Genomic DNA, 45,197 nt, shown 5'->3' on the forward strand with positions numbered 1-45,197 from the left:
AGTCTCGGCGACTATCGCCTCTAAATTAATCCATATCAATGCTTTAGCGCAGTCAATCGACACTTGACGATTGACTGCTGCGACATGCTGGCGCATATCGCCGCGCAGCAAAGCGCGCGCGCTTCCCCTACGCTTACGTCCATTCGCACGACGCTTCGCGCGACGGTTTCCACGTACGCTTAAGGCACATAAGGCACCCACATGCCCCCGTCCCTCCCCGCTTTGCCTGCTATATCGGCATTCGATCTGGCCCGGCTCCAGTTCGCCTTCACGGTCTCCTTTCATATCGTCTTTCCGGCGCTGTCCATCGGACTCGCGAGTTTTATCGCGGTGCTCGAAGCGTGCTGGCTCAAGACGCGCAAACCCTTCTATAAAGAGCTCTGCCACTTCTGGTCGAAGATCTTCGCCGTGGCCTTCGGCATGGGTGTCGTCTCCGGCGTGGTGATGAGCTACGAGTTCGGCACCAACTGGGCCGGCTTTTCCTCGTTCGCCGGTCCCATCACCGGGCCGCTGCTGATGTACGAGGTCATGACCGCGTTCTTCCTGGAAGCGGGCTTCCTCGGCATCATGCTGTTCGGCTGGAACCGCGTGAGCGAGCGCGCCCACTTTGGCGCCACGCTGATGGTCGCCATCGGCACGTTGATCTCGACGTTCTGGATTCTCGCCTCCAACAGCTGGATGCAGACGCCCCAGGGCTTCAAGATCGTCGATGGCCATGTGGTGCCCACCGACTGGCTCAAGATCATCTTCAATCCATCGTTCCCGTACCGCCTCGCGCACATGGCGATTGCCGCCTTCATCGTGGCCGCGCTCGTGGTGGCCGCGACGGGCGCGTGGCACCTGCTCAAAGGCCGTCGCGATCCGGCGGTCAAGAAGATGTTCTCCATGGCGCTGGGCCTGCTGCTCGTGCTCGCGCCGGTGCAGGCCTTCGTGGGCGACGCCCACGGCCTGAATACGCGTGAATACCAACCCGCCAAGATTGCCGCGATTGAAGGCATCTGGGACACCGAGCATGGCGGCACCGCGCTCAACCTGTTCGGCATCCCCGACATGAAAGCCGAGACCACACGCTACGCCGTGCAGGTTCCGCACCTTGGCAGCCTGATTCTCACGCATAGCTGGGACGGCGAGATTCGCGGTCTCAAGACCTTCCCGCCCGAAGATCGCCCGAATTCGACGCTGATTTTCTGGACCTTCCGCGTGATGGTTTGCTTAGGCATCCTGATGATTGTGCTGGGCGTCGCCGGCTGGTGGCTGCGCAAACGCGGCACGCTCTATGAATCGCGGCTGTTCCAGCGCTTCGCGCTGCTGATGGGCCCGACCGGGTTCATCACGCTACTGGCCGGCTGGATCACGACCGAAGCCGGCCGCCAGCCGTGGGTGGTGTATGGCGTGATGCGCACTTCGCAGGCGGTGTCGCCGCTCACCGCGCAGCAAGTGGGCATTTCGCTGACGGCCTTCGTGTTCGTCTATTTCCTCGTGTTCGGCACCGGCATCTATTACCTGCTCAAGCTGATGCGCAAAGGCCCGGCGCTGCCGGGCGCGCCAGGGCATGGCGGCCATGAGGGCGGTGACGGCGGTGATGGCGAGCACGTTGTCGAAGCCCATCGCGCAATCGCCGCGAACCCGACCGCGCGCCGACCGATGGCCGCTGTCGACGAGCTGATCGACGCCTGACGCGCACGTCCATCGACTCGCAGCGACCCTTCATACGCACACAGAAACCGCACACAGAAACGAGGCAACGCAACATGGATGTCACCGTCATCTGGGCCGCGATCATCGCGCTCGGTCTTTTACTCTACGTCGTGCTGGACGGCTTCGATCTGGGCATCGGCATCGTCTTCCCCTTCTTCCCGGACGAGGAAGAACGCAACCTGATGATGAACACCGTCGCGCCCGTCTGGGACGGCAACGAAACGTGGCTCGTGCTGGGCGGCGCGGGGCTGTTCGCCGTGTTTCCCATCGTCTACTCGACGGTGCTCTCGGCGCTCTATCTGCCGCTGATCTTCATGCTCGCGTGCCTGATCTTCCGCGGCGTGTCGTTCGAGATTCGCGCCAAGGCCAATCGCACCCGGCATCTGTGGGACCTGGCGTTCATCGGCGGCTCGACCGGCGCGGCGTTCTTCCAGGGCATCGCGCTGGGCGCCTTCCTGCAAGGCATTCCAATGCAGGACGGCCACTTCGCGGGCGACGCCTTCGGCTGGCTCACGCCGTTCAGCCTGCTTACGGGTTTCGGTCTGGTGGCAACGTACGCGCTGCTCGGCAGCTGCTGGCTGGTCGCCAAGACCGAGGGCGATCTGCAACGCCGTCTGCACAAGCTCGTATGGCCGCTCACGGTCATGCTGCTTGGCTTTATCGCGCTGGTGAGCCTGTGGACGCCGCTGCAAGATCCGTCGATCGCCAACCGCTGGTTCTACTCGGGCCTGTTCTGGCGTCTTGCGCCGGTGCCGCTGCTGGTGGTGGCCTGCGCGGTGTGGATGCGCTGGGCCGTGCAGTCGCGCCATCACAAGACGCCGTTCGTGGCCGCGCTCGCGCTCGTGCTGCTCGGCTATGTCGGCCTGCTCGTGAGCCTGTGGCCCTACGCGATCCCGCAACACCTCACGCTCTGGGAAGCCGCCGCGCCGCGCGAAAGCCAGACCTTCACGCTAATCGGCGCATCGTTCATCCTGCCCGTCATCCTGGCGTATACGGCGCTCGGTTACTGGGTCTTCAGAGGCAAGCTCAATCATGGCGACGCTCACCACTACCACTAAGTCCGGATCGACGAAGCGCGCGCTGCCCGGCTGGCTCTGGTTCGTTCTGCTGTGGTGCGGCGGCGTGGCCGGCGCGGTCTCGCTCGGTTACGCGTTCAGGATCTTCATGAACCTCACTCTGTTCGCCGTGAAATAGCGCACGCCCGTACGCCCAGCCGCACCCGACCCGCGCGCCGCGTTAGACTGTAGGCCGTCTGTAACTTCGATCATAAGAACCATGCAACAGATGACCTTCATGGAATGCGTGAAACGCGCGTGGGTGAGCGCCGGGGAAGCCGTCACGCGCATGCCCGCCGTGGTGCTGGGCGCGTTTGTCCTCTACGCCGCGCTCGGCTGGCTTGCGCTGGCTGGCAGGCCGATCCCGGGCGAAGGCGATGTGCCGTCCGCCGGGCTGATTCTGCTGGGCAACGTGGCGTCGATCTTCAACGCCCTCGTCTACCTCTGGTTCACGCTCAAGGTCTACCGCTTCGTGCTGCTCGGCGAGCTTACGGCTCCCGTCATGCCGAATGGCGCGCGTCCGATGCTGCGCATGCTGGGCCTGGGCGTGCTGATGTGTCTGTTCTTTATCGCCACCGGCGCGGGGCTCTGGCTCGCGCTGACGCCCCAGAACACGGCGAGCGAGCTCTTTCTCGCGCTGATCGTGGCGGTGATCTGGATGTTTGTCGGCGTGCGTGTGAGTCTGCTCTATCCGGCGCTGGCGATTGGCGGGCGCTTTTCGCTGGGCGCGGCGTGGCGCGATACGCAAGGGCACTTCTGGAATCTGTTTGGCGTCTCATGCGTGGCGGCGCTGCCGCTGCTGGTGTGCGGCGTGATTGCGCTGATCGGCATGGGTCTCGCGGGCATCTCGCCCGCTGTCGTGCAAACGCCTGGCTGGTTCATGGCGCTTGCGATCATGCAGAGCGTTGCCAACCTCGCTTTCGCGCTGCTCACCAGCACCGCGCTGGCGTGGCTTTATCGACGCTATGCGAATGCGCTGGGAACTGCGGGCGCTTCCACGCACGAGGTTTAGGCCAGCCTCACCATACGCCGGGCACGAACCGGTACTTCACCCGCTCCAGATACGCGCGATAGCCCGGCAGTTCCGCGGCTAGCGCGCGCTCCTCGCGCACCGCCCGCCAGCCGACGCCCGCCACCATCGCGGGAACCCACGCCAGCCCCCACCAGGATCCCAGCATCAGCGGCGTGCCCGCCAGCAGCAGGATTGCGAACGCGTACATTGGGTGGCGCACATAGGCATACGGTCCGCTGTCGCTCACCACATGGCCGCGCTCGCGCTGGATTTTCACGACCGGCGCCGCATAGCGATTGGCCGCGAACACGCCCCGCGTCGCATAGATATCGATAAAGATCGCCACCGCGCCGCACACGCTGAGCCACGTCGGCACATGCGACCAGTGAAAGCGCACGGCGTCGAGGCCAATAAAGCACAGCCACGCGCACCACAGCAGCGCGACCGCCATCATGAACACGCGATCCCATCCGGCCTGCTCGCGCTGCGTGAACGGCGCGAGGCGCTCGGCGAGCAAACCCGGATCGGTGCGAGCGAGCCACAGGCCGATCCACGCGCAACATACGGCCCATTCGAGCAGCCAGAGCCACGCGGCGGCCCACGCCAGCGTGCCCGCTCCGACGAACAGCAGCACACCCTGAAACATCAGCCAGATGAAGGTTTGCGCGAAGAGCCGCGCCACCAGCGGCTTGTTCATCGTCTCCTCCTTCGCGCCGATTTTCAGCGCCGGTCTTCAGCGCCGATAACGCGCGATACCTCAGCGATCGCTGCTCTGTTCGCGCCCTTCCACCCGAGCGAACAAAGCAGGCAGATCGAAACCTGCCGTGTCGAGATTGAAGCTCTCCTGCAAGCATTGCGCGAGATCGGCCACGCTTTCCATGAAACGCTCGGTCAGACGCTGGCCGTTGGCGTCGCGCTCCGTGTAGCGATCGTTGAACAGCACGGCGCGCCACCCTTGATGCGCGATGCAAGCGATCAGGTTATCCCTGAAGAACGATTGCGGCGATGCGGATGTGTACCAGTTCGCCACTTCGTAATCGACCCATTGCGCCGGTTTGTCGTCGAAGCGATAGACGTCGAGCCACGTATCGCCGTCAAAACTTTCCAGCTTCCACTCGGTTGCATCGATCGGCGTGAGTCGCGCCGGTTCGAGCATCGTCTGCTGCACGCCGCGTTCAGCGAACGCTAGCGGCGCACTCAGCGACGCCCCACCGAATCCGACGTCCGCCAGCCATGCCTGCCCTGCTACGTGCACGCGCAGCAGCATATGCGTGCGCGGCGTGCTTGCGCCGGCCGGGTGGCCATACAACACGCGGGCCGCCATCGGCTCCACCTCGAATCCCAGTTGCATGAGCACATGCGCGAACAAGGTGTTGTGCTCGAAGCAGTAACCGCCGCGCCGCGACTCGACCAGCTTCGCCACGACAGCGGGCAACGACACCGACACGTGGCGCGCGGCAAACGGACCGAGATTCTCGAAAGCGATCGCGCGTGGATGCAGATCATGCAAGGCGCGTAAAACATCGAGCGTCGCCTCGCGCGGGCCGTCGTAGCCGATACGGGAGAAATAATCGTTCAGATTGACCTGGCTAACCGGATGTGTGGACATCGATCACCTGCGTGCAGATAAATGAAATAACGACGTCAGAAAATGTCGTCTGAAACGGCGATTCTCGCGTTAATTCTTCATACCGTACAGCGCCATAACTGTCCGATTGTAATGATCAGGACCGCCGATGAAAGCAACGTGTAAATAAGGCGCTTACGACGCGTAATTATCGTGAGAATCATTCTCATTTGTGTTGACGCTTGTATTCCCGATGAGTACGATTGCGCCGTCTCGGAGACAAACGATTCACGCCTGCCGATAAAGCGGGCATGGAGATTCGATCCCGCTATAAAGAATTAAATAAGTAAGGAATACGATGAAACTCAACCGGTCATCCCGTTCGTTCGGACGGCGTGCGCCTGCCCTGCGCGGTCTCGCGATGTGGGCCGCCTGTGCGACTTTCGCATGCGGTGCTGCGCAAGCCCAGACGAGCAACCCCGATGCCGCGCCGGAAGCCCCCGAGGCCGATCTCTCGATCAAGGCGCAACCGACGAATTTCTGGACCGGTATCTGGTCGCGCCAGAATCTGCTTGGAGACATGGGCGGCCTGCGTCCGTGGCTCGGCAAATATGGCGTGACCTTCGAGTTGACCGAGACGAGCGAATATCTCGCGAACCTGCGCGGCGGTCTGAACCGCGGCGGCACCTATGACGGTCTCACCACCGCGACGGTGCAGGTCGATACGAGCAAGGCGCTGGGCATTCCGGGCGGCCTGTTCAATATCAGCGCATTGCAGATTCATGGCTCCAACCTGAGCGCGAAGAATCTCGGCACGCTGAATACGGCGAGCGGCATCGAAGCGCAGGACACTACGCGTCTGTGGGAGATGTGGTACCAGCAGTCCTTCCTCGACAAGAAGCTCGACATCAAGGTCGGTCAGCAAAGTATCGACCAGGAATTCATCGCGAGCCAGTACTCGGCGCTGTTCGTCAACACGATGTTCGGCTGGCCCGCGCTGCCTTCGTACGATATGCCCTCGGGCGGCCCGGCGTATCCGCTCGCGGATCTCGGCGTGCGCGTGCGCGGCCAGATCACGCCTTCGCTTACCGGTTTGATCGGCGTATTCGATGGCGATCCGCTCGGCAACAATCCGAATAACCTTAGCGGTACGAACTTCAATCTGCACAACGGCGCACTCGTGATCGGCGAACTGCAGTACGCCATCAACCAGCCGTCGGATGGCGAACTCGTGAGCGCGGACAACCACGGGCTTCCGGGCACCTACAAACTGGGCTTCTGGTACAACAGCAATTCGTTCGCCGACCAGCACTACGACAACACGGGGCTGTCGCTGAACAATCCGGCCACCACCGGCATCGCCGCGCAGCATCATGGCGACTACAGCATCTACGCGGTCGCCGACCAGATGATCTGGCGTCCCGATCCGGACGAGCCGCGCAGCATCGGCGTGTTCGCACGCGTGATGGGTGCGCCGGGCGATCGCAATCTGGTGAGCTTCTCGGCCAATGCGGGCATCGTCATGAAGGCGCCGTTCAAGGGTCGCGACAACGACAGCGTCGGTCTTGCGCTCACCTATATCAAGGTCAGCAACGCAGTGCAGGACCTCGACCTGGACTACCGCAATTTCAACGCATCGCCGTATGGCGTGCGCACGCAGGAAACCACGCTCGAAGCGACGTACCAGTACCAGGTCACGCCGTGGTGGCAATTGCAGGCCGATGCGCAATACACCTTCAATGCCGGCGCAGGCCAGAATCCGAACGATGCGACCGCGCCGCTGCGCAACACCTTCGTGCTGGGCGTGCGCACCAACATCACGTTCTGATATCGCGTTCCGATCGCTGCATCCGTTTATGTCCAATACCAAGCCCTCACGCCCTCACGCCGCACGCATCGATGCCATCAATGCCATTAATGCGATCGCGTGCCCGCGTGAGGCACGGAGAAATACCATGAATCACGCCATGCGCAAGCTGCTGCTGTGCTCGGCTCACGCCACCCGCGCGGCGCTCGCGCTTTCCGCTGCCGCCATGCTCGGCACGCCGCTCGCCGCCCATGCCGATCCGCAAGGTCTGCTCGAAACCGTTCACCATCACACCACGCTCATCAACACGGTGCCCGATAACGGCGACCAGAATCCGTACGCGATCTTCGTCGCGCCGGTGAGCGCGGGCAGCGTGAAGCAGGGCGACGTGCTGGTCGACAACTTCAACAACGCGGCCAACCTGCAAGGCACGGGCAGCACCATCGTCGACTATCATCCCGATACGAAGCAGATGACGCTGTTCGCGACGATTCCGCGCGACCTCAAGGAATGCCCCGGCGGCGTGGGTCTGTCCACCGCGATGACGATGCTGAAATCGGGCTGGGTGATCGTCGGCAGCACGCCCAGCAACGACGGCACGACCGGCACCAAGGGCGCGGGCTGCATGATCGTGCTCGACAGCGGCGGCAAGATTGCGAAGGTCATCAGCAGTCCGAACATCAACGATCCGTGGGGCAATATGGCGGTGGTCGACAACGGCGACCACGCCACGCTGTTCGTGAGCAACGCCGGCTTCGGCGTGGGCAGCGCGGACGGCAACCCGCCCGTGTTCAAGCAGGCCACGGTGCTGCGCATGGACCTCGACATCCCCAGCGGCCAGGCACCGGTCGTGAAGAGCGAAACGGTGGTGGCGAGCGGCTTCGGCGCGCAGGCCGACAAGGGCGTGTTCCTCGTCGGCCCGACTGGCCTGGCGCTATCCGCCGACAACAAACTGCTGTACGTGTCCGACGCGATCGGCAACCGCATCAATGTGATCGAAGATCCGCTCACGCGCGACACGAGCGCGGGCGTGGGCCGTCAACTCACCGCCGACGGCCTGCTGCATCGGCCGCTGGCGATGATCGCGACGCCGCAGGGTCATCTGCTGGTGACGAATGCGCTCAACGGCCAGGTCGTGGAAATCGACCCGGTCGCGGCAAAGCAACTGTACGCACGCTGGATCGATACCGACAAGGCGCAGTCGCCCCCGGGCAACGGCGACCTGTTCGGCATCGCGCTGACTCCGGCGGGCGACGGTTTTTACTACGTGCAAGACGACGTCAATACTCTTGTGTTGGCGAAATAAAGCTGGCGAAAAAAATCATGTCCTCCGATGATTCCAACGACCGTCCGCGCCAACCCGCGCGGCGCGGTTTCCTGAAGGCGGGCGGCGCGGCCGTCGCGGCGAGCGCGACGCTCGGCGCGACGCTCGCGCAATCGCAGGCGGCGCAAGCCGCCGAAGCGAAGCACCGCATGGCGGCAGCGGACCCGCTCGCCGCCGTCGAACCGTTTTACGCGCCGCATCAAGCCGGCATCGTCACGCCGCAACAGGCCCATACCTATGTGGCCGCGTTCGATCTGACGACCACCTCGCGCGACGACGTCATCAAGCTGCTGCGTCAGTGGACCGACTCGGCCGCGCGCATGACGCAAGGCCAGAGCGCCGTTGCGCTCGAAGGCGTGAGCGATGAGCAACCCGCACCGGATTCGGGCGACGTGCTGGGCCTCGGACCCGCGGGCCTGACGGTCACGTTCGGCTTCGGCCCCGGCCTCTTCGTCTCCGAAGGCAAGGACCGTTACGGCATCGCGCACAAGCGCCCCGCCGCGCTGGTCGATTTGCCGCGCTTTAACGGCGACCAGTTGATCCCCGAGAAAACCGGCGGCGATCTCTACGTGCAGGCCTGCGCGAACGATGCGCAAGTCGCCTTCCATGCGGTGCGCCAGCTCGCGCGCCAGGGCTACGGCATGCTGCGCATGCGCTGGGGCCAGGCGGGCTTTCTTTCCGGCCCGCGTGGTCAGACGCCGCGCAACCTGATGGGCTTCAAGGACGGCACCAACAATCCGCCGACCGGCGACGCCGCCGCGATGAAGGAATTCGTCTGGGCCACCTCAGCCGATACGCCGTGGATGCAGGGCGGCACCTATACGGTGGTGCGTCGTATCCGCATCACGCTCGAACACTGGGACCAGATGGAACTGGGCTTCCAGGAGCAGGTGTTCGGCCGCCGCAAATACAGCGGCGCGCCTATCGGCAAGGAAAAGGAATTCGACCCGGTCGACCTTGACGCCGTGGACAAGGACGGCAATCCGCAGATTCCCGACAACTCGCACGTGCGCCTGTCGAATCGCGCTTCGAACAACGGCGCGCAGATCCTGCGCCGCTCTTACTCGTACAACGACAGCACGAACTTCTACATCGAGCGCTGGCCGCCATGGCGTCAGGAAACCGAATATGACGCGGGCCTCATTTTTATCGCTCACCAGGCGGACCCGCGCACGGGCTTCATTCCGATCAACGAGAAGCTCGCGAAGTTCGACATGATGAACCAGTTCACCACCCACGTGGGCAGCGCGGTTTTCGCGTGCCCGCCGGGTGCCAGGCCGGGTTCGTACATTGGCGCAGAGCTGTTCGAGGCCTGAAAAGCAGGCCCGTTACGAAGCTATTGATACACGCACCGATACACGCATCGACATACGCATTCGACAAGAACGGATAAGACCGATCATGAAAACAACATTCGCTGGCGCGCGTCTGCGCGCCGCCGCCCTCGCGCTGGCTGTCGCCGGCCTCGCGCCGCTGGGCGCGCACGCCGCATCGATCACGCTCTACAACGCCCAGCACGAGCAGGTCGTGAACCAGCTTGCGAAGGACTTCGAACAGCAGACCGGCATCGACGTGAAGATCCGCAGCGGCGAAGGCCCGGCGCTGGCCGCGCAGCTGGTGGCCGAAGGCGAGAAGACACCCGCCGACGTGTACTTCACCGAAAACTCGCCGGAACTGATGCTGCTCGAAGAAAAGGGCCTGCTCGCGCCGGTGCAGAAAAGCACGCTGGGCGTGGTGGCCGAGCGCTTCAACTCGCCGGCCGGCCAGTGGGTCGGCGTGACCGCGCGTGAGAACGTGCTCGCCTACAACACCTCCAAGGTGCAAGCCGCGCAACTGCCGCAATCGATCTTCGATCTGGCCAAGCCGGAATGGAAGGGCAAAGTGGGCATCGCGCCGAGCGACGCCGATTTTCTGCCGCTCGTCGACGCCGTGCTGGCCGCCAAGGGCGAAGCGGCCACGCTCGCCTGGCTCAAGGGCCTGAAAACCAACTCGCAGGTGTTCGACGACGATGAAGGCGTGGTCGCTGCCGTCAACCGCGGCGCGGTGGCAACCGGCATCATCAACAACTACTACTGGGACCGCCTGCACGCCGAAATCGGCGACAAGCAGACGCGCAGCGCCGTTGCGCACTTCGCCGATGGCGACGTGGGCGCACTGGTGAACGTCTCGGGCGCGGCAATCCTGAAGAATGCGCACAACCCGGACGGCGCGCAGAAGTTCCTCGCCTACCTCGTGAGCGAGCGTGCCCAGAAGCTGATGGCGCAAGGCCACATCAGCTTCGAGTATCCGCTGCGCCCGGGCGTGGCGGGCGATCCGATCAACAAGCCGTTCGATCAACTGAAGCCGCCCGCGCTGACGATCCAGCAGCTCGGCGACGACAGCCAGGCGGCGCGTCTGCTGCGTCAGGCCGGCCTGCTCTGACTGGATTTTTTATTCATAAGGATGTCTGAATAAATTGTGAGTGAAGCTGTTTCACCGGCACATCCCCTGCCGGACACTTTGGAAAGCCAGAACGGCGCAACGGGCAAGCCCGTGCGCCGGCGCGCGCCGCGTGCCTTGTTGCTGGCCGCGGCGCTCGGCCCCTTACTGGTCCTGTTGCCGCTCGCGCTAACGCTCTGGCGCGCGCTGTCGTATGCGCAGGATTCCGGTTTCGCCGATGCCGCCGATCTGATCTTCCGCCCGCTAGTGGGCGAATTGCTGGTCAATACCCTCGAAATCACGGTGAGCGCAACGCTGGCTTCGGCGGTGCTCGGCACGGCCTGCGCATGGTTCGTCGAGCGCACCGATGTGCCGGGCCGACGCGCATGGGCGCTGCTCGCCGCCGCGCCGCTGGCAATGCCCGCGTTCGTCACGAGTTACGCGTGGGTTTCGCTGAGCCTTGATTTGCAGGATTTTCTGGGCGCGCTGATCGTCATCACGACGGCGTATTTCCCGCTCGTCTATCTGCCCGTGGCCGCCGCGCTGCGTGGGCTCGATCCCGCGCTCGAAGAAACCGCGCGCGCGCTCGGCTGCAATCGCTGGAGCACCTTCGTGCGCGTGGTGCTGCCGCAACTGCGCCCTGCCCTGCTCGGCTCGATGCTGCTGGTGGCGCTGGGCGTGCTGTCCGAATTCGGCGCTTTCACGTTGCTGCGCTTTCGCACTTTCACCACCGAGATTTACGCCGAATACCGCACGAGTTTCGATGGCGGCGGCGCGTCGCTGCTCGCCTGCGTGCTGATCCTGCTGTGTCTCGTGTGCCTCGTGTTCGAGTTCCGCGTGCGTGGGCGCGCGCGCTATGAGCGCGTCGATCGCGGCACGCGCCGCGCAAGCTCGCGTCATGCGCTCGGTCGCTGGCGCTGGCCCGTTGCGCTGGGTTTCGCGGCGCTCAATATCGGCACGCTGGGCGTGCCGCTGGGCATGATCGGCTACTGGCTCACACAACCCGGAGCCGCCGCCATCACGCCCGCCGATGTCTCGCCCGAGCTGCTGATTTCGACCTCGTTCGCCTCCCTGCGGCTGGGTCTGATCGCCGCCGTGGTCACGACGCTGCTGGCGCTGCCGCTGGCCTACCTGCTCGCACGCTTTCCGGGCCGCGCCGCCACGTTCCTCGAACGCACCGCCTTTATCGCCCAGGGCGTGCCGGGTCTCGTGATAGCGCTGGCCATCGTGTCGCTCGCAGTGCGCGCGCTGGAGCCGCTCTATCAGGGCACCACGCTGCTGATTGCGGCCTACGCGATCCTGTTTCTGCCGCTCGCGCTCGTGAGCGTGCGCGCGGCGCTGTTGCAGGCGCAGCAGCGCCTCGAAGAGACTTCGCGCGCGCTCGGGCTTGGCTGGTTCGCCACGCTGCGGCGCGTCGTGCTGCCGCTCGCGGGGCCGGGGCTGGGCGCGGCGGCGTCGATGGTGTTCATCTCCGTCGTCACCGAACTCAACGCCACGCTGCTGCTCTCGCCCATCGGCACGCACACGCTCGCCACCCAGGTCTGGTCCGATACCTCGACGCTTGCGTTCGCCGCCGCCGCGCCCTATGCGGCGCTGCTCACGGCGCTCTCGCTCGCGGCCTCGGGCCTGCTGTTCGCGTTTGCGGGCAAGTCGGCGCTCGCGGCGCACGGCTCCGCGCCCTTGCCTGCGCAACCGGCTGACGCGCCGGCGAGCGACGCAGTCTGATCGACGTTTTCAGGTTTCCATGAGCACACTTCGCATTTCCGGCGTCTCCAAGTCCTTCGACGGCCATCCCGTGCTGCACGACGTCCATCTCACGGTGAAGTCGGGTGCGCTGGTCGCCCTGCTCGGCCCCTCGGGCAGCGGCAAGACCACGCTGCTGCGCCTGCTGTGCGGTTTCGAGCGCGCCGATGCCGGCGCCATCGAAATCGGCGGGAGGCGCGTGGCCGGCGATGGCCTGCATCTGCCTGCGGAGCAGCGCCAGATTGGCTATGTGCCGCAGGAAGGCGCGCTGTTTCCGCATCTCACGGTGGCGGAAAACATCGTGTTCGGTTTGCCGCGCGCGCAGCGGCGCGCGGGCCATCGCGTGGCGGAATTGCTCGAACTCGTGGGGCTGCCGCAGTCGTATGCGAGCCGCGCGCCGCAGCAGCTATCGGGCGGCCAGCAGCAACGCGTGGCTTTGGCGCGCGCACTCGCGCCGTCGCCGGGTCTGGTGATGCTCGACGAACCGTTCTCGTCGCTCGACGCCGCGCTGCGCCTGGAGACGCGCGAAGCCGTCGCCCGCGCGCTCGCAGCGGCGGGCGCGACCGCCGTGCTGGTCACGCACGATCAGGCCGAAGCGCTCTCGCTCGGCCATGAGGTGGCGGTATTGTGGCGCGGACGTCTGGTGCAGACCGCCGCGCCACAGACGCTTTATCGACGTCCCGTTACGCGCGAACTGGCCGCGTTCGTGGGCGAAGCGGTATTGCTGCCTGGCCGCGTCGCGGCAGGACGCGCGCATTGCGCGCTCGGCGAATTGCCGCTTGCGGAGGGCGTACGGCCCGCGGATGGCGATGTCGACGTGATGCTGCGGCCAGAACAGATCGATGTGTTGGCCCATGGCACGCAAAGCGAGGGGCTCGAAGCGCTCGTGCGCGACGTCACTTTCCAGGGCCAGGACGCCGCGCTCACGCTGGAACTGGCGACCACACCCGCATCGGCGACACCCACGACTATCCGCGCCCGCGTCCCCGGCTATCGCACGCCGCGCGCGGGCGAGCGCGTGCGCATCGCCGTGGGCGGCGAGGTCAACGTCTATCCGCGATCTATCCGCGCGGACGTTTGACCGCGAGATCCTGCATCATCTGTTCTACGAAGTAATCGCAGGTGGGCCGGTTCGATTTCACGCTGCGCGCGACGACGATATCGAGCGGCTCGATCTTCGGCAAGCCGTGCGCCTCGCCCAGCATTTCGAAGCGCGACGGCACGCTGCAACGCGTGAGCGCCACCACGGCGATGCCCGCTTCCACCGTCGCCATCAGGCCCATCAGGCTCGCACTGCTATACGCGGCGCGATAACGGATACGCGCGGCATCGAGCGCCGCCACCGTATGCGCGCGCGCCACGCTGCCGTGCTCGTACAAACCCACCGGCAGCGGCGACATCGCAAGCGGCGCGGGATCATCGGGCGAGCCCACCCACACCATCTCCTCGCTGCGCACGAATTCGCCGCGTATCTTGCGGTCGCGCGTGACGAAGGCCACGTCGATCTTGTTGTCCGCCAGCATCGGCCCGAGCGCCACGCTCTGCGCGCAGACGATCTCGATCTCCACATGCGGATAAAGCGTCGAGAAGCGCCGCAACACCGGCGAGAGCAGCGCGGCCATATAGTCGTCGGGCGCACCCAGCACCACTCGCCCGGTCACCTCGGGCCGCACCAGCGCCGACCACGCTTCCTCCTGCAGATCGAGCGCGCGACGCGCATATTCGAGCAGCGTATTGCCGGGCCGCGTGAGCGCGAGATTGCGCGTATCGCGCGCGAACAGCGTGGTGCCCAGCATCTGCTCCAGCCGCTTGATCTGCATGCTCACCGCCGCCTGCGAGCGGTGCACGGCCACAGCAGCCCTGGTGAAGCTGCCCGCATCCGCAACGGCCGCGAAAGTGCGCAACAGATCGAGATCGAACTCGGGATTCATGATTCATCAGCTGCATTCATCAGCTGCATTGATGGAATTCTTCAATTTAATTCGTTTGCCGACACCCTGCAACTGACGAATACTGGGGCCGTTTTCAACGTGTTTTCCGCTTATCGTCATGCAGCCCGATCTCCAGACCAGCCGCCGAGAAGGCGTCGCCATGCTCGCGGGCGGTGGCCTGCTGATGGGCACCATCGGCGTGTTCGTCGAAGAGGCGCATCTGGGCGCGCTCACGCTCGTGTTCTTCCGCTGCCTGTTCGGCATGCTCGCGCTCGCCGGGTATTGCGCGTGGCGCGGCTGGCTTGCGCCACGGCAGCTAGCCCGGCAGTTCACGCGCCGCACGTTCTCGCTGGCCTTTATTTCAGGCCTGCTGATGGTGACGCAATGGGTTGGCTTTTTCGATGCGATCGATCGCACCAGCATCGCGGTGGCGACGGTCGTGTTCCATGTGCAGCCATTCTGGGTCGTGCTGATGGGCGCGGCGCTCTTTCACGAACGCCTGGGCGCGGACCGTCTGGGCTGGATCGCGATTGCGTTCGTGGGTCTGGTGCTGGCCTCGGGCGTGCTCGCGCAAAGCCATGTGGCCGATCACTTGCGCTATATCATCGGCCTCGCCGAAGCGCTGGGCGGCTCGGTGCTGTATGCGAGCGTCACGCTGATCGCCAAAAGTCTGCAGGATTTTCGGCCGCATCTACTCACGCTGACGCAATGCGCGGTGGGCGCGGTATGTCTGCCGCTGATCGCGCCCTTCGTCGCGCCGCTCGAACTCGCGCATATCGCGCCGATGCAGTGGGGCTGGTTGATCGGCATGGGGGTGCTGCACACGGGGCTGTCTTATGTGCTGATCTACGGCGCGCTGCCAAAGCTCACGACGCCGGTGATCGCCGTGCTGCTTTTCGTGTATCCGCTCACGGCGATTGCCGTCGATGCGATTGTTTATGGCCGCGCGCTGAGCGTGCCGCAATGTGCGGGCATGGTGCTGATCGTGGCCGCGAGTCTGGGCGTGAATCTGGGCTGGCGCTTGTTGCCGCCACATCTCGCGCTCAGGCGGCGATAAAAAAAAGGCGCGTGCCACACACGCGCCTTTCACGGCGGCCAAACTTCGACGATTAAACCGGCAGCCGTTCGCCCCGCGTTTCCGGCGCGAACGGAATAATCAGCAAGCCGATCACAAACGCAATCGCCGTGAGCGCGACCGGCACACCCAGCGTGTGCATATGCAACACGGCCGCGCCCAGCAGGAAGTTCACGCCCGCGCCCACGAAGCGGCCAAACGAGGTGCAGAAAGCGAACGCCGTGGCCCGCACGCGCGTTTCGAACTGCTCCGGCAGCCACAGGCTGAACAGCGCGAAATTGCCGCCGAAGAAACCCAGCACGAACAACAGCGCGATGAACGGCACCAGCCCGTTCTGCAGGTAATAGGCCCAGCCGAAGCTCGCCGCAATCGTCACGGCCATGCCGGCGAAATAGACCGCGAGCGTCCAGCGCCGGCCGATGCGCTCGGCCAGCGGCGGCAGCGCGAGGCAACCGAAGATGGTGCCAATCGACAGAATGCCGGTCGCAATCGACGCCGTGCGGATTGCTTCGGCTTTGCTTGCGCCCGCGCGCGTCGCCAGCTGGATCACCGCCGACGGCTCGTACACCGCGCCCGCCCACAAGCCGATAATCGCAATCGTCAGCAGCGCGCAGGCCACGATTGTGCGCTTTCGATAAGCACTGCCGAAGATCTCCCCAAGCGGGCTGCCGCGATGCACGTGACTCGCTTCGGACTTCTTCCACGTCGTGGGTTCTTCAACGCGCGTGAGCACCAGTATCGCCACCACGACGGGAACTGCACCCGTGAGGAACATCGCGCGCCAGCCGAAGTGCACGCCCACCGTATAGTTAAGCGCCGCCGCGATGAAGAAGCCTGCGTAGTAGCCCGTTTGCAGATAACCCGCGCCCATCTTGCGACGATCCTCGGGCCAGGACTCCGCCACATAAGTGCCCGCCAGCGCCCATTCGCCGCCGATCCCCACGCCCGCCAGGAAGCGATAGAAGCCCAGCGCCCACACGCTTTGCGCAGTCGCCGAAAGTCCCGTAAAAATCGCGAACATGAAGATCGTGCCAGCCAGCACGCGTGTGCGGCCGAACCGGTCGGCCAGCGGCCCCCAGATGAACGACAGCCCCCAGCCGACGAGGAACAACGCGAACAAAATCGAGCCCGCCAGGCCGATGTTCGCCGCCGTGGCGGCGTAGCCCGACTTGGGCAGCAACTCGGCGAGCGCGGGCGTGAGCACGAGCGCGTAAATGAAGGAGTCCATCCCGTCGAGCGTCCAGCCTGCCCATGCGCCCCAGAAACCGGCGATCTGTGAACGGTTCAGCGGCGTCTTCTGCGCTCGTCGCGCCGACCCGGTAATCGAATTCATGATGCTTGTCTCCTCCGTGGGGCGGCGCGGTGCCTGGGCACTTTGGCCGATCCCGTGCAACGTGGTTGCCTGATCGCTCGCCTGGCGTCCGAGGGACGCCGCGCGGCGTGGAATGCGCGCCGGTCCATCAATGGCGTGACCTGTGCGCTGCGCAAGCTCGCTGTAAGTCAATCGCGAGCGTCTTGTTGTCTATCCCGTCTATGCTGGGTTGCGGGTTTGCGAGACTTTCAACCTCACCGTTTTATATATAATATTCGATGTCATGAGCAACGCAACGAATGGTTTTCCCCTGGATGGCCCCCAGGCGTCGAGCTCGCGAACGGCATTGCCGGGCGTGGCGACGCCGCTTGCGCCGCCCACCAGCACCTCGCACGTGATCGCCAACGCTTTGCGCACCGCCATCGTCGAGGGCACCCTCGCGCCCGGCGCGCCGCTGCGTCAGGACGCCATCGCGCGACATTTTTCGGTCAGTGCAATTCCTGTGCGCGAAGCGCTGCGTCAATTGGCCAGCGAAGGCTGGGCGCGCATCGAACTCAATAAAGGCGCGAGCGTCGCGCCGCTCTCACGCGACGAGGCGCGCGAGATCTACGAGATCCGCTCCGCACTGGAAAGCCTCGCGCTGGGTCTCGCCATTCCCAATCACACCGACGAAACGCTGCGCGAAGTCAGCGCGCTGGCCGCATCCGGCCTGCACGAAACCGATCCGTCGCTGTACGTGGAGCGCAACGAGGCCTTCCATATGAGCCTCTACGCGCCCGCTGGACGCCCGCAACTGATGGAGATGCTGAGGACGCTGCATCGGCGTGGCGAACGGTATCTGCGCCTCAAATTCGGCTTTCCCGCCTATAAAGGCGAGTCGGATGCCGAGCACGTCGAGATCCTCGCCGCCGTCCAGCGCCGCGATATTCCCGCCGCCCAGGCGCTCGTGGCAGAGCATCTGCTGGGCACAGGCGAACTGATCTACCGTTTCCTGACCGAGCGCGAGGCGGCACGGGTGGACGAAGCCGCCCGCAAAAAGCGCCGTGCGGGCCAGTCCACGCGCGCCGCCGCTTCACCGGTTTCCCCCGCTGCCGATCCCGCCTCTGCCGCAACACCCCGTTCCCGGAGCCGAACACCCGATGAAGCCTCAAGCTGAAACGCCCTCCACGGCGAATGCGAGCGCCCTTGCGCCGCGTTCGTGGACCACGCGCCGCGACGAGAAGAACCGCCGCCTCGCCTGCATCGCCTACTGGCTCGAAGACGGCGTATTGCCCGCAGCGCGCACGACCGAGGCGCTCGAGCTGCTGATCCGTCCGGGCGACCGCGTCGCCCTTGAAGGCGACAACCAGAAGCAAGCCGACTTCCTCTCGCGCTCGCTCGCGAAGGCCGATCCGGCAAAGCTCAACAACGTCCACCTGCTGATTTCGACGATCAATCGTCCTGAACATCTGACGCTGTTCGAGCGCGGCATCGCGCATCGCGTGGATTTTTCGTTCGCAGGTCCGCAGAGCCTGCGGGTGGCGCAACTGCTTGAGGACGGCAAGCTGGAAGTGGGCGCGATCCACACCTATGTGGAGCTGTACGCGCGCATGTTCGTCGATCTGATTCCGCAGGTCGCGCTACTGTGCGCCGAGAAAGCCGACCGTCATGGCAATCTCTATACCGGCCCGAACACCGAGGACACGCCCACGATTGCAGAAGCCGCTGCGTTCAGTCAGGGCATCGTGATCGTTCAGGTCAACGAAATCGTCGACGAATTGCCGCGCGTGGATATCCCCGGCTCGTGGGTGGACGTGGTCGTGCAGGCCGATCGTCCGTTCGCGGTCGAGCCGCTTTTTACCCGCGATCCGCGCCATATCGGCGACCTTCAGGTGCTCACGGCGATGATGACCATCAAGGGCATCTATGCGCCGTACAACATTACCTCGCTCAATCACGGCATTGGTTTCGACACCGCGGCGATCGAACTGCTGCTGCCCACTTACGGCGAATCGCTGGGCCTGCGCGGCAAGGTCTGCCGCAACTGGACGCTCAATCCCCATCCCACGCTGATTCCCGCCATCGAATCGGGCTGGGTCGAAAGCGTGCATTGTTTCGGCAGCGAAGTGGGCATGGAAGACTATATTGCTGCGCGCCCCGATGTGTTCTTCACCGGCAATGACGGCAGCCTGCGCTCGAATCGCGTGCTGTGCCAGCTTGCGGGCCAGTACGGCGTCGATCTCTTCATCGGCTCCACATTGCAGATCGATGCCGACGCGAATTCTTCCACCGTCACGCGCGGGCGTCTGGCCGGTTTCGGCGGCGCGCCCAACATGGGCCACGATCCGCGCGGACGCCGTCATGCGAGCGAAGCGTGGCTGAAGCTGCTGCGCAAAGCGGATCCGCAATCGCAGATCGCGCGCGGTCAGAAGCTCGTCGTGCAGCTGGTGGAGACGTGGAAGAAAGGCGGCGAGCCGACTTTCGTCGATGAACTCGATGCCATCGCCGTGGGCGAAAAGAGCGGCATGCCGGTTGCGCCCGTGATGATCTATGGCGACGACGTGAGCCATGTGGTGACCGAAGAAGGCATCGCGCATCTGCACCGCGCGGAAGGTATCGACGAACGGCGCGCGGCGCTGGCAGCGGTGGCGGGCGTGACGCCCATCGGCCTGCGCGCGAAAGCGGATAAGACCGCTGAGCTGCGTCGTCGCGGCATCGTGCAATTCCCCGAGGATCTCGACATCCGTCGCGGCGATGCCAAGCGCTCGCTGCTCGCGGCGCGCAGTATCGACGATCTGGTTACGTGGTCGGGCGGTCTCTATACCCCCCCCGCGCGCTTCCGTAGCTGGTAATCGCCATGCAGACGCATCTGCTGGATACCTTTGCCCTCAGCGACGCGCCGGATCACGCACGCGAGGCCGCGACGGGCGCCGCCGCGTCGGGCGCCGCCGCGCTGCTGGCGCGCTTCGCGCGCGACGCGCTGATCGAAGAAGCGCGTCTCACGCCCAAGCCCGCGCTGGTGGATGCGCGTGGCAGCGGCGCGCATAACGATCTCGATCTTGCGACCATGCTGCGCTCCGCGCACGCGCTGGAGCCTACGTTCGAGGCGCTCGCGCGTGCTTCACGCGGCGCAACGCCAGGCAGCCCGCTGCGCACCGATCTTGCCCGCATCGGCCGCGCCGGCGAAGCGGCGATGATGCGCGCCACGGGCGGCAGCAATGCGCATCGCGGCGCGATCTGGATCGTCGGCCTGCTGGTTGCGGGCGCAACGATCATGCACACGCCCGCCGATGAGGCGAGCATGTTCGCGCACGCCCATGCGATCGCCGATACCGCCGCGCGGATCGCGCGCTTCGACGATCGGCTGGCCGCGCCGGCCGTGCCCAGCAACGGCGAGCGCGTGCGTGCGCGCTACAGCGTCGGCGGCGCGCGGCACGAAGCGCAGAGCGGCTTCCCGCATGTGACCCGCGTGGGCCTGCCCGCGTTGCATGCAGCCCGTTCGCATGGTCGTGACGAAGCCACCGCGCGCGTGGATACGCTGCTCGCCATCATGGCCTCGCTCGACGACACCTGTGTGCTGCATCGCGCGGGACTCGCGGGCCACGAGGCCGCAAAAAGCGGCGCACAACGCGTGCGCGACGCGGGCGGCATCGCCACGCGCGCGGGCCGTGAGGCCTTCGACGCGCTCGAACGCACGCTGCTCGCCCTCAACGCATCGCCCGGCGGCGCGGCCGATCTGCTCGCCGCGACGCTCTTCATCGACAGACTGCTTCAGCACCGCATTGGCGCAAGGACGCTTTCATGGAACAACTGACATTCGACTATCCGGCGCAGCGCGCCGTGACGACGCGCGCGCATGTGGGCGTGGTGGGTTCGGGCGATCTCGAAGTGCTGCTGCAACCCGCCGCCGATATGCGGGCGCGCGTGGTCGTGCATACGAGCGTCGACGGCTACAGCCACATCTGGAAGAGCGTGCTGGACCGCTTTTTCACGCGCTACGACGGTGCGGCGCTCATCGAGATCAACGACTTCGGCGCGACGCCTGGCGTCGTGGCGCTGCGGCTGGCAGAGGCGGTGGAAGCCACCGAGGGAGCGCCGTCATGAGCGCGCTTCCCGCCACCACTGCGCTGCTGCGCGAAAGCTTTATCGAATTGAGCGCGCGTGAACGCGCGGCCGCGCTGCTCGACAAAGGCAGCTTCCGCGAATTGCTTGGACCGTTCGATCGCATCGAATCGCCGTGGCTGCCCTTGCAGGGCATCGTCTGCCAGGCCGACGACGGCGCAGTCATCGCGCGCGGCACCATCGACGGCGAGCAAGCCGTGGTGTGCGCAATCGAATCGGCGTTCCAGGGCGGCAGTATCGGCGAGGTGTCGGGCAGCAAGATCGCCGCGGCACTCGAACTCGCCCTCGCCGACTGCGAGCGCGGCAAGATCGTGCGCCCCGTCGTGCTGTTCGAAACGGGCGGCGTGCGACTGCAGGAAGCGAATCTCGGTCTGGCCGTGATTGCCGAAATCCAGTCGGCGATCGTCGCGCTGCGCGCTCACGTGCCCGTGGTCGGCGTGATCGCGGGCATGGTGGGCTGCTTCGGCGGCATGTCGCTCGCGGCGGCGCTGTGCTCGTATCTCGTGATGACAAAGCAGGCGCGCCTGGGCATGAACGGTCCCGAAGTGATCGAGCAGGAAGCGGGCATCGAGGAACTCGATTCGAGCGACCGTCGCCGTGTCTGGCAACTGATCGGCGGCGAACAACGCGCGCGCACCGGTTTCGCCGATGCGCTCGTCGACGACGCCGTGGACGACGTGCACGCCGCCGTGCAGGCCGCGTTCGCGCAAGGCGTGCCCGCCGCGCATCGCAGCGAGCGCTACGAAGCGACCCTGGCAAAGCTCGCGCAGATCGATCCCGCGAGCGTCACGCCCGAAGCGATGCGCGAGGTGTTCGCTGCGTCGCCGCTGAATGTTCCCGGAGAAAACGCATGAACGAGACGTCGACAACCCGAACGATCAGCCGGGGGGCGAAGTGGCTGCGCGCGCTTGCGGGCAACCAGGTGCAAGGTATTTGCGTGCAATACGCCGATGCGCCGCTCGACGGCGAGACCGCGCGCTTTATCGCAGTCGTGCCCGATGCGGATAACCGCTTTCCACGTGCGCGCGACAACGTGGTCGGCCTTGAACAGGGCTGGCGTCTGGCCGAAGCCGTGCGCTGCGCCATCGCCGAAGACGAAGCCAGCGGCACGCGCCGACCGATCATCGCCGTGGTCGACGTGAAGAGCCAGGCTTACGGCTTTCGCGAGGAAATGCTGGGTATTCATCTGGCCTGCGCGGCCGGTGTCGATGCGTATGCAAGCGCGCGGCTTGCGGGTCATCCGGTGATCGCCTTGATCGTTGGTCCGGCGATGTCGGGCGCGTTTCTCGCGCACGGCTATCAGGCCAACCGCATCGTCGCGCTCGACGCGCCGGGCACGATGGTGCACGCGATGGGCAAGGAAGCGGCGGCGCGCGTGACGCGTCGCAGCGTCGACGATCTCGACGCGCTAGGCGAAAAGATCGTGCCGATGTCGTACACGATGGCCTCGTTCGCGAAGCTCGGTCTGCTCGACGAACTGATTCACGGCGTCGATGCCGATGCGCCCAGCGATGCGCAGATCGCCCAGGTGCGCGACGTTCTCGCGCAGAAAGTGCGCGAGGCGCGCGCCGATAAAAGCGGTCTCGCGCATCGTCTGCAAGGCGAGGCGGCGCAGCGTACGCGCGCAGCGTCAATCGAGGTGCGCAAGCGTCTTGCACAGCAGTGGGACGCGGCCTGATGCGCGTGTGCGCCGCCCCGCCGTTTGCCGTCGACGCGCCGCGCGTGCCTGAATCGCCGTGGCGCGCGCACGACCTGTTGCGGCTCGCGCGGCTCGCGCCGGTGGACGACGAGCCGTCGTGGGTGCGCGAGGCGTTCGCGCGCGCACCCTTCGCGGTGGTCCGTCGCGCTGGCGCGGCGGACGGATTTGTCGCAGCAGGCGTGCGCGGCGTAACGCGCGCACAACGTTTCGGGACGTGGATCGACGTTCAGGATATCGAATCGTCCATCTCTCCCGAAGCGCTGCTGGCTGTCGAGCCGCTGGCTGAGCGCGCTCCGTTTGCGGCCTTTGCGGCGCTCGCGGCCTTGCGCGAAAGCCACGATGCACTGAAGCCCTTCGTGTGGGGACCCACGGGCAGCGCGGGTTTCGAACTCGCCACGGGCGTCCCCACCATCAGCAGGTCCAGCGATCTGGACTTGCTGATCCGCATGCCGCAACGCTGCGATTTCGCGACGATCCAGGCGCTATTTCGGGCGCTCGCACAGGTCGCGCAACTCGCGGGCACACGCGTCGACGCACAGATCGAAACCCCTTCAGGCGGCGTCGCGCTCGCTGAACTTGCGGCGGGCAAGGCGCGCGTGCTGGTGCGTGCGAGCGACGGCGCACGCCTCGTCGCCGATCCCTGGCAAACGTCATGACACTCGCCTGCCTGTTTCCCGGCCAGGGCGCCCAAAGCCCCGGCTTTTTGCATCGGTTGCCCGAGCACGAGATCGTGCGTGCGACGCTCGACGAGGCCTCGGCGGTACTCGGCGGCGATGTGCTCGCGCTCGATAGCGCCCTGGCGTTGCAATCGACGGTCGCGGTGCAGATCGGCCTTGTCGTCGCCGGGGTCGCGCAGGCGCGCGCGCTTGCGCATGCGGGGCTCGCGCCGCAGTTCAGCGCGGGCCTGTCGGTGGGCGCATATGCCGCTGCCGTGTGCTGCGGCGCGCTCGCCTTTGGCGACGCGCTGCGCATGGTGCGCAAGCGCGCCGAACTGATGGAATCCGCGTGGCCGTCGGGTTATGGCTTGACGGCGGTGTCGGGCTTGAGCGAAACGCAGGTCGAAGCGCAGATCGAAGTGCTTGCGGATACCTGCGCCCAGGACGGCGGCGAACGCGTCTATGTGGCCAATGTCAACGCGCCACGTCAGATCGTCGTGGCGGGTTCGGATGCGGCGCTCGAAGCCTTCGCGGCGAATGCGCTCGCCGCTGGTGCGCGCAAGGCGCAGCGCCTGGCGGTTTCCGTTCCTTCGCATTGCGAACTATTGACCGATGCCGCCGGTGAGCTTGTGGCGTGGTCGCGCGATATCCCCTTCCGCACGCCAGAACGCGCCTACATCGACAATCGCGGCGGCCGGCCCCTCTATAGCGGCGACGCCATTCGCACCGATCTGGCCACCAATATGCGTTACACGGTGCGCTGGTTCGATGCGCTCACCGTCATGGTCGAGTCGGGCGCGACGGTGCTGGTCGAAGCGCCGCCGGGCCAGGTGCTGACCGATATTGCGCGAGAGCACTATCCGGAAAAAACGGCGCTGAGCGCGTCGACCTTGCCGCTCGACCGTCTGGTGGCAACAGTAAGACGACGGCTGGGCGAAGATTGAAGATCTGAAGCGCTAAATTTTGAATTCGATTTTTATGCGCATAAAGTCAGATTCGTGACATCGTCACATCGCGCCACACATCTTCATTCAACTCGCAGCGAATTCCGGCCAAATCACCTATTTCTTACGCAATTCCGGCATCACAAGCCGAAACGTAAGATTGACGCGTTCGCCGCTGACCGACGGTTCCTTCGGCACCCGATGCCGCCATTGCGCCTGCGTCTGACCGCGCATCACCAGCAGACTGCCGCCTGCAAGCGCGAACGAGCGCGTCACGCCGCTCGCGGTATGGCGCAGGTCGAAGCGTCTCGTCGCGCCCAGACTCAGCGAAGCGATGACCGGCTCGGGGCCAAGTTCGGGTTCGTGATCGGCATGCCAGCCCATGCTGTCTGTGCCGCCGCGATAGCGGTTGAGCAGCACGCTGTTGAATCGCACCTTGCACAGCGCCGCAATCGCGTCGCGCAACTCGGCGACGGCCGGCGTCCACGGCTGCGCAACATTGCGAATACCCGAATAGATATAGATCGCGCCCGGATCGCCCTGCCAGGCCGTCAGGCGCGGCTGGTCGACCCAGCCGCCCGGCGTGCGAATGCGCTCCTGCTTCCAGTCGGCTTCAGCCACGATGCGCGCGAGGTAATCGGCTGCCGCGGCGGCGTCGAGCCACGCGGGATGCCAATCGACGTCGGGTTGCGGAGTGTCGTCGAAGAGGTCGAACATCGGGACGCTTGCATGAAGCCTGTAGCGAAAAGCCAAAGCGCCAGTGTCGCACGCCTGTGCTGCTTGCAACTGCATTCGCAACTGCGCGCTCCCGCGCGCCGTGCCGGCCCGTCAGGTCAAGAGCGCGATGTAAAACACGACCGCGCCGATCAGCGCGCCGACGAAGCAGAACCCCTCGGGCGCGTCGTCGGTGGTGCGCGAGCGCAGCCAGCCGCCCGCCACGCCGAACAAGCCGGCGATGCCTAGCGCGACAAACACCATGACGACATCGAATAGCGCACTACGACCGATTTCGAGAATATCGACCTGCTTGACGACGTAGTACAGCGCGATAGCCATAATCGAGAGCACGACGAGCGGCAACATAACGTGACTGCCCTCATGCCCTACGTGACGACCATGAAGCCCTTCCACCGCCGGCCTGGTATTTTTCATGACCCGTCTCCCCCAGAGCGCCCGAAACCGCACGGGCCTCGATTCGAGCATAGTCCACAGATCGCGCGGGTTCAATGAACGTTTAATTGTGCGCATTGCCCACGACGTTGCCACGAGAAAATAGTGCGGCGCGTCCCACATTTTGGCAATCCAGGGTTATGCCGCAGTGCCACACGCCCCGCCTACAGCGCGCTGCAAGGCTCGCGCAAGGCCGCTGCAAGCCGGCTCGACGCACGATGCCGCGCCGCGCAAACCACGCGGCTCGACGCCGCTTCGACCGGGACGGTGCCGTGCTCGCCCGCTTACGGCACGAAGTCTGCGCTGTAGCTAGAATGCATCGTGACTCGCGCGCCGCTTTCGGGATGCGCGCCGCCTTCTTCCGCCGCCCTCGTTCATCGTTCCCGCGCCCGCCATGCCCCGACTTTCGTTCCTGCTCCGCTTCGTCTCCATCGGTGTGCTGCTGCATATCTATGTGGGCTTCAGGCTCATTCCCGATCTTCCCGTGCCCACCGCCGGCAAGTGGCTCGCATCGCTCTGGCTGGTGCTCTCGGTGCTTGTGATTCCGCCGGGTCTGCTCGCGCGCCGCTTCGAACGCCAGCCGTTAGGCGACCGACTCGCGTGGATCGGCATGCTGGCGATGGGCTTCTTTTCGTCACTGCTGATGCTCACGATCCTGCGCGACCTCATTTTGGCTTCGCTCATGACGGTCGAATCGCTCTGGCCCGGCATCGTGAGTCTGGCGCACTGGCGCATCGCCAGCGCTGCTGCGGTCGTTGTGCTCGCATTCTGTTCGAGCGGCCTCGGTTTTTTCAATGCACGGCGACGCGCACCCGTGCGCAATGTCGAAGTGCCGATCCGCAATCTGCCCGCCGCGCTCGATGGCTTCACGATCGTGCAGTTGAGCGACATTCACGTCGGCCCGACCATCAAACACGATTACGTCGAGGCGATCGTGCGTGCCGTCAATCAGCTGGACGCCGATGTGGTGGCCATCACGGGCGACGTGGTGGACGGCAGCGTGCAGCATCTGTCGAATCACACTGCGCCGCTCGGTCAGCTCGCCGCGCAGCATGGCGTGTATCTGGTCACCGGCAATCACGAATACTATTCGGGCGCCGACGCGTGGATCGCCGAGTTTCGCCGTATCGGCCTGACCGTGCTGATGAATCAGCATGTGGTCATCGAGCACGATGGCGCGCGTCTGGTCCTTGCAGGCGTGACCGACTACACGGCAGGCCATTTCGATCCCTCGCATCGCAGCGATCCCCAAGGCGCGCTGCGCGGCGCCCCCGACGATGTCAACACGCGCGTGCTGCTCGCCCATCAGCCGCGCACGGCGCACGCCGCCGCCGATGCAGGCTACACGCTGCAACTGTCCGGCCACACCCATGGCGGGCAGATTTTCCCGTGGAATTTCATGGTGCGGCTGCAACAGCCGTTCACGGCGGGCCTCGAAAAACTCGGCAGTCTGTGGGTGTACACGAGTCGCGGCACGGGCTACTGGGGGCCGCCCAAGCGCCTGGGCGCGCCTTCGGAAATCACGCGCGTACGGCTGGTGGGTACGCATTGAGTCACACGGCCTTTCGTTGCGCGCGCATCCAGTTTGCAGCGCCGACGCCCTCGCATGGCGGCATGCATCAAGCCGCTATCATGTTCTGACGAGTCCTTGCCCGGAACCACAGGAATCCATCGCCCATGGACGGCAATAAGTCACTGCATCAAAGCGCCTTTTATCTGCTGCTATTCGTCGTTTCCATTGCGCTGTGTTTCGTGCTCGCGCCGTTTTTCAGCACCGTGCTGTGGGGCGCGATACTTGCGCTGATCTTCCAGCCCGTGCAGCGTCGCCTCGTCGCGCGCCTGGGGCGGCGGCGCAATCTGGCCGCCTTGATCACGCTCGCGATCTGTCTGGTGATCGTGATCTTTCCGCTCACGCTGGTGGCCGGCACGCTGATCCAGCAGGTGGGTTATGCGTATGCGCAGGTGCGTGCGGGCAGTCTCGACTTCGGCGCGTTTTTCAGCCAGATAGTGCATGCGCTGCCGCAGTCGATCCAGAACGTTCTCGCGCGTTACGACCTGATGGATCTGCCCGGGTTGCAGCAACGCCTTTCGGCGGGCGCGGCGCAGATCAGCCAGTTCGTCGCCACGCGCGCGCTCAGTCTCGGCCAGAACACCGTGCAGTTCGTGGTGAGCTTCTGCGTGATGCTCTATCTGTTCTTCTTTCTCGTGCGCGATGGCCGCGAAATCTCGCATCTGATCCGCGATGCCATACCGCTCGACGAATCGCACAAACAACATCTGATCCGCAAGTTCACCACGGTGATCCGCGCGACGGTCAAGGGCAACGTGGTGGTGGCGGTCGTGCAAGGGACGCTGGGCGGCATCGCGCTGTGGGTGGTCGGCATCCAGGGCGCGCTGCTGTGGGGCTTCGTGATGATGCTGCTTTCGCTGCTGCCCGCCGTGGGCGCGGCGCTGGTGTGGCTGCCGGTGGCGATCTACTTTATTTCGACGGGCGTGCTGGTGAAGGGCATCGGGCTTGCACTATTCGGCACGCTCGTGATCGGTACGGTCGACAATGTCTTGCGGCCGGTGCTGGTCGGCAAGGATACGCGCCTGCCCGACTGGGTCGTGCTGATTTCGACGCTGGGCGGCATTTCGCTTCTCGGCATCAACGGCTTCGTGATCGGGCCGTTGATTGCCGCGCTCTTCATCAGTTGCTGGGATCTGCTGCGGCGCGACCAGCATAGCCAGTACCACCAGTGCGATGGCGTGGCCGCGCCCGATCCGGATGACGACCCGGTCTGACGCGCGTGCGGGTTCGAATGCTTACGAGGAGACGTGCATCGGCAAGCCTGCGCGTCCCTGACGCGGCGGCTCGGGCACAACCGGCGCACTCGCGCCCGGCGACGGACCGCCTTGCGCGGATACCGAAAAGCCAAACGTATTGATACCGTTGGCACTGCGTACGAACACCGTGCCGCCGTGCATTTCCGCGACTGCCTTGACGATCGATAGGCCCAGGCCGTGGTTCTCGTGGCTATTCGAGCGCGCTTCCTGAATGCGGTAGAAGCGGTCGAAGATATGCTCGCGCACGTCCGGATCGAGCGGCTCGCCAGGATTGGATACGGCGATCTCCACATGGCCGTCCTGTGGCGCGATGGTGACCTGCAGGAGCATGCCCGGCGACGAATGCTGGATCGCGTTCACGAAGAGATTGCTCACCGCGCGGCCGATCAGCGATGTGTTGACCCACGCGCGCGCATCGCCCTGCACTTCCACGCGCAGCTGTGCTTCTTCCAGCGGCATATCGAGAAATTCGAGCATGCGCTCCACTTCACAGCGCAGCGAGACTTCCGCGAGTTCGGTCGCACGTTCGCCGCGATCGCTGCGCGAGAGGAACAGCATATCGTTGACGATCACGCGCAATCGTTCGAATTCCTCAAGATTCGATTGAAGCGTCTGTTGCAACTGCTCAACCGAGCGGTCGCGCGTGAGCGCCACCTGGGTCTGGCCGATCAGGATGCTCACGGGCGTGCGCAATTCATGCGCGACATCGGCATTGAACGATTCGAGCCGCTCGTAGGCTTTATCCAGGCGTTCGAGCGCGCCGTTGAACGACGTGGCGAGTTCGTGCAGTTCCTCGGGCAGTTCGCCCGAATGCAGACGCTGACGCCGGTTCGACGGGCTCAGTTGCGCTGCTTCGCGCGAAAGCCGCGTGAGCGGTGCGAGGCCGAAGCGCGTCACGGCGCGGCTGAGCAACGCCACGGCAATCGTGGACAACGCAATCAGCACGCCCAGCGCGATGCCAAAGCGCCGCAGCATGCCTTCCGTGCGCACGCAGTCGCTCGACACCGTGAGCTTGACCTCGGGGCGCTCGCCGCTAGCGGGTACGACGATGCTCGTCACGATCACGTCGTAATTGCAGCCCGGCGGGCGCACGAGTTGATGATTCGGCCCGACGTCGCCCGTCACCGTCCCCGCGACCGGCGCGCCAAAGCGAAAGCGCGGATCGGGGCTATCGACGTAGTAATGCATGCGGCTATCGGCGGGCGAGAGGTCGCGCAGTTTCTCCTGCACGAAGGCCCACTTTTTCACGTCGGGCGCGTGCGAGACGATCAGGCTCGCGATGCGCGCGCGCGTGTCGAGCGTCTCGCGCAGTTCGTTGAAAAGCTGCCCCTGCATCAGCAGAAAGAGGCCCGTGCCCGTGAGCGTGAAGACGACGAGCGACACCGCTGCGAACATCGCGCAAAGCCGCAGCGAGATCGAGCGTTTCATGACAGCGCGCCCCCTTCTTCGCGCACTTCGAGCACGTAGCCCATGCCGCGAATCGTGTGCAGCAGCTTCGCCGCATGCGGCCCGTCGAGTTTCGCGCGTAGCCGCTTGATGGCGGTTTCCACTACGTTGGCATTGCTTTCGAAGTTCACGTCCCAGACCAGTTCGGTGATGAGCGTTTTCGACAGAATCTCGCCGCGCCGCCGCGCCAGAACGGAAAGCAACTGAAACTCCTTCGCCGTGAGATCGAGACGCACGCCGTCACGCGTGGCGCGACGGCTGATCAGATCGACCTGTAGATCGCCCACGGAAATCAGCGTGGATTCCTGGGCGCGCGCGCGGCGCGTCAATGCGCGCAAACGCTCGACCAGTTCGAGGAACGAAAACGGCTTGGTGAGGTAGTCGTCCGCGCCATCGCGCAGGCCATGCACGCGATCATCCACGCGGTCGCGCGCAGTCAGCATGATGACGGGCGTTTCCTTTTTCGCCCGCACCGCGCGCAGCACGCCGAAGCCGTCGAGCTTGGGCAACATCACGTCGAGCACGATCACGTCGAAGTCGTATTCCGTGGCCATCCACGCGCCCTCTTCGCCGTCCATCGCCACATCGACGATCCAGCCCTGTTCGCTCAAGCCGCTGCGCAGATAGTCCACGACTTTGCGTTCGTCTTCGATTACCAGTACTTTCATGCTTGCCCTCCACTTCGCGCGCGGCGTCAAAGGCCGCGTCGAATCGTATTTGTGTTGCGCTTAGCCGCGTCCGGGCGAGGCGTTTTGCGTGTTCTGCGTGCCCTGACTGCCTTGCGCGCCGCTCGCCGGCACTTTTTGACAGGTGCCCATGCTGCAGGCGAGCGCGCGATCGTCCGCGCTCCAGCCGCCGCCCAGCGCCTTCGCCAGATATACCACCGTGGCGGCCTGCTGTCCGTGAATCTGCACCTCCTGGCGCTCGCTGGCAAGCAATTGCTGCTCGGCATTGAGCACGTCGATGAAGGCGACGAGTCCGCCCTGATAGCGGTCGTTGGCGAGATCGAAGGCCTGGCGCGCGTCGTCCACGGCGGCCTGGCCAGCGGTCGAGGCGCGATCGAGCACGGAAAGCCCGGTCACCGCATTCTGCACCTCCTGGAAGGCCGTGAGCACGGTTTGCCGATACGAGGCCTGCGCCGATTCGTAACCGGCCTGTGCGTAGTCCACGCCAGCCGCGCGCTTGCCGCCATCGAACAGCACCTCGCCGGCGCTCGCGCCCAACGACCAGAGCAGGCTGGGCGCGGTAAAGAGATTGCTGAAGCGCGTCGATTCCCAGCCCAGGGTGGGCGAAAGCGTGATGTCGGGGAAGTAGGCGGAGCGCGCCACGCCGATCTGCGCATTCGCTGCGGCCATTGCGCGTTCGGCGGAAGCCACATCGGGGCGGCGCTGCAGCAGTTCGCTGGGCAGTCCGGCGGGCAACGCGGTCGTCGGCAGAGGCGTGACGTGCGGCGCAAGCGCGAATTCCGGCGCGGGCTTGCCGATCAGCACGGCAATCGCGTGCTCGTCCTGCTGGCGCTGGTTTTCGAGCAGATGCAACTGGGTTTTAGTGGCATCGAGTTGCGCCTTCTGCTGCAGCAGCGTCAGCCCCGAAACCGCGCCCAGGTCGTGTTGCGCGGTGACGAAATCGAGCGCTTTCTGTTGCAGCGCTACCGAGCGATTCAGCACGTCGATTTCATCGTCGAGTTCTCGCAGCGCAAAGTAATCGGTCGCGAGTTCGGCGCTCAGCACGAGACGCGCGTTGGCGAGGTCATCGCCCGCTTGCTGCGCCGAGGCCTGCGCCGACTCCACCATGCGGCGAATGCGCCCGAACAGGTCGAGTTCGTAGCTGATGGTGGGCCCGACCTTGATGTCGTTCTGCACCGTCGACATATTGGGCGTCACATAGGTGGTCTGCGGGCGATTCGCGGAGATGCGCTCGCGCGCGAGGCTGCCGTCGAGCGCCACCTGCGGCGCCTGTTGCGAGGACACCGATCCCAGCGTCGCGCGCGCCTGCGCGTAGTGCGCCACGGCCACGCGCAGCGTCTGATTTTCCGCCAGCGCGGCGTCTTCCAGGCCGTTCAACTCGGTATTGCCAAATACCTTCCACCATTGTGGATCGAGCGGCGCATGCGAAGGTTGCGCGCTGTGCCAGTAGGCATCGGCGGGATCGACCTGCCACGCGGCGGGGCTGGCTGTTTGCGGCGCGTGATAATCGGGGCCGACGGTGCAGGCGGCCAGCATCGCCAAGGTTGCCAGCGCAGCGGTAACGAGCGTTGCACGCTTAGATTGCGCAGGAATTCGCACGGCCTTCACGTCGTACCTCGCGGCGCGGAGGCCCCGCCCTTCCGCGGCGCGACCACGACGACCGTATCGCCATCGGCGATCGAATCGCCCGGGTTGAGCACGACGTGATCGCCCGGCTCCAGCCCGCGGCTGATTTCCAGCGTCTGCCCGAGGTCCTGGGCGATTTCCACCGGCTTCAGCCTGATCTTGCCGTTCGCATCCACGACCGCCAGGCGCGGGCCTTCCGCGCGGAACAGCAGCGTGTTGCCGGGGACCGTCAGGAGTCCCTTCGAATCGGTCTGCAACGCCGCCTGCACGTATGCGCCGGGCAATAGTTTTCCATCGTGATTCGGCAACGATATTTCCACCTGCAGCGTACGCGTGGCGATGTCGATGGCCTGCGCAGTGCGCGTGACGGTGCCGTCGAACACCACGCCCGGCAATTCCTGCTCGCTCACGCTCACGTGCTGGCCCACGGCCACTTGCGGCGCGTAAGTCTGCGGCACATCCAGATAGAGACGCAACGGGTCGGACTGCGCGATCGCGAACAGTGCGCGGCCCGCGCCGCCGTTACCCGCGTTCACCAGATCGCCGATATCGACATTGCGTTGCGTGATCACGCCCGTGATCGGCGCGACGATGCGCTGGAACGATTTGGTCTGCTGAAGACGCCGCACATTGGCGTCGGCGGCGGCGAGGTTGGCGACGTCCTGGTTGTACGCGCCCTGGCGGTCGTCGAGTTCCTGTTGCGAGACCGCGTCGCGCTGGCGCAACTGCTGCGCGCGATCGAGCGAGGTCCTCGCGAGCGCTAGCGTCGAAGCCGCCTGATCGCGCTGCGCCTGCGCCTGCGCGAGTTCCTGATCGATCTCGGGCGTGTCGATTTCGGCGAGCAACTGGCCTTGCTGCACGTGCGCGCCGATATCGGCGTACCACTTCAGCACGTAACCGGTCGCGCGCGAGTAGATCGGCGCTTCCACGTAGCCGCGCAGCGTGCCGGGCAGAACGATGCGGCCGTCCGCGCCCGCTGGGACCGGTTGCACGACGCTCACATACTGCTTTGCGTTCTGCTTCGTGACATCGGCGAGATGGTGGGCGTTGAGCAGGTTCGAGACGATCGTGCGCGCCGCGCCCGCCGCCAGCAGCAAGGCGATCACGATCACCGCGAGGCGCGCGCGTCGGCCCGCCTGGGCGCGCGCGGGCACGTCGAGGCCCTGATCGCCGCCCACGGAGATGTCGAGAGAAGAATGGTGGTGGGGTTCGTTCATGTCGTCGGCCAGAAAATTCGTCAGCGTTGGCTTATGCATCATCGGTCGTTGCGGCGCTGTGCACGGCGCGCCTGCTTTGCCTGCGCGCGATGCGCCAGTCGCGAATGCACCGTCGCGAACATCAGTGGTACGAACAAAAGCGTGGAGACGGTCGCGAACAGCAGCCCGCCGATCACGGCGCGCCCAAGCGGGGCGTTCTGCTCCGCGCCCTCGCCCAGTCCCAGCGCCATCGGCACCATGCCGATCATCATCGCGAAGGCCGTCATCAGCACCGGGCGAATCCGCGTGGCGCCCGCTTCGAGCGCGGCGGCCAGCGGCGTCGCGCCATCGGCCAGACGCTGGCGCGCGAACGACACCACCAGAATACTGTTGGCGGTCGCCACGCCCACGGTCATGATCGCGCCAGTCAACGCGGGCACGCTCAGATGCGTGCCGGTGATGAACAGCATCCACGCGATGCCCGCCAGCGCCGCCGGCAATGCGCTGATGATGATGAGCGGATCGGCCCACGACTGGAAGTTCACCACGATCAGCAGATAGACCAGCACCACGGCCATCGCAATGCCGACGCCCAGCCCGATGAACGATGAGCGCATGGTGTCGATCTGGCCGCGCATCGTCACGGTGGTGCCGCGCGGCGCGTGCGCCTGGACCTTCTTGATGATTTCGTCGATCTGCGCGCCCACTGCGCCCAGATCGCTGCCTTCCACGCTCACCAGCACGTCGATCACGGGACGGATGTTGTAGTGCGTGACGATGGCCGGGCCGTCGTGCGGCTTGAGTTGTACGAGATTGCTCACGAGTTGCAGCGGCGCGGCGGCATTGCCCGCGCGCGCGGAAACAGGCGTGCCCATGACTTCGTTAAGCGACGCTTCGCGATACTGCGGCGTCTGCACGGCAAGCGGATATTCCACGCCGCTCTGCGGACTGACCCAGAATGCGGGCGAGGTCTGCGAACTGCCGGACAGCGCGATCAGCACATCCTGCGCCACGTTTTGCGGGCTCAAATTCAATTGCTGCATGCGCGAGCGATCCATTGCCAGCATCAGCGCGGGTTCGTTGTTGCGCTGCTCGATGTGCGCATCGACGGCGCCCGGCAACTGACGCACCTGCTTGAGCAGCGTGCTCGCGAGCGTCATGTTCTTGCCGAGATCGGAACCCACCACCTGCACGTCGATCGCAGCGGGCTGACCGAAGTTCAGGATCTGCGTGATGATGTCGGCGGGCTGGAAGAAGAATTCGACGCCCGGAAAGCGCTGCGGCAGCACCGTTCGCAGCTTGTCGATGTAGATGTGCGAAGGATCGTGGTCGGGCTTGAGCGCGATCTGGATTTCGCCGTCGAGCGTGCCCATCGTGCCCGAGTTGCTGTACGAGAGATTGATGCCGCTATACGGCAGGCCGAGGTTATCGACGATGGTCGACAGTTGATCGGCAGGCACGACCGTGCGGATCGTGCGCTCGACTTCATCGGCGAGACGCGCCGTTTCTTCGATACGGTAGCCTGTTGGCGCACGCATATGAAGGCGGATATTCCCGGCATCGACCGCGGGGAAGAAGTCGCGTCCCACGAAAAACACGAGGCCGAGCGAAAGCACGCAGAACGACAGAAACGACACGCCGAAGAATCGCCGCCGCGCCAGCAGAACGCTTAGCAAAGCGATGTAATTCGCGCGCACGCGCTCGAAGCCATGATTGAAGCGCTGATGCACCCGCGTGAACACCGACACGCGCGCATTCTTTTGCGGATGCGCCGAAGGATCGTGGCCTTCGAACAGCAACATGGCCAGCGTCGGCACTAGCGTTCGCGAGAGAATGTACGAGGCGATCATCGCGAACACCACGGCCTCCGCAAGCGGCACGAACAGGAAGCGCGCCACGCCCGTGAGGAAGAACATCGGCACGAACACGATGCAGATGCACAGCGTCGAAACCAGCGCGGGCACGGCGATTTCGCCTGCGCCTTCCAGAATGCCGCTGTGCAGATCGGCGCCTGAATGGAGGTGCCGTTCGATGTTTTCGATCGTGACCGTTGCGTCGTCAACGAGAATCCCCACGGCCAGCGCGAGGCCGCCGAGCGTCATGATGTTGATGGTTTCGCCCAGCGCGTAGAGCGTGATGATCGACGACAGAATCGACAGCGGAATCGACACCGCGATGATGAGCGTGCTGCGCCAGTTGCCGAGAAACAGCAGGATCATCGCCGCGGTGAGCGCGGCCGCGATCAGCGCTTCGCGCACCACACCCTGCACCGCCGCCGACACGAAGATCGACTGGTCGAACAGCGGCTGGATCACAAGATCCGATGGCAGCGTAGTGCGCACTTGCGGCAGCAGGCTCTTGAGCTTGCCCACCACTTGCAGCGTGGAGGCATCGCCGCTCTTGAGGATCGACATCAGCACGCCGCGCTGGCCGTCCTGACGCACGATATTGGTTTGCGGCGTGAAGCCGTCGCGTACGTGTGCCACATCGCCCAGATAGGTGGTCGCGCCGTTCACCGTCTGCACGGGAATGCGGTTCAGGCCCGCGATGGTGTCCGGCGACGCATTGGTGTCCACGCGGTATTCTGTCTGGCCGAGCTTGGCGGTGCCGGTCGGCAGGATCAGGTTCTGCGTGCTCACGGCATTGACGATGTCGGCGGGCGTGAGGCCTTTGGAAATCAGCGCGCGGGTGTCGATATCGACGGAGATCACCCGCGTCTTGCCGCCATAGGGATACGGCACCTGCGCGCCCGGAATCGTGATGAGCTGCGGGCGCAGGAAGTTCATCGCGATGTCGGCGAGCGCCTGCTCGCTCATCGATTTACTCGACAGCCCGAGCTGGATCACCGGAATGCTCGACGCCGAATAACTGATGACGAGCGGCGGCGTCGCGCCCGGCGGCATCTGCTTGAGTTGCGCCTGCTCCGATGCCACGGCCTGGGCGATCGCGGTCTGCAGGCTCGCGCCCGGCTGCAGGAACAGCTTGATGATGGCGATGCCGGGCAGCGACTGCGATTCGATATGCTCGATATTGCTGACCGTGGTCGTGAGGCTGCGCTCGTTGACCGAGGTGATGCGCTGGGCCATATCCTGCGCGGAAAAGCCCGTGTACGACCAGATGATGCTGATGACCGGGATGTTGATGTTCGGCAGCACGTCGGTGGCCATCGACATCAAGACAAAGGGCGTGGCCAGCACGATCATGATGGCCATCACGATGAACGTGTAGGGCCGCTTTAGCGCGAGGTTGACTATCCACATGAGGCGGTTTCGGACAAATCAGACGAAATCGGGCAAGAGGAAATATGCGCCTGCAGTTTGCGCTTTAAGCACGCGCGGGAATGCGCAGGAATACACACGAATGCGCATGAATGCGCATGAATGCGTATGAATACGCACTACGCATCGATCAAACGGTGCCGCATCATAGGCAATCCCGCTGGCAGGTTGCTGGCGCGAATATGGCGAAATTGCCAGCCTCGCCGGTCTCTGAAGGCGCGGCTTACGGGGCGTGACTTTGCCGATGGTTAGCAAACGTCGGAGATACCTCTACCTGCATGCAATGCGCGTGTATTTTTCTGTTCGTGCTTACTGGATGAGCGCCTGGTCCACGAGGCGCAGACGCTCCCTCTCGCGCTTTTCGTGTTTATCGGTCTGAGGGCGTGTTTTGGCGCTCGAACCGGCGTGCAATTGACGCGCCTCCCGTAATGGCGTGGGCGGCGTGGTCGTGCTGCGCCGTGACGGCAGATTGCAGCTTGCGAGCGCGCTTTCCTGTTCGGCGAGCACGAGCGGCACCTTCTCGCGCAGGAATTCGACGAAGGTGCGAATCTTCGCGTCCAGATAGCGGCGCGACGCGTAGAGCGCGTAGATGTTGAGCGTCTGCAGGCGGTGCGTGGGCAACACGCGCACCAGCGAACCGTCGGCCAGACCCGGCAGCGCGACGGGCACCGGCAGCGGCCCGATGCCCATGCCTTCGCGAATCGCCAGCGCGAGCGCTTCGGGGTTGTTCACCTGAAAGGGCGTGACGCCGGTATGCCGGAAGGTTTCGCCGTGCGGGCCTTCGGAAACCCATTGACCGGCCGGCAGACTCGCATCGGTGAGATGCAGGCAGGTGTGCATGTCCAGATCGTCGAACGACTGCGGCACGCCGCGTGTGCGCAGATAGTACGGCGACGCGCACAGGATGGCCGCAGTGCTGCCAATCTGCTGCGAGATCAGCGCGGAATTCTCGAGCTCGGCGGCCACCACCACGGCCACGTCGTAGCCTTCTTCGATGATGTCCGGCATCTCCTGCGCGATGGTCAAATCGACGGCGACATCGGGCAGATGTTGCTGGTAGCGCGCGATCAGCGGCATCACGTAATGCTGGCCGAAACTCGTGCCGCCATAGACGCGCAGCTTGCCCGCCGGATTCGCGTGCGCGGCGCCGGCTTCGGCTTCCGCCTGTTCGATGTCGGCAAGAATACGCTTGCAGCTTTGCAGATAGCGCTCGCCCGCTTCGGTCAACGACATGCGCCGCGTGGTGCGGTTCAGCAGGCGCGTGCGTAGCCGCGATTCCAGATCGGTGACGGCGCGCGAAACCTGAGCCGTTGTCATCGTTTCATTCGCAGCGGCGCGCGTGAAGCTGCCCGACTCCACCACTCTTACGAAAATACGCATATTGCGCAGCGTGTCCATCAGCGGCTCCTCTGCATCGTCTTGCTCTTCCCGGCGTCATTCATTGTGGATAGTTCTATGGCGCCAGTCTCGCCTGGAGGCCGTGGCCAGATGCTGACTTCTAAATGGCAGGTGTGTCAGCTTGGCGAGCCGCCTTGTCCCGCGTATGATCCACCGCGCCACCTGCACGGCGGATCGCCCGAACGACACGCGTTTCGCGCAGGATAGCCAATGAGCCGCCTGCTGTTTTCATGACAGATCGATGACTTACGAATTCGCCTTGCGATTGCTCGCGGCGTTCGCCTGCGGCGTCGCCATCGGACTGGAACGCCAGATGCGTCAACGCACGGCGGGCCTGCGTACCATTACGCTCGTGGCCAGCGGCGCGTGTCTGTTCGTCACGCTCGGGGTGTTGACGGGTAATGGCACCAGCGGCGTCACGCAGATCGCGGCTTATGTGGTGTCGGGCGTGGGCTTCCTGGGCGGCGGCGTCATCATGCGCGACAAGGGCTCCATCCAGGGAATCAACACCGCCGCCACGCTCTGGTGTTCGGCGGCCGTGGGCGTGCTATGCGGCGCGGGTCACTACGTGCCGGCGGTGGCGGGCACGGCGGTCGTGCTGCTCACCAACACCGTGTTGCGCGAGGTGAGCCGCATCATCAACCAGTCGCCCATTTCGAATGCCGATCTCGTACGCGTCTACGAACTGACGGTCGTATGCCGCGAAGAGGACGAGATCCATATTCGCACCGTGCTCTCGAACTCGATGTATTCCACCCCGCTCTCGTTCCAGAGTCTCACGAGCGAAGATCTCGCCGGCGACCCACAACGCCTGCGCGTGACGGCCACGGTGCGCCTGCATCCGAAATATCAGCCCAAGCTCGAATTGATGGCGAGCCGCCTGAGCATGGAAAAAGGCGTCTCCAGCGTGAGCTGGACGGCGGCGGAAACGGAAGTTTCGCCGGAGTGACGTGAAGCTTGCCGCGGCATACCGTTTCGGCAAAACCGGCAATCGCCTCGCATTCCTTACGAATTCATTTCACCATCGTTGCACTCATTGAAACACAGCGCGGCGGATTTCAAGAACTGTTAATTCTGGCCGTGTTTCGTGGACTCGACCCCGCCCTTCGACTAAGCTCCAAATCACCGTGATTAATTCACACCAACGAGGGGGGTCCTCTATATGGAACACGGCATCATCGCCTGGCTCATCATCGGCGCAATCGCTGGCTGGCTCGCAGGCGTTCTCGTCAAGGGCGGCGGCTTTGGATTGATCGTCGATATCATCGTCGGGATCGTGGGCGCGTTCATCGGCGGCTGGCTCGCGGGCCTGCTCCACATCCAGATCGGCACTGGCATCATCAGCTCGATCATCACCGCCATCGTCGGCGCGGTCATCCTGCTGTTCGTGATCCGCATGTTCCGCAGGGCGTAGCGATACGTTGCGGTAAACAGAAAACGGGAGCACCGTCGCCGGCGCTCCCGTTTTTTATGTCTGCGCGTCAGAAAGGACGCTTAAGCATTCGCCACGAGTTCGTTGGTGTCCGCCACCGTCGGCAGCATGGAGCCGGTCTCGTTGAAGCGCAGATGCATCTCGTAAGCCTTCGCGAGATTGTGCGGCGTCTGTCCGCCGATCTTCTGCGCGTCCTTGTAGTAGTCGCGCAGCAGGTCGCGGTAAAGCGGATGCACACAGCGCTCGATGATGAGCGTGGCGCGCTCGCGCGGCGCGAGGCCGCGCAGATCGGCGAGGCCCTGCTCGGTCACGATCACGTCGACGTCATGCTCGTTGTGGTCGACGTGCGGCACCATCGGCACGATGCTCGAAATCTTGCCGTCCTTGGCGATGGCCTTGGTCGCGAAGATCGCGCACGACGCGTTGCGCGCGAAATCGCCCGAACCGCCGATGCCGTTCATCATGTGCGTGCCGCCCACATGCGTGGAATTCACGTTGCCGTAGATGTCGCATTCGAGCGCGGTGTTCAGCGCGATCAGACCGAGGCGGCGGATCACTTCAGGATGGTTGCTCACTTCCTGCGGACGCAGCACGAGCTTGTCGCGATAGCGGTCGAGTTCGGCGAGCACTTGCGCCTGGCGCGACGCGGAGAGCGTCATCGAAGCGCCCGAGGCGAACACCATCTTGCCCGAGTCGATCAGGTCGAAGGTGGAGTCTTGCAGCACTTCCGAATACATCGTCAGCGCTTCGAACGGCGAATCCACGAAACCCGACAGCACCGCGTTCGCAATCGTGCCGATGCCGGCCTGCAGCGGCGGCAGTTGCGCGCTCATGCGGCCGTGCTTGACTTCGTGCTGCAGAAAGTCGATCAGATGAGCGGCGATGCGGGCGGTCTCTTCGTCGGCGGGCAGCACGGTCGAGGGGCTGTCCGGCTGGTTGGTGATGACGATGGCGGCGATCTTTTCGGGCGGAATCTCGATGGCCTGGGTGCCCACGCGATCGTTGACGCGCACGATGGGCAGCGGATCGCGATGCGGACGGCGGCCCGGAATCCAGACGTCGTGCAGGCCTTCGAGACCGAGCGGCTGCGCGAGGTTGATTTCGACGATCACCTTCTCCGCGAGAATCGCGAAGCTCGCCGAATTGCCGACCGAAGTCGTGGGGACGATGGCGCCCGTTTCCGTGATCGCCGCGGCCTCGATGATCGCGAGGTCGAGCTTGCCGAGCAGGTTCGCGCGCAACATCTCGACCGTCTCCGAGAGATGCTGATCGACGAACATCACTTCGCCGCGATTGATCGCCTTGCGCAGCGTGGTGTCCACCTGGAACGGCAGACGGCGTTCGAGCACGCCCGCTTCGGTCAGCATGCGGTCCACGTCGTGGCCGAGCGAGGCGCCCGTCATCAGCGTGATGCGCAGCGGCTCCTTCTCCTCGCGCGCGCGGCGAGCGAGTTCGAGGGGCACGGCTTTCGTGTCGCCGGCGCGCGTGAAGCCGCTGGCGCCGACGCGCATGCCATTGCGCACGAGTTGAGCGGCTTCGGCCGCCGAGGTGATCTTGCCGCGCAGAGCGGCACAACGGATTCGGTCTTCGTACATCAAAGTCTCCACAAACTTCTCTGATCGCCAGATGCCATTTTCAGGTCTTGCTTTGGCGGCCTTGCATCACGGCTTGAGCAAAACAGTTTTGCGGCCGGAATGCGCAAAGCCGCGGGGCCTTACAGGAGGGCGCCGCGGCAAGAATTTCAAGCGTGCGCCTGCACATTGCGGGCGGTTACTCGATCTCAGCTACCGAAATAAAGGTTGCAGAAGCTGGCAGGTCCGACGCATTCGTCTTTCTTTGCCGGCGTCACGTCACGGTGCGCGGACGCTTGAGCAGCAGGCTGCGCTGCGCTTTGGGCGACCTGATCGGGGACGCCCGCTGCCGTGGCGTCGTTCTGTGCATAAGCAGCGGCGGCGGCAAACAGGGAACACGCAACAACAGCGATCTTCAGGGACTTCATTTCACTCTCCAGTGCTAACGGGTACTGCCGAAGCAGTGATGCCACTATATGACCGGGGCCTGGATTGATTAAGGAGCCGGCTTGGAAGGTATCTTTCCAGACTGCGGCAAGATCGCGCAGGCAGGCCGTTCGAGCGCCGTCAGGACAGGCGCAGACGCAAAGCGCGGCGGCGGCGCGCCTGGCGAGCGTGACGTGCATGCGCGCCAAGGGGCGCGTCGCGGTCGATCAATGCGCTACGGATGAAGTGGAGATGGCTCAGCAGCCGCTGTACGTCGTGTCGGCGCTCGCGGTCTTGGTGGACGTGCGGGAGCGTCTCCTGGGCGATCGAGGTGGCTGTGCGCACAGCCTGGAGGGCACGGTCGAGCTGCGCGGCGTCGGGCTGCTCGAAGAGCCGCGCGATATCGCCAAGCAGGCGTTCGAGCGACTGACGCCAGCGGCTGTCGCCATCGGCGAGCCATGCGGCGCTCTGGGCGTCGTGACGCAGGTCGATCACGGCATGGCCGACTTCGAGCGTCACCAGCATCCAGCGCAGCGCGCGCCGGTGCGCCTGCTTGCGGGCATTGAGCAGCAGTCGCAACTGGTGCATGAGATCGTGCGCGCCGGACTGGAAGTGCTGCCCGATGCCGGGCAGATCGCCACGGCAGGCGAGCACGACCTGACCGCGTAACGCGCCGCACATGCGCTCGACGAGCCAGTTCATGTGCGGCGGGAACACCACCGAAAACGCGAGCGCGGCCACGATCATCGCGCTGACCACCGCGAGGCCGTTGTTGATCAGCAGATCCGGATCGTAGGCAATGACGTTATCCGGCCCCGCGAGCAGACACAGAAACACCGAGAACCCGACCCCGAAGCCGGCAATGCGTGGGCGCGTCGCCAGGAACGCGCCCAATGCGAGCGCGGGAGCGAGCGCGGCGCACAGCAGCGGGAATCCATCGACGTTCGGGTAGACGTAGCACATCAGCAGATAGCCAACGACCGCCGCGCAGGCCGCGCCCGCCGCCATCTGGAACGCCATGCGGGTTGCGCGCGGCGCCGATGATGTCAGCGCACAGGCAATCGCGGCGGCGATCATCGCAAGACCGCCGCTCGGCCAGTCGGTTTCCACCCAGAACCAGCCGACAGCCCCCACCACCACCGCCGTGCGCATGAAGGTAAAGGCCACCACGTACCAACTGGTGCGCGGCACGTAGCGTGTGACGCGAGGCTCGGGCGGCAGGCCCGCCTGGGTCAGCGACGCCCAGGTGCGGCTGTAGCGCGCGATCTCGGCCGTGAAGCGGTAAATCAGTTCGGCTGATGTGTCGAAGTCTTGTAGCGTGTCGAACGAACCCGCTTCGACCGGGCGACGCGTTTCGCGCACCCGGCGCGGAAGCGTGCGCTGGAACGATTCGAGATCCTGCGCGAGCCGCAAGGCGTAGGCGCGATCCGGTTCCTTGAGGCTCGGACGCTGGGCTAGCAATGACGCAAGCTCATTGAAAAAGGGGGCGAGCGGCGCGATCGACGCGTCGCTCCAGCGCAAGCGCTTCTTCAACTGGCGCAGCGCGTGCAGGCGCGCGCTAGCGTCCATGAACTCGCCGTTCAGGCGCGCGAGCAACTGGCTGCGCGAGCGCATCGTCGGATCTTCGAAAAATGAGAAAGCGCGCGTGGCTTCGAAGCCGACGATTTCGTCGACGAGTTTCGCGAATCGCCCTTCAAATGCGTCCCTTTCAAGTCCGCCCGACAGCACGGTCGCGGCGAAGGCAGTAAAATCGAGATATCGTGAGCGCAAGGTGCGTTCGAGCACCGAGCCCGACTGCCGGGGCACGATGACGGCGCTGACGATCCCGGAACACAGAATCCCCACAGCCACCTCGGCTGCGCGCCCCAGCGCGGCGAGAAACAGGCCATTGGGCTGCATTACGAGGGGAATCCCGATCAGCGCAGCCGTATAGCCGGCCAGCACGAACGCGTACCAACGAAAATGCCGATTCCGCATGGCAGCCGCCGTACAGGCGGCCACCCACATCGTCATCCCGGCGATATAGAGCTCGGGCTGCTGGATAAACACGGCCCCCAGCACCACCGCCGCGACCATCCCAACCGCGGTGCCGACGATGCGATACACGCTCTTCGCGAACACCATGCCGGAGAGGGGCTGCATCAACACGAACACCGTGGTCATCGCGATGCGCGGCTGCGGCAGGTCCAGCAGCATCGCAATGCCCATCGCCAGCAGTCCCGCCGTCACCGTTTTCAACAGATGCAGCCAGATCGCGCCGTGAGTGGCCTGCCAGTCGCGCAGGGCGCGCCGCGCGGCGCGCCAAATCACTACGGCGCGACGACGCGGGTCGGTCACACGACGTATCGCTGGCTGCGGGTTCATGGGAAACGCACTACGCTCGGTTTGTTACGACGATTACCCGGGGGGCACTGCTGCTGCAGGCTACAGGTCGCCGATTGTAGGAGCGTCAATAAAGCGAATTAACGGGACCGGCAGGGAACGTCCGTTCCAGATCACTCAACAATGCCGGGGCCCACGAGGCGGACAATATCGTTTTCGTGCCAAACAAGAAGTTCTTAAAGAAGGTCTGATGGATACGCTACAAAACATGCGGGTGTTCGTCCGCGTCGTCGAAGCCGGCAGTTTCACCGCCGCGGCCCAATCGCTGGATTCAACGACGGGCGCCATGTCGCGCGCCGTCTCGGAACTGGAGGCGCATCTGCGCACGCGCCTGCTCAACCGTTCGACGCGACGGCTCGCGTTGACGCCCGCCGGCGAACGCTATCTGAAGCGTTGCGCGCAGATTCTCGCCGACGTGGATAGTGCGGAAGAAGAAGCAAGTTGCGCGCACGAGCGCCCGGCCGGCGCGCTGCGCATGCACAGCTTCGCGAGTATCGGGCAGCAGTATGTGCTGCCGGCGATCTCGCGCTATCGTGCTTTGCATCCCGAAGTCACGGTCGAGCTGACGCTCTCGCAACGGCTCCCGGATCTGTTCGAAGGCAGCAGCGATGTGTCGGTGGTGACGGCGGCTTCGTTGCCGAATTCGGATCTCGTTTCGCATCAGCTTGGTTCGACGTACAGCATCCTGTGCGCGTCGCCGGCCTATGTGCATACGCACGGCGCGCCGCGCACGCCGGCCGACCTGGCCCATCATGACTGCCTGATTCTCAAGACGCCGACGTCGGATGCGCACGAGTGGGCGCTCGAAGGCCCGGGCGGCAGCGTCGAAATGCACGTGGATGGTCCAGTTCAGGTGAATATCGCCGAGTCGCTTGCAGTGGCGATTCGCGAGGGGATGGGTATCGGGACGCTGCCGGTTTATGCGGCGATCGAAGGTCTGCGCAATGGCACGCTGGTGCGGGTGTTGCCGCAGCACATTCTGCAGAAGAGCAATGTGTATGCGCTGTATCCGTCGCGCAAATTCGTGGATGCGAAGACAAAGACCTGGGTGGAGTTTTTGCGGGCCCATCTGCCGCAGGTGATTGCACGCGATATGGCGCTGCTCGAAGAGCTCACGCAAGAGCAGCTCGCCGATGCCGCAGCGCTGGCGTCTCGGGCAACGCCTGGCGAGTGATTTGGCGGGTTGTTTAAATGCAAAAAGCCGTCCCTTGTGGACGGCTTTTTTCGTTTGCGCTTCCTTTAGCGCGTATTTTTCCACGCGCGTAAACGCCAGAACCCCGGCTCTCTTTCGGAGACACCGGGGTTCTGGACGTACTGCATAACGAGCCTGACGATTACCTACTTTCACACGGGCAATCCGCACTATCATCGGCGTGGAGCTGTTTCACGGTCCTGTTCGGGATGGGAAGGGGTGGGAC

The 45,197-nt window shown here is 64.7% G+C and carries 39 protein-coding genes; 24 read left to right on the forward strand and 15 right to left on the reverse strand.

The genetic code is table 11. The annotated features are described in order from the left end of the window. Positions 1-201 precede the first annotated feature (201 nt). The 4 genes from F4827_RS26900 to F4827_RS26915 all read left to right on the forward strand — a co-directional run bounded on the left by F4827_RS26900 (position 202) and on the right by F4827_RS26915 (position 3,765). Positions 202-1,677: a cytochrome ubiquinol oxidase subunit I gene (locus tag F4827_RS26900; protein ID WP_183729248.1), complete on the forward strand. Its 1,476-nt coding sequence runs from the start codon at positions 202-204 to the stop codon at positions 1,675-1,677. Positions 1,678-1,751: 74 nt separating this feature from the next. After that, a complete protein-coding gene (cydB, locus tag F4827_RS26905; RefSeq protein WP_183729251.1) occupies positions 1,752-2,756 on the forward strand; it encodes a cytochrome d ubiquinol oxidase subunit II in 1,005 nt (334 codons plus the stop codon). Next, positions 2,731-2,892, forward strand: a complete 162-nt coding sequence (locus F4827_RS26910; RefSeq protein ID WP_183729254.1) for a hypothetical protein — start codon at positions 2,731-2,733, stop codon at positions 2,890-2,892. Before cydB ends, F4827_RS26910 begins: the two co-directional genes overlap by 26 nt. Positions 2,893-2,973: 81 nt before the next feature. Further along, on the forward strand, positions 2,974-3,765 hold the full coding sequence (locus F4827_RS26915) for a hypothetical protein (RefSeq protein WP_183729257.1): 792 nt from the start codon (positions 2,974-2,976) through the stop codon (positions 3,763-3,765). 7 nt (positions 3,766-3,772) lie between these two features. Here the strand turns inward: F4827_RS26915 and F4827_RS26920 are convergent, their stop codons facing one another. Both F4827_RS26920 and F4827_RS26925 read right to left on the reverse strand, forming a co-directional pair. Further along, positions 3,773-4,450, reverse strand: coding sequence for an isoprenylcysteine carboxylmethyltransferase family protein (locus F4827_RS26920; protein ID WP_183729391.1), 678 nt, complete (start codon positions 4,448-4,450; stop codon positions 3,773-3,775). Between the two features lie 72 nt (positions 4,451-4,522). Continuing rightward, positions 4,523-5,374 carry an arylamine N-acetyltransferase gene (locus F4827_RS26925; protein WP_183729260.1) on the reverse strand — a complete coding sequence of 284 codons (852 nt, stop codon included), beginning with the start codon at positions 5,372-5,374 and terminating at the stop codon, positions 4,523-4,525. 379 nt (positions 5,375-5,753) lie between these two features. Here F4827_RS26925 and F4827_RS26930 point away from each other — a divergent pair, with 379 nt between their 5' ends. The 6 genes from F4827_RS26930 (at position 5,754) to F4827_RS26955 (ending at position 13,705) form a co-directional block, all read left to right on the forward strand. After that, a complete protein-coding gene (locus tag F4827_RS26930; protein WP_260175440.1) occupies positions 5,754-7,160 on the forward strand; it encodes a carbohydrate porin in 1,407 nt (468 codons plus the stop codon). Between the two features lie 127 nt (positions 7,161-7,287). Beyond that, entirely contained in the window at positions 7,288-8,445 is a 1,158-nt protein-coding gene (locus F4827_RS26935) for a hypothetical protein (protein ID WP_409258860.1), read from the forward strand. A 17-nt stretch (positions 8,446-8,462) separates the two neighbouring features. Then, positions 8,463-9,779 carry an iron uptake transporter deferrochelatase/peroxidase subunit gene (efeB, locus tag F4827_RS26940; RefSeq protein ID WP_183729267.1) on the forward strand — a complete coding sequence of 439 codons (1,317 nt, stop codon included), beginning with the start codon at positions 8,463-8,465 and terminating at the stop codon, positions 9,777-9,779. Between the two features lie 85 nt (positions 9,780-9,864). After that, entirely contained in the window at positions 9,865-10,884 is a 1,020-nt protein-coding gene (locus F4827_RS26945; protein ID WP_183729270.1) for an iron ABC transporter substrate-binding protein, read from the forward strand. Between the two features lie 78 nt (positions 10,885-10,962). Then, positions 10,963-12,606 (forward strand): iron ABC transporter permease, encoded by a 1,644-nt coding sequence (locus tag F4827_RS26950; RefSeq protein ID WP_260175435.1) that lies wholly within the window; start codon positions 10,963-10,965, stop codon positions 12,604-12,606. 19 nt (positions 12,607-12,625) lie between these two features. After that, positions 12,626-13,705, forward strand: coding sequence for an ABC transporter ATP-binding protein (locus F4827_RS26955; protein WP_183729273.1), 1,080 nt, complete (start codon positions 12,626-12,628; stop codon positions 13,703-13,705). Here the strand turns inward: F4827_RS26955 and F4827_RS26960 are convergent. Further along, entirely contained in the window at positions 13,686-14,555 is an 870-nt protein-coding gene (locus F4827_RS26960; RefSeq protein ID WP_183729276.1) for a LysR family transcriptional regulator, read from the reverse strand. The two genes, F4827_RS26955 and F4827_RS26960, sit on opposite strands and share 20 nt — an antisense overlap. A 118-nt stretch (positions 14,556-14,673) precedes the next feature. Here F4827_RS26960 and F4827_RS26965 point away from each other — a divergent pair, with 118 nt between their 5' ends. Next, positions 14,674-15,612, forward strand: a complete 939-nt coding sequence (locus F4827_RS26965; protein ID WP_260175436.1) for a DMT family transporter — start codon at positions 14,674-14,676, stop codon at positions 15,610-15,612. A 52-nt stretch (positions 15,613-15,664) separates the two neighbouring features. Here the strand turns inward: F4827_RS26965 and F4827_RS26970 are convergent, their stop codons facing one another. After that, a complete protein-coding gene (locus F4827_RS26970) occupies positions 15,665-16,963 on the reverse strand; it encodes an MFS transporter (RefSeq protein WP_183729279.1) in 1,299 nt (432 codons plus the stop codon). Between the two features lie 262 nt (positions 16,964-17,225). On the opposite strand from F4827_RS26970, the gene F4827_RS26975 reads away from it, so the two are divergent. The 8 genes from F4827_RS26975 to mdcH are packed head-to-tail and all read left to right on the forward strand — an operon-like array spanning position 17,226 to position 24,342. After that, positions 17,226-18,098: a GntR family transcriptional regulator gene (locus tag F4827_RS26975; protein WP_183729282.1), complete on the forward strand. Its 873-nt coding sequence runs from the start codon at positions 17,226-17,228 to the stop codon at positions 18,096-18,098. After that, entirely contained in the window at positions 18,082-19,773 is a 1,692-nt protein-coding gene (gene mdcA, locus F4827_RS26980) for a malonate decarboxylase subunit alpha (RefSeq protein WP_183729285.1), read from the forward strand. Before F4827_RS26975 ends, mdcA begins: the two co-directional genes overlap by 17 nt. Positions 19,774-19,778: 5 nt before the next feature. Next, positions 19,779-20,735 (forward strand): triphosphoribosyl-dephospho-CoA synthase, encoded by a 957-nt coding sequence (locus tag F4827_RS26985; RefSeq protein WP_183729288.1) that lies wholly within the window; start codon positions 19,779-19,781, stop codon positions 20,733-20,735. Further along, positions 20,723-21,025: a malonate decarboxylase subunit delta gene (locus tag F4827_RS26990; protein ID WP_183729291.1), complete on the forward strand. Its 303-nt coding sequence runs from the start codon at positions 20,723-20,725 to the stop codon at positions 21,023-21,025. The genes F4827_RS26985 and F4827_RS26990 overlap by 13 nt, the downstream gene beginning before the upstream one ends. Next, entirely contained in the window at positions 21,022-21,897 is an 876-nt protein-coding gene (locus tag F4827_RS26995) for a biotin-independent malonate decarboxylase subunit beta (protein ID WP_183729295.1), read from the forward strand. The genes F4827_RS26990 and F4827_RS26995 overlap by 4 nt, the downstream gene beginning before the upstream one ends. Continuing rightward, the gene (gene mdcE, locus F4827_RS27000) at positions 21,894-22,721 is read left to right on the forward strand and encodes a biotin-independent malonate decarboxylase subunit gamma (RefSeq protein ID WP_183729300.1); all 828 of its coding nucleotides are present in this window, start codon (positions 21,894-21,896) and stop codon (positions 22,719-22,721) included. Before F4827_RS26995 ends, mdcE begins: the two co-directional genes overlap by 4 nt. A gap of 44 nt (positions 22,722-22,765) precedes the next feature. Further along, positions 22,766-23,398, forward strand: coding sequence for a malonate decarboxylase holo-ACP synthase (locus F4827_RS27005; protein WP_409258862.1), 633 nt, complete (start codon positions 22,766-22,768; stop codon positions 23,396-23,398). Further along, on the forward strand, positions 23,395-24,342 hold the full coding sequence (mdcH, locus tag F4827_RS27010; RefSeq protein ID WP_183729306.1) for a malonate decarboxylase subunit epsilon: 948 nt from the start codon (positions 23,395-23,397) through the stop codon (positions 24,340-24,342). The genes F4827_RS27005 and mdcH overlap by 4 nt, the downstream gene beginning before the upstream one ends. Before the next feature lie 117 nt (positions 24,343-24,459). Here the strand turns inward: mdcH and F4827_RS27015 are convergent, their stop codons facing one another. After that, a complete protein-coding gene (locus F4827_RS27015) occupies positions 24,460-25,059 on the reverse strand; it encodes an alpha-ketoglutarate-dependent dioxygenase AlkB (RefSeq protein WP_183729310.1) in 600 nt (199 codons plus the stop codon). A 111-nt stretch (positions 25,060-25,170) separates the two neighbouring features. After that, positions 25,171-25,494: a hypothetical protein gene (locus tag F4827_RS27020; RefSeq protein ID WP_183729313.1), complete on the reverse strand. Its 324-nt coding sequence runs from the start codon at positions 25,492-25,494 to the stop codon at positions 25,171-25,173. A gap of 412 nt (positions 25,495-25,906) precedes the next feature. On the opposite strand from F4827_RS27020, the gene F4827_RS27025 reads away from it, so the two are divergent. Then, a complete protein-coding gene (locus F4827_RS27025) occupies positions 25,907-27,064 on the forward strand; it encodes a metallophosphoesterase (RefSeq protein WP_183729316.1) in 1,158 nt (385 codons plus the stop codon). 125 nt (positions 27,065-27,189) lie between these two features. Continuing rightward, a complete protein-coding gene (locus F4827_RS27030; protein WP_183729319.1) occupies positions 27,190-28,296 on the forward strand; it encodes an AI-2E family transporter in 1,107 nt (368 codons plus the stop codon). 21 nt (positions 28,297-28,317) lie between these two features. On the opposite strand, the gene F4827_RS27035 is transcribed toward F4827_RS27030, so the two are convergent. The 6 genes from F4827_RS27035 to F4827_RS27060 form a co-directional block, all read right to left on the reverse strand. After that, positions 28,318-29,766 carry a heavy metal sensor histidine kinase gene (locus F4827_RS27035; RefSeq protein WP_183729322.1) on the reverse strand — a complete coding sequence of 483 codons (1,449 nt, stop codon included), beginning with the start codon at positions 29,764-29,766 and terminating at the stop codon, positions 28,318-28,320. Next, positions 29,763-30,452 (reverse strand): heavy metal response regulator transcription factor, encoded by a 690-nt coding sequence (locus F4827_RS27040; protein ID WP_183729325.1) that lies wholly within the window; start codon positions 30,450-30,452, stop codon positions 29,763-29,765. The genes F4827_RS27035 and F4827_RS27040 overlap by 4 nt, the downstream gene beginning before the upstream one ends. A gap of 60 nt (positions 30,453-30,512) precedes the next feature. Further along, positions 30,513-32,006, reverse strand: a complete 1,494-nt coding sequence (locus F4827_RS27045; protein WP_183729401.1) for an efflux transporter outer membrane subunit — start codon at positions 32,004-32,006, stop codon at positions 30,513-30,515. 68 nt (positions 32,007-32,074) lie between these two features. Then, complete coding sequence (locus F4827_RS27050) at positions 32,075-33,313, reverse strand: efflux RND transporter periplasmic adaptor subunit (RefSeq protein WP_183729328.1); 1,239 nt, start codon at positions 33,311-33,313, stop codon at positions 32,075-32,077. Between the two features lie 38 nt (positions 33,314-33,351). Further along, positions 33,352-36,552: an efflux RND transporter permease subunit gene (locus F4827_RS27055; RefSeq protein ID WP_183729331.1), complete on the reverse strand. Its 3,201-nt coding sequence runs from the start codon at positions 36,550-36,552 to the stop codon at positions 33,352-33,354. A 327-nt stretch (positions 36,553-36,879) separates the two neighbouring features. Continuing rightward, the gene (locus F4827_RS27060) at positions 36,880-37,968 is read right to left on the reverse strand and encodes a LysR family transcriptional regulator (protein WP_183729336.1); all 1,089 of its coding nucleotides are present in this window, start codon (positions 37,966-37,968) and stop codon (positions 36,880-36,882) included. A gap of 241 nt (positions 37,969-38,209) precedes the next feature. Between F4827_RS27060 and F4827_RS27065 the strand changes: the two genes are divergently transcribed. Beyond that, positions 38,210-38,917 (forward strand): MgtC/SapB family protein, encoded by a 708-nt coding sequence (locus F4827_RS27065; protein WP_183729339.1) that lies wholly within the window; start codon positions 38,210-38,212, stop codon positions 38,915-38,917. Positions 38,918-39,130: 213 nt separating this feature from the next. After that, complete coding sequence (locus F4827_RS27070) at positions 39,131-39,382, forward strand: GlsB/YeaQ/YmgE family stress response membrane protein (RefSeq protein WP_183729342.1); 252 nt, start codon at positions 39,131-39,133, stop codon at positions 39,380-39,382. 80 nt (positions 39,383-39,462) lie between these two features. Here the strand turns inward: F4827_RS27070 and F4827_RS27075 are convergent, their stop codons facing one another. From F4827_RS27075 to F4827_RS27085, 3 genes are all read right to left on the reverse strand, one after another. Further along, complete coding sequence (locus tag F4827_RS27075; RefSeq protein ID WP_183729345.1) at positions 39,463-40,995, reverse strand: acetyl-CoA hydrolase/transferase family protein; 1,533 nt, start codon at positions 40,993-40,995, stop codon at positions 39,463-39,465. Between the two features lie 185 nt (positions 40,996-41,180). Then, positions 41,181-41,399: a hypothetical protein gene (locus tag F4827_RS27080; RefSeq protein ID WP_167069575.1), complete on the reverse strand. Its 219-nt coding sequence runs from the start codon at positions 41,397-41,399 to the stop codon at positions 41,181-41,183. A gap of 139 nt (positions 41,400-41,538) precedes the next feature. Continuing rightward, the gene (locus F4827_RS27085) at positions 41,539-43,761 is read right to left on the reverse strand and encodes an FUSC family protein (protein WP_183729348.1); all 2,223 of its coding nucleotides are present in this window, start codon (positions 43,759-43,761) and stop codon (positions 41,539-41,541) included. 208 nt (positions 43,762-43,969) lie between these two features. On the opposite strand from F4827_RS27085, the gene F4827_RS27090 reads away from it, so the two are divergent. Then, complete coding sequence (locus F4827_RS27090; protein WP_183729351.1) at positions 43,970-44,953, forward strand: LysR family transcriptional regulator; 984 nt, start codon at positions 43,970-43,972, stop codon at positions 44,951-44,953. Positions 44,954-45,197: the final 244 nt, after the last annotated feature.

Source organism: Paraburkholderia bannensis, from assembly GCF_014200455.1.
Classification (GTDB): Bacteria; Pseudomonadota; Gammaproteobacteria; order Burkholderiales; family Burkholderiaceae; genus Paraburkholderia; species Paraburkholderia bannensis_A.

Excerpts from the sequence above, each read along its gene's own strand:
- F4827_RS26900 (WP_183729248.1), top strand. The coding sequence starts at position 202 with ATGCCCCCGTCCCTCCCCGCTTTGCCTGCTATATCGGCATTCGATCTG.
- cydB (WP_183729251.1), top strand. The coding sequence starts at position 1,752 with ATGGATGTCACCGTCATCTGGGCCGCGATCATCGCGCTCGGTCTTTTA.
- F4827_RS26910 (WP_183729254.1), top strand. The coding sequence starts at position 2,731 with ATGGCGACGCTCACCACTACCACTAAGTCCGGATCGACGAAGCGCGCG.
- F4827_RS26915 (WP_183729257.1), top strand. The coding sequence starts at position 2,974 with ATGCAACAGATGACCTTCATGGAATGCGTGAAACGCGCGTGGGTGAGC.
- F4827_RS26925 (WP_183729260.1), bottom strand. The coding sequence starts at position 5,374 with ATGTCCACACATCCGGTTAGCCAGGTCAATCTGAACGATTATTTCTCC.
- F4827_RS26930 (WP_260175440.1), top strand. The coding sequence starts at position 5,754 with ATGTGGGCCGCCTGTGCGACTTTCGCATGCGGTGCTGCGCAAGCCCAG.
- F4827_RS26935 (WP_409258860.1), top strand. The coding sequence starts at position 7,288 with ATGAATCACGCCATGCGCAAGCTGCTGCTGTGCTCGGCTCACGCCACC.
- efeB (WP_183729267.1), top strand. The coding sequence starts at position 8,463 with ATGTCCTCCGATGATTCCAACGACCGTCCGCGCCAACCCGCGCGGCGC.
- F4827_RS26945 (WP_183729270.1), top strand. The coding sequence starts at position 9,865 with ATGAAAACAACATTCGCTGGCGCGCGTCTGCGCGCCGCCGCCCTCGCG.
- F4827_RS26955 (WP_183729273.1), top strand. The coding sequence starts at position 12,626 with ATGAGCACACTTCGCATTTCCGGCGTCTCCAAGTCCTTCGACGGCCAT.
- F4827_RS26960 (WP_183729276.1), bottom strand. The coding sequence starts at position 14,555 with ATGAATCCCGAGTTCGATCTCGATCTGTTGCGCACTTTCGCGGCCGTT.
- F4827_RS26965 (WP_260175436.1), top strand. The coding sequence starts at position 14,674 with ATGCAGCCCGATCTCCAGACCAGCCGCCGAGAAGGCGTCGCCATGCTC.
- F4827_RS26970 (WP_183729279.1), bottom strand. The coding sequence starts at position 16,963 with ATGAATTCGATTACCGGGTCGGCGCGACGAGCGCAGAAGACGCCGCTG.
- F4827_RS26975 (WP_183729282.1), top strand. The coding sequence starts at position 17,226 with ATGAGCAACGCAACGAATGGTTTTCCCCTGGATGGCCCCCAGGCGTCG.
- mdcA (WP_183729285.1), top strand. The coding sequence starts at position 18,082 with ATGAAGCCTCAAGCTGAAACGCCCTCCACGGCGAATGCGAGCGCCCTT.
- F4827_RS26985 (WP_183729288.1), top strand. The coding sequence starts at position 19,779 with ATGCAGACGCATCTGCTGGATACCTTTGCCCTCAGCGACGCGCCGGAT.
- F4827_RS26990 (WP_183729291.1), top strand. The coding sequence starts at position 20,723 with ATGGAACAACTGACATTCGACTATCCGGCGCAGCGCGCCGTGACGACG.
- F4827_RS26995 (WP_183729295.1), top strand. The coding sequence starts at position 21,022 with ATGAGCGCGCTTCCCGCCACCACTGCGCTGCTGCGCGAAAGCTTTATC.
- mdcE (WP_183729300.1), top strand. The coding sequence starts at position 21,894 with ATGAACGAGACGTCGACAACCCGAACGATCAGCCGGGGGGCGAAGTGG.
- mdcH (WP_183729306.1), top strand. The coding sequence starts at position 23,395 with ATGACACTCGCCTGCCTGTTTCCCGGCCAGGGCGCCCAAAGCCCCGGC.
- F4827_RS27015 (WP_183729310.1), bottom strand. The coding sequence starts at position 25,059 with ATGTTCGACCTCTTCGACGACACTCCGCAACCCGACGTCGATTGGCAT.
- F4827_RS27020 (WP_183729313.1), bottom strand. The coding sequence starts at position 25,494 with ATGAAAAATACCAGGCCGGCGGTGGAAGGGCTTCATGGTCGTCACGTA.
- F4827_RS27025 (WP_183729316.1), top strand. The coding sequence starts at position 25,907 with ATGCCCCGACTTTCGTTCCTGCTCCGCTTCGTCTCCATCGGTGTGCTG.
- F4827_RS27030 (WP_183729319.1), top strand. The coding sequence starts at position 27,190 with ATGGACGGCAATAAGTCACTGCATCAAAGCGCCTTTTATCTGCTGCTA.
- F4827_RS27035 (WP_183729322.1), bottom strand. The coding sequence starts at position 29,766 with ATGAAACGCTCGATCTCGCTGCGGCTTTGCGCGATGTTCGCAGCGGTG.
- F4827_RS27040 (WP_183729325.1), bottom strand. The coding sequence starts at position 30,452 with ATGAAAGTACTGGTAATCGAAGACGAACGCAAAGTCGTGGACTATCTG.
- F4827_RS27045 (WP_183729401.1), bottom strand. The coding sequence starts at position 32,006 with ATGCTGGCCGCCTGCACCGTCGGCCCCGATTATCACGCGCCGCAAACA.
- F4827_RS27050 (WP_183729328.1), bottom strand. The coding sequence starts at position 33,313 with ATGAACGAACCCCACCACCATTCTTCTCTCGACATCTCCGTGGGCGGC.
- F4827_RS27055 (WP_183729331.1), bottom strand. The coding sequence starts at position 36,552 with ATGTGGATAGTCAACCTCGCGCTAAAGCGGCCCTACACGTTCATCGTG.
- F4827_RS27060 (WP_183729336.1), bottom strand. The coding sequence starts at position 37,968 with ATGGACACGCTGCGCAATATGCGTATTTTCGTAAGAGTGGTGGAGTCG.
- F4827_RS27065 (WP_183729339.1), top strand. The coding sequence starts at position 38,210 with ATGACTTACGAATTCGCCTTGCGATTGCTCGCGGCGTTCGCCTGCGGC.
- F4827_RS27070 (WP_183729342.1), top strand. The coding sequence starts at position 39,131 with ATGGAACACGGCATCATCGCCTGGCTCATCATCGGCGCAATCGCTGGC.
- F4827_RS27075 (WP_183729345.1), bottom strand. The coding sequence starts at position 40,995 with ATGTACGAAGACCGAATCCGTTGTGCCGCTCTGCGCGGCAAGATCACC.
- F4827_RS27080 (WP_167069575.1), bottom strand. The coding sequence starts at position 41,399 with ATGAAGTCCCTGAAGATCGCTGTTGTTGCGTGTTCCCTGTTTGCCGCC.
- F4827_RS27085 (WP_183729348.1), bottom strand. The coding sequence starts at position 43,761 with ATGAACCCGCAGCCAGCGATACGTCGTGTGACCGACCCGCGTCGTCGC.
- F4827_RS27090 (WP_183729351.1), top strand. The coding sequence starts at position 43,970 with ATGGATACGCTACAAAACATGCGGGTGTTCGTCCGCGTCGTCGAAGCC.